General features: G+C 62.2%; 56 protein-coding genes and 3 tRNA genes (2 of these 59 only partly in view). 30 read left to right on the top strand and 29 right to left on the bottom strand.

The window, feature by feature from the left end; all coding sequences use genetic code 11:
- Nucleotides 1-1,081: the 5' portion of a dynamin family protein gene (locus tag ACP7AD_RS06825; RefSeq protein WP_426145778.1), read on the bottom strand. 908 nt of this gene lie to the left of the window's left edge; only the first 1,081 of its 1,989 coding nucleotides appear in the window; its start codon is at nt 1,079-1,081; the stop codon falls past the left edge of the window.
- Nucleotides 1,082-1,147: 66 nt separating this feature from the next.
- Nucleotides 1,148-1,963, bottom strand: a complete 816-nt coding sequence (gene mutM / locus ACP7AD_RS06820; protein ID WP_426145777.1) for a bifunctional DNA-formamidopyrimidine glycosylase/DNA-(apurinic or apyrimidinic site) lyase — start codon at nt 1,961-1,963, stop codon at nt 1,148-1,150.
- Between the two features lie 124 nt (nt 1,964-2,087).
- Here mutM and ACP7AD_RS06815 point away from each other — a divergent pair, with 124 nt between their 5' ends.
- The 7 genes from ACP7AD_RS06815 (at nt 2,088) to pth (ending at nt 8,273) form a co-directional block, all read left to right on the top strand.
- Nucleotides 2,088-3,884 carry a tetratricopeptide repeat protein gene (locus ACP7AD_RS06815; protein ID WP_426145775.1) on the top strand — a complete coding sequence of 599 codons (1,797 nt, stop codon included), beginning with the start codon at nt 2,088-2,090 and terminating at the stop codon, nt 3,882-3,884.
- Nucleotides 3,885-4,032: 148 nt separating this feature from the next.
- On the top strand, nt 4,033-4,410 hold the full coding sequence (locus ACP7AD_RS06810; protein WP_426145774.1) for a lipoprotein insertase outer membrane protein LolB: 378 nt from the start codon (nt 4,033-4,035) through the stop codon (nt 4,408-4,410).
- A 45-nt stretch (nt 4,411-4,455) separates the two neighbouring features.
- A complete protein-coding gene (gene ispE, locus ACP7AD_RS06805) occupies nt 4,456-5,349 on the top strand; it encodes a 4-(cytidine 5'-diphospho)-2-C-methyl-D-erythritol kinase (protein WP_426145772.1) in 894 nt (297 codons plus the stop codon).
- Between the two features lie 75 nt (nt 5,350-5,424).
- Nucleotides 5,425-5,501 (top strand) — tRNA-Gln (locus ACP7AD_RS06800).
- A gap of 211 nt (nt 5,502-5,712) precedes the next feature.
- Nucleotides 5,713-6,687, top strand: coding sequence for a ribose-phosphate pyrophosphokinase (locus tag ACP7AD_RS06795; protein WP_426145770.1), 975 nt, complete (start codon nt 5,713-5,715; stop codon nt 6,685-6,687).
- 109 nt (nt 6,688-6,796) lie between these two features.
- Nucleotides 6,797-7,471 (top strand): 50S ribosomal protein L25/general stress protein Ctc, encoded by a 675-nt coding sequence (locus ACP7AD_RS06790; protein WP_426145768.1) that lies wholly within the window; start codon nt 6,797-6,799, stop codon nt 7,469-7,471.
- A 145-nt stretch (nt 7,472-7,616) separates the two neighbouring features.
- Nucleotides 7,617-8,273: an aminoacyl-tRNA hydrolase gene (pth, locus tag ACP7AD_RS06785; protein ID WP_426145766.1), complete on the top strand. Its 657-nt coding sequence runs from the start codon at nt 7,617-7,619 to the stop codon at nt 8,271-8,273.
- An 85-nt stretch (nt 8,274-8,358) separates the two neighbouring features.
- Here pth and ACP7AD_RS06780 read toward each other — a convergent pair whose 3' ends face one another.
- From ACP7AD_RS06780 to ACP7AD_RS06760, 5 genes are all read right to left on the bottom strand, one after another.
- The gene (locus tag ACP7AD_RS06780) at nt 8,359-8,637 is read right to left on the bottom strand and encodes a YfhL family 4Fe-4S dicluster ferredoxin (protein ID WP_426145764.1); all 279 of its coding nucleotides are present in this window, start codon (nt 8,635-8,637) and stop codon (nt 8,359-8,361) included.
- A gap of 4 nt (nt 8,638-8,641) precedes the next feature.
- Nucleotides 8,642-9,139: a pantetheine-phosphate adenylyltransferase gene (coaD, locus tag ACP7AD_RS06775; RefSeq protein ID WP_426145762.1), complete on the bottom strand. Its 498-nt coding sequence runs from the start codon at nt 9,137-9,139 to the stop codon at nt 8,642-8,644.
- A 99-nt stretch (nt 9,140-9,238) separates the two neighbouring features.
- On the bottom strand, nt 9,239-9,913 hold the full coding sequence (gene rsmD, locus ACP7AD_RS06770) for a 16S rRNA (guanine(966)-N(2))-methyltransferase RsmD (RefSeq protein ID WP_426145760.1): 675 nt from the start codon (nt 9,911-9,913) through the stop codon (nt 9,239-9,241).
- Nucleotides 9,910-11,355, bottom strand: a complete 1,446-nt coding sequence (locus ACP7AD_RS06765) for a M16 family metallopeptidase (RefSeq protein WP_426145758.1) — start codon at nt 11,353-11,355, stop codon at nt 9,910-9,912. The genes rsmD and ACP7AD_RS06765 overlap by 4 nt, the downstream gene beginning before the upstream one ends.
- Before the next feature lie 32 nt (nt 11,356-11,387).
- Complete coding sequence (locus ACP7AD_RS06760; protein WP_426145756.1) at nt 11,388-12,887, bottom strand: M16 family metallopeptidase; 1,500 nt, start codon at nt 12,885-12,887, stop codon at nt 11,388-11,390.
- Nucleotides 12,888-12,915: 28 nt separating this feature from the next.
- Between ACP7AD_RS06760 and ftsY the strand changes: the two genes are divergently transcribed.
- The 3 genes from ftsY (at nt 12,916) to rpoH (ending at nt 15,785) form a co-directional block, all read left to right on the top strand.
- Nucleotides 12,916-14,100, top strand: a complete 1,185-nt coding sequence (ftsY, locus tag ACP7AD_RS06755) for a signal recognition particle-docking protein FtsY (RefSeq protein WP_426145754.1) — start codon at nt 12,916-12,918, stop codon at nt 14,098-14,100.
- An 82-nt stretch (nt 14,101-14,182) separates the two neighbouring features.
- Entirely contained in the window at nt 14,183-14,485 is a 303-nt protein-coding gene (locus tag ACP7AD_RS06750; protein ID WP_426145752.1) for a hypothetical protein, read from the top strand.
- A gap of 361 nt (nt 14,486-14,846) precedes the next feature.
- Nucleotides 14,847-15,785, top strand: a complete 939-nt coding sequence (rpoH, locus tag ACP7AD_RS06745) for an RNA polymerase sigma factor RpoH (protein ID WP_426145826.1) — start codon at nt 14,847-14,849, stop codon at nt 15,783-15,785.
- A 78-nt stretch (nt 15,786-15,863) separates the two neighbouring features.
- Here the strand turns inward: rpoH and ACP7AD_RS06740 are convergent, their stop codons facing one another.
- From ACP7AD_RS06740 to ACP7AD_RS06720, 5 genes are all read right to left on the bottom strand, one after another.
- Entirely contained in the window at nt 15,864-16,496 is a 633-nt protein-coding gene (locus ACP7AD_RS06740) for an SCO family protein (protein WP_426145750.1), read from the bottom strand.
- A complete protein-coding gene (cyoE, locus tag ACP7AD_RS06735) occupies nt 16,493-17,410 on the bottom strand; it encodes a heme o synthase (RefSeq protein ID WP_426145749.1) in 918 nt (305 codons plus the stop codon). Before cyoE ends, ACP7AD_RS06740 begins: the two co-directional genes overlap by 4 nt.
- Entirely contained in the window at nt 17,407-18,591 is a 1,185-nt protein-coding gene (locus tag ACP7AD_RS06730; RefSeq protein ID WP_426145747.1) for a COX15/CtaA family protein, read from the bottom strand. Before ACP7AD_RS06730 ends, cyoE begins: the two co-directional genes overlap by 4 nt.
- 184 nt (nt 18,592-18,775) lie before the next feature.
- Nucleotides 18,776-19,408 (bottom strand): hypothetical protein, encoded by a 633-nt coding sequence (locus tag ACP7AD_RS06725; RefSeq protein ID WP_426145824.1) that lies wholly within the window; start codon nt 19,406-19,408, stop codon nt 18,776-18,778.
- A gap of 99 nt (nt 19,409-19,507) precedes the next feature.
- Nucleotides 19,508-20,254, bottom strand: a complete 747-nt coding sequence (locus ACP7AD_RS06720) for an SURF1 family protein (RefSeq protein WP_426145745.1) — start codon at nt 20,252-20,254, stop codon at nt 19,508-19,510.
- Nucleotides 20,255-20,272: 18 nt separating this feature from the next.
- Here ACP7AD_RS06720 and ACP7AD_RS06715 point away from each other — a divergent pair, with 18 nt between their 5' ends.
- Nucleotides 20,273-20,494: a twin transmembrane helix small protein gene (locus tag ACP7AD_RS06715; RefSeq protein ID WP_426145743.1), complete on the top strand. Its 222-nt coding sequence runs from the start codon at nt 20,273-20,275 to the stop codon at nt 20,492-20,494.
- A 90-nt stretch (nt 20,495-20,584) separates the two neighbouring features.
- Here the strand turns inward: ACP7AD_RS06715 and ACP7AD_RS06710 are convergent, their stop codons facing one another.
- The 8 genes from ACP7AD_RS06710 to ACP7AD_RS06675 form a co-directional block, all read right to left on the bottom strand.
- Nucleotides 20,585-21,469, bottom strand: a complete 885-nt coding sequence (locus ACP7AD_RS06710; protein WP_426145741.1) for a cytochrome c oxidase subunit 3 — start codon at nt 21,467-21,469, stop codon at nt 20,585-20,587.
- 57 nt (nt 21,470-21,526) lie between these two features.
- The gene (locus ACP7AD_RS06705) at nt 21,527-21,733 is read right to left on the bottom strand and encodes a DUF2970 domain-containing protein (protein WP_426145739.1); all 207 of its coding nucleotides are present in this window, start codon (nt 21,731-21,733) and stop codon (nt 21,527-21,529) included.
- 2 nt (nt 21,734-21,735) lie between these two features.
- Nucleotides 21,736-22,314, bottom strand: coding sequence for a cytochrome c oxidase assembly protein (locus ACP7AD_RS06700; RefSeq protein WP_426145737.1), 579 nt, complete (start codon nt 22,312-22,314; stop codon nt 21,736-21,738).
- Nucleotides 22,315-22,346: 32 nt separating this feature from the next.
- Complete coding sequence (locus tag ACP7AD_RS06695) at nt 22,347-22,457, bottom strand: cytochrome oxidase small assembly protein (RefSeq protein WP_426145735.1); 111 nt, start codon at nt 22,455-22,457, stop codon at nt 22,347-22,349.
- A 17-nt stretch (nt 22,458-22,474) separates the two neighbouring features.
- The gene (gene ctaD, locus ACP7AD_RS06690; RefSeq protein WP_426145733.1) at nt 22,475-24,109 is read right to left on the bottom strand and encodes a cytochrome c oxidase subunit I; all 1,635 of its coding nucleotides are present in this window, start codon (nt 24,107-24,109) and stop codon (nt 22,475-22,477) included.
- Between the two features lie 98 nt (nt 24,110-24,207).
- Nucleotides 24,208-25,395 carry a cytochrome c oxidase subunit II gene (coxB, locus tag ACP7AD_RS06685; protein ID WP_426145731.1) on the bottom strand — a complete coding sequence of 396 codons (1,188 nt, stop codon included), beginning with the start codon at nt 25,393-25,395 and terminating at the stop codon, nt 24,208-24,210.
- 133 nt (nt 25,396-25,528) lie between these two features.
- The gene (locus ACP7AD_RS06680) at nt 25,529-26,023 is read right to left on the bottom strand and encodes a DUF2244 domain-containing protein (protein WP_426145729.1); all 495 of its coding nucleotides are present in this window, start codon (nt 26,021-26,023) and stop codon (nt 25,529-25,531) included.
- A 184-nt stretch (nt 26,024-26,207) separates the two neighbouring features.
- A complete protein-coding gene (locus tag ACP7AD_RS06675; RefSeq protein WP_426145727.1) occupies nt 26,208-27,110 on the bottom strand; it encodes a methyltransferase domain-containing protein in 903 nt (300 codons plus the stop codon).
- 75 nt (nt 27,111-27,185) lie between these two features.
- Here ACP7AD_RS06675 and ACP7AD_RS06670 point away from each other — a divergent pair, with 75 nt between their 5' ends.
- On the top strand, nt 27,186-27,917 hold the full coding sequence (locus tag ACP7AD_RS06670; RefSeq protein WP_426145726.1) for a ComF family protein: 732 nt from the start codon (nt 27,186-27,188) through the stop codon (nt 27,915-27,917).
- Between the two features lie 69 nt (nt 27,918-27,986).
- Complete coding sequence (locus tag ACP7AD_RS06665) at nt 27,987-28,466, top strand: tRNA (cytidine(34)-2'-O)-methyltransferase (RefSeq protein WP_426145724.1); 480 nt, start codon at nt 27,987-27,989, stop codon at nt 28,464-28,466.
- 15 nt (nt 28,467-28,481) lie between these two features.
- Here the strand turns inward: ACP7AD_RS06665 and ACP7AD_RS06660 are convergent, their stop codons facing one another.
- Complete coding sequence (locus tag ACP7AD_RS06660; protein WP_426145722.1) at nt 28,482-28,937, bottom strand: MaoC family dehydratase; 456 nt, start codon at nt 28,935-28,937, stop codon at nt 28,482-28,484.
- A 207-nt stretch (nt 28,938-29,144) separates the two neighbouring features.
- Here ACP7AD_RS06660 and kefC point away from each other — a divergent pair, with 207 nt between their 5' ends.
- Nucleotides 29,145-30,968, top strand: coding sequence for a glutathione-regulated potassium-efflux system protein KefC (gene kefC, locus ACP7AD_RS06655; RefSeq protein WP_426145721.1), 1,824 nt, complete (start codon nt 29,145-29,147; stop codon nt 30,966-30,968).
- Between the two features lie 66 nt (nt 30,969-31,034).
- On the opposite strand, the gene ACP7AD_RS06650 is transcribed toward kefC, so the two are convergent.
- Nucleotides 31,035-31,466, bottom strand: coding sequence for an XRE family transcriptional regulator (locus tag ACP7AD_RS06650; RefSeq protein WP_426145719.1), 432 nt, complete (start codon nt 31,464-31,466; stop codon nt 31,035-31,037).
- A gap of 92 nt (nt 31,467-31,558) precedes the next feature.
- Here ACP7AD_RS06650 and ACP7AD_RS06645 point away from each other — a divergent pair, with 92 nt between their 5' ends.
- The gene (locus tag ACP7AD_RS06645; RefSeq protein ID WP_426145717.1) at nt 31,559-33,760 is read left to right on the top strand and encodes a site-specific DNA-methyltransferase; all 2,202 of its coding nucleotides are present in this window, start codon (nt 31,559-31,561) and stop codon (nt 33,758-33,760) included.
- Between the two features lie 20 nt (nt 33,761-33,780).
- Here ACP7AD_RS06645 and ACP7AD_RS06640 read toward each other — a convergent pair whose 3' ends face one another.
- Nucleotides 33,781-34,089 (bottom strand): HigA family addiction module antitoxin, encoded by a 309-nt coding sequence (locus ACP7AD_RS06640; RefSeq protein WP_426145716.1) that lies wholly within the window; start codon nt 34,087-34,089, stop codon nt 33,781-33,783.
- Nucleotides 34,090-34,101: 12 nt separating this feature from the next.
- Nucleotides 34,102-34,383, bottom strand: coding sequence for a type II toxin-antitoxin system RelE/ParE family toxin (locus tag ACP7AD_RS06635; RefSeq protein ID WP_426145714.1), 282 nt, complete (start codon nt 34,381-34,383; stop codon nt 34,102-34,104).
- A gap of 50 nt (nt 34,384-34,433) precedes the next feature.
- Here ACP7AD_RS06635 and ACP7AD_RS06630 point away from each other — a divergent pair, with 50 nt between their 5' ends.
- Nucleotides 34,434-37,391, top strand: a complete 2,958-nt coding sequence (locus tag ACP7AD_RS06630; protein WP_426145713.1) for a DEAD/DEAH box helicase family protein — start codon at nt 34,434-34,436, stop codon at nt 37,389-37,391.
- 149 nt (nt 37,392-37,540) lie between these two features.
- Complete coding sequence (locus ACP7AD_RS06625) at nt 37,541-38,485, top strand: delta(1)-pyrroline-2-carboxylate reductase family protein (RefSeq protein ID WP_426145712.1); 945 nt, start codon at nt 37,541-37,543, stop codon at nt 38,483-38,485.
- Between the two features lie 128 nt (nt 38,486-38,613).
- Here ACP7AD_RS06625 and ACP7AD_RS06620 read toward each other — a convergent pair whose 3' ends face one another.
- Nucleotides 38,614-39,369, bottom strand: coding sequence for a sulfite exporter TauE/SafE family protein (locus ACP7AD_RS06620; protein WP_426145710.1), 756 nt, complete (start codon nt 39,367-39,369; stop codon nt 38,614-38,616).
- 124 nt (nt 39,370-39,493) lie between these two features.
- Here ACP7AD_RS06620 and ACP7AD_RS06615 point away from each other — a divergent pair, with 124 nt between their 5' ends.
- Nucleotides 39,494-40,135: a trimeric intracellular cation channel family protein gene (locus tag ACP7AD_RS06615; RefSeq protein WP_426145709.1), complete on the top strand. Its 642-nt coding sequence runs from the start codon at nt 39,494-39,496 to the stop codon at nt 40,133-40,135.
- A gap of 40 nt (nt 40,136-40,175) precedes the next feature.
- On the opposite strand, the gene ACP7AD_RS06610 is transcribed toward ACP7AD_RS06615, so the two are convergent.
- Complete coding sequence (locus ACP7AD_RS06610) at nt 40,176-40,397, bottom strand: hypothetical protein (RefSeq protein ID WP_036805970.1); 222 nt, start codon at nt 40,395-40,397, stop codon at nt 40,176-40,178.
- A 181-nt stretch (nt 40,398-40,578) separates the two neighbouring features.
- Between ACP7AD_RS06610 and ACP7AD_RS06605 the strand changes: the two genes are divergently transcribed.
- Nucleotides 40,579-41,013 (top strand): DUF1841 family protein, encoded by a 435-nt coding sequence (locus tag ACP7AD_RS06605; protein ID WP_426145707.1) that lies wholly within the window; start codon nt 40,579-40,581, stop codon nt 41,011-41,013.
- Between the two features lie 90 nt (nt 41,014-41,103).
- Here ACP7AD_RS06605 and ACP7AD_RS06600 read toward each other — a convergent pair whose 3' ends face one another.
- Nucleotides 41,104-41,781: a c-type cytochrome gene (locus ACP7AD_RS06600; RefSeq protein ID WP_426145705.1), complete on the bottom strand. Its 678-nt coding sequence runs from the start codon at nt 41,779-41,781 to the stop codon at nt 41,104-41,106.
- A gap of 132 nt (nt 41,782-41,913) precedes the next feature.
- On the opposite strand from ACP7AD_RS06600, the gene ACP7AD_RS06595 reads away from it, so the two are divergent.
- The 7 genes from ACP7AD_RS06595 (at nt 41,914) to ACP7AD_RS06565 (ending at nt 51,164) form a co-directional block, all read left to right on the top strand.
- Nucleotides 41,914-42,756, top strand: coding sequence for an AAA family ATPase (locus tag ACP7AD_RS06595; RefSeq protein WP_426145822.1), 843 nt, complete (start codon nt 41,914-41,916; stop codon nt 42,754-42,756).
- Nucleotides 42,757-42,772: 16 nt separating this feature from the next.
- Nucleotides 42,773-43,006 (top strand): hypothetical protein, encoded by a 234-nt coding sequence (locus tag ACP7AD_RS06590; RefSeq protein WP_426145703.1) that lies wholly within the window; start codon nt 42,773-42,775, stop codon nt 43,004-43,006.
- Between the two features lie 108 nt (nt 43,007-43,114).
- Entirely contained in the window at nt 43,115-43,714 is a 600-nt protein-coding gene (locus ACP7AD_RS06585; RefSeq protein ID WP_426145702.1) for a GNAT family N-acetyltransferase, read from the top strand.
- 14 nt (nt 43,715-43,728) lie between these two features.
- Nucleotides 43,729-44,952 carry a vWA domain-containing protein gene (locus tag ACP7AD_RS06580; RefSeq protein ID WP_426145700.1) on the top strand — a complete coding sequence of 408 codons (1,224 nt, stop codon included), beginning with the start codon at nt 43,729-43,731 and terminating at the stop codon, nt 44,950-44,952.
- A 177-nt stretch (nt 44,953-45,129) separates the two neighbouring features.
- Complete coding sequence (locus ACP7AD_RS06575; RefSeq protein ID WP_426145698.1) at nt 45,130-46,974, top strand: autotransporter assembly complex protein TamA; 1,845 nt, start codon at nt 45,130-45,132, stop codon at nt 46,972-46,974.
- Nucleotides 46,975-47,069: 95 nt separating this feature from the next.
- Entirely contained in the window at nt 47,070-51,014 is a 3,945-nt protein-coding gene (locus tag ACP7AD_RS06570; RefSeq protein WP_426145697.1) for a translocation/assembly module TamB domain-containing protein, read from the top strand.
- Between the two features lie 75 nt (nt 51,015-51,089).
- A tRNA-Arg gene (locus tag ACP7AD_RS06565) sits at nt 51,090-51,164 on the top strand.
- Between the two features lie 37 nt (nt 51,165-51,201).
- Here the strand turns inward: ACP7AD_RS06565 and ACP7AD_RS06560 are convergent.
- Together ACP7AD_RS06560 and ACP7AD_RS06555 are read right to left on the bottom strand one after the other, a co-directional pair.
- Nucleotides 51,202-51,278 (bottom strand) — tRNA-Pro (locus ACP7AD_RS06560).
- Between the two features lie 14 nt (nt 51,279-51,292).
- Complete coding sequence (locus ACP7AD_RS06555) at nt 51,293-52,276, bottom strand: polyprenyl synthetase family protein (RefSeq protein ID WP_426145696.1); 984 nt, start codon at nt 52,274-52,276, stop codon at nt 51,293-51,295.
- A 166-nt stretch (nt 52,277-52,442) separates the two neighbouring features.
- Between ACP7AD_RS06555 and rplU the strand changes: the two genes are divergently transcribed.
- The 4 genes from rplU to proB form a co-directional block, all read left to right on the top strand.
- On the top strand, nt 52,443-52,754 hold the full coding sequence (gene rplU / locus ACP7AD_RS06550) for a 50S ribosomal protein L21 (RefSeq protein WP_011800165.1): 312 nt from the start codon (nt 52,443-52,445) through the stop codon (nt 52,752-52,754).
- A 27-nt stretch (nt 52,755-52,781) separates the two neighbouring features.
- Nucleotides 52,782-53,039 carry a 50S ribosomal protein L27 gene (gene rpmA / locus ACP7AD_RS06545; protein ID WP_036805995.1) on the top strand — a complete coding sequence of 86 codons (258 nt, stop codon included), beginning with the start codon at nt 52,782-52,784 and terminating at the stop codon, nt 53,037-53,039.
- Between the two features lie 99 nt (nt 53,040-53,138).
- Nucleotides 53,139-54,233, top strand: a complete 1,095-nt coding sequence (cgtA, locus tag ACP7AD_RS06540; protein ID WP_426145694.1) for an Obg family GTPase CgtA — start codon at nt 53,139-53,141, stop codon at nt 54,231-54,233.
- A 100-nt stretch (nt 54,234-54,333) separates the two neighbouring features.
- Nucleotides 54,334-54,736 carry the 5' end (the start) of a glutamate 5-kinase gene (proB, locus tag ACP7AD_RS06535; RefSeq protein WP_426145693.1) on the top strand. The gene runs 734 nt beyond the window's last position, so the window shows 403 of its 1,137 coding nt (coding positions 1-403); the start codon lies at nt 54,334-54,336; the stop codon falls past the right edge of the window.

The following is a 54,736-nucleotide window of genomic DNA, read 5'->3' as shown; positions in this document are numbered from 1 at the left end:
GAATGCTGTCGGCGACGGCCGCGCGCAGGATGTTCTGCCGCTGGCCCATCAAGCTATTGGCCAGGGCCGCTTCAAGCGCCGGCAGCTGGCTGGCCTGCAACAGCGCGTCATCGTGCGTGACTTTGGCAACCAGTCCCTTTTGCGCCGACACGGCAAAGACCTGCGAGCTTTGCAAGCCCAGGATCTCGGCCGAGCTTGCCGTTTGCCGGTCGATTTGCGCCTGGACCTGTTCGGGCGTGCTCAGCGCGTCCCACAAGGTGTCAATCTTGTTGAGCACGACCAGCCGGTTGTCGCTGCCTTTTGCGCCGCTGGCCAGATGCTCCCGCCAGATGGACAGGTCGGACCGGGTCACGCCCGTGTCGGCCGCCAGGATGAAGACGACGGCATGCGCCTGCGGAATCAGGCTGACCGTCAGTTCGGGCTCCGCGCCGATGGCGTTGAGCCCCGGCGTGTCAAGAATCACCAGCCCCTGCCTGAGCAGCGGATGGGCAATATTGATCAGCGCATGGCGCCATTTCGGCACCTCGACCCGGCCATCGGCCGCCACCGGCGGATTGTCATCAAGACTGCTGTCATTCCAGAAGCCTAGGGCGCGGGCCTGCTCCAGTGACACATGCCGCACTTCGGCGACCTTCTGGAGCGCATCCGCCAGCTGGGCGGGGTTGTCCACCTCCAGATCGATCTGAAGCCATTTTTCAGGCACCAGGCGCCACTCGACCAGAGCCTGCGGCTGCAGCCGCGTCTCGATAGGCAACAGGCGCAGGCAAGGCACCATGTCGGGGTCATAGCCCAGTTCAGTCGGACACATGGTGGTCCGCCCGGCGCTTGCCGGCATGATGCGGCGGCCATAACCGGCAAAGAAAATGGCATTGACCAGCTCGGACTTTCCGCGCGAGAACTCCGCAACGAATGCCACCATGACCTTGTCGGAGCGCAACTGTGCCTGCAGCTTGCGCATCCGGTCTTCGACCGCCGCGTTGAGCAGGCCCTGCTCTTTCAACCACTGGGCCAGCAGTTTGAGGCGCAAGGCGAATTCACGCCGCCAGGCGCCATGCTGGTCAAACTGTTTGTTGAAAGACATGCGTTATGGTCATAAAAATGGTCAAGGCAATATAGCACCGGCCCCCGGCCGGCCGCGTTGAAACACTCAGGGTTTCTGGCAGGTGGCGCAATAGAAGGTGGACCGCTGGCCCTGCCGGATACTCTTGATCGGCGCGGCGCAGACCCGGCACGGCAAGCCGGCCCGGTCGTAGACCATGGCGTCCAGCTGAAAATGGCCCGCCTCGCCATCGGCATTGGAAAAATCCCTGAGCGTGCTGCCGCCCTTGGCCACCGCATTCGTCAGTACCGTCTGGATCGCGCGGTGCAGCCGGGCAGCGCGTGGCTTGCTGATCCGCGATGCCCGGGTGGTGGGGCGAATGCCCGCCAGAAACAAAGCCTCGGACGCATAGATGTTGCCGACGCCGACCACCGCCTGGCCCGCCAGCAGCAATGGCTTGATGGCGGTATTGCGAGCGTGGAGCCACTGGTAAAACACCAGCGCGTCAAACGCCTCGCTCAGCGGCTCGACACCCAGCCGGCCCAGCAGCTTTTGCGCCGCAGGATGCGCTTCACCCGGCGTATGAACCACGGCCCCGAAGCGCCGGGGGTCGTGCAAGCGCAAGGTGCCCAGGCTGGTCACCAGGTCAAAATGGTCATGCTTGCCTGCCAGCGGCAGGTTGGCGCTAAAACTGACACTGCCCGACATGCCCAGGTGCATCAGCAGCAGGCCTTCGCTCAGGTCGAGCAACAAATACTTGCCACGGCGGCGCACCGCCAGCACCTGCTGGCCGTGCAACTGCGTCGGCTCGCAGCCCAGCGGCCAGCGCAGGGGCTTGCCGACCACCACGTCTTCGATGCGGGCGCCCGCAATGCGGTCGGCAAAGCTCAGGCGGGTGACTTCAACTTCGGGCAGTTCAGGCATGTGTTTAAAACTCTTCAGGAAAACATGGGGGCTTGCAAAGCCTGGCACAAGAGGACGCAATTTCAGTCCCGGGGTGCATGACCAGCGCAAAGCACCGGCGGAAGCCTTCAATTATCATGGGCTGATGAAGAAAAAATCCGGCTTTGCCTTTGCCTGCCTGTGCCTTGCTGCTCCGCTGGTGTTGGCGCAAGCCACGATGCCCCAGACCCCCGCCCCGGCCAAGCCTGCCGCAGTCCCGGGCCTTTCCGAAGCCAGGGCGGCGCAAGCATCGGCGATCGTGTCTACGCTTGACAGCGAGCTGTTCTACCAATTACTGGTCGGCGAGCTCACGGCTCAAGAGGGTGAGCCTGCCGCTGGCTTTGCCCTGCTGCTGGACGCTGCCCGAAAAACCGGCGATGCCCAGCTTTACCAGCGGGCCACCGACATTGCCCTGCAGGCCCGCTCCGGCGATGCGGCATTGCAGGCCGCGCTGGCGTGGAAGCAGCAGCTGCCCGCGTCCCGCGAGGCCAACCGCTATGTCCTGCAGATCCTGATTGCGCTGAACCGTATTGCCGATACCGTCGAGCCCTTGAAAACCGAGCTCAAAATGGCGCCCGATGCCGAGCGCCTGGCCGTGCTGGCTGCCATGCCGCGCGCTTATGCCCGCGCCAGCGACCGCAAGCTGGCGGCCAGCGTGGTCGAAACCGCTCTGGCCGACTCCCTGGCCAATCCCGCCACGGCCAGCGCCGCCTGGACCACGGTCGGACGGATGCGGCTGGCTGCGGACGACAAGCCAGGCGCCTTCGAGGCGGCCCAGCGCGGCCAGGCAGCCGATCCGCGCGCCGAAGGCCCGGTGGTGGTGGCACTCGAACTGATCGATCCGAAGCAGCCCGAAGCCGAAAAGCTGGTCAAAAATTACCTGGCCGATGGCCAAAGCCCGTCCAAAGCGCTGCCTGAAATCCGCATGGTCTATGCCCGCGTGCTGCTCGACGCCCAGCGCTATGCCGAAGCCAGCGCGCAGCTGCAGATCGTGACGAGCGAGAAGCCCGACTACCCGGAAGGCTGGCTGGTGCTGGGTTCGCTGCAGGTGCAGGACAACCAGCTGGCTGCAGCCCAGGCTTCGCTGGAACGCTATGTGGCGCTGGCCGGACAGACGCCGCAGGCCGAACGCAACCCTGGTCTGGCGCAGGCTTATTTGTCGCTATCGCAGCTGGCCGAAAAGCGCAAGGACTATGCGGCGGCCGAAAGCTGGCTCGGCAAGATTGAAAACTCCGCCGATCTGACGCAGGCGCAAACCCGCCGCGCCTCAATTTTGGCCAGCCAGGGCAAGATCGAGGAAGGCCGCCGCCTGATCCGCGCGCTGCCCGAACGCACGCCCGAGGAAGCACGACTCAAACTCAACGCCGAAGTTGGCCTGCTGCGCGAATTCAAGCAATACCGCCAAGCCCATGAACTTCTGGCGCAGGCGCTGGCCAAGACACCCGAAGATACCGACCTGCTGTACGAGCAGTCGATGGTGGCTGAAAAGCTCGGTTTGCTTGACGAAATGGAGCGTCTGCTGCGCCAGGTGATCCAGCTCAAACCAGACTACCACCATGCTTACAACGCGCTGGGTTATTCACTGGCCGATCGCAATGTCCGTCTCACCGAAGCACGCGATCTGATCCGCAAGGCGATCGAGTTCGCACCAAGCGACCCCTTCATCAAAGACAGCCTGGGATGGGTCGAATTTCGCCTGGGCAACTCGCTTGAATCGGTGCAGATTTTCGAGGCCGCTTTCAAAGCCAGGCCCGACGCTGAAATTGCCGCGCACTTCGGCGAAGTGCTCTGGGGCCTGGGGCAGCGGGACCGCGCCCTGGCCATCTGGAAAGAAGGCCAGCTCATCAATGCTGACAATGAAACGCTGCTTGAGACGCTCAAACGCCTCAAGGTGACGCCATAAACCGGGAACCGCCTTGCACTTCACCAACCGGCTGCGCGCCCTGCTTCTTCACGGCTGCCTTTTTGCTACTATTTTTATAGCTGGTTGCGCCCGTCCTATAAGCGGAAATGGCATAAAAGTCTTAAAAAATGAGCTGTGGACAGGGCGCATGAGTTTGAATATCAAAAGCGAGCCCGAGCAGTCTTTCTCGGCCGGCTTTGAACTCAAGGGCCGGTCGGAGCGTGGCGAACTGACGCTGATCAGTCCGCTGGGCAATGTGCTCGGCGTGCTGCGCTGGGCGCCCGGCGAAGCAGAACTGGATTCGGGCAACCGCAACATCCAGCGCTTTAAATCCGTCGATGCCCTGATGGCGCAGGCCACGGGCGCTGCCGTTCCGCTGGGCGCGCTGTTCGCCTGGCTACAAGGCGACAACGCGACGGCCACTGGCTGGTCGGCCGATCTTTCAAGGCACGGCGAAGGCCGCATCGCCGCCACGCGGATGCAGCCCATGCCCCAGGCTGATCTTCGCGTCGTGCTCGACCAATAAAGCCCCTGCCCACCTGACGGGCTCACTGTTTTGAAGGTTTCCAGCGTGACACGCTTTCCTGCTTCCTCGCGGCCCCTCAAGGCGCTGTACGACGTGCCGGCTCCGGCCAAGCTCAACCTGTTCCTGCACATCACCGGCCGCCGGCCTGACGGCTACCATTTGCTGCAGTCGGTGTTCATGCTGATCGACTGGTGCGACACGCTGCATTTCGAACTGCGCACCGACGGGCAGATCAGCCGCACCGACCTGAAAAGCGCCAACGGCACCGCCTCCGAAGCGCTACCGGCCGAAGACCTGGCGGTGCGCGCCGCCCGCGCCTTGCAGGCCGCCTGCGGCACGCCGCTGGGCGTTCACATCGGCCTGGAAAAAAATATTCCGTCTCAGGCCGGCATGGGCGGCGGCTCCTCCGATGCGGCGAGTTGCCTGCTCGCGCTGCAGCGCCTGTGGGGGGTTCTCCTGCCGCAAAAAGACCTGAGTGCATTGGCGCTTTCACTGGGCGCGGACGTGCCTTTCTTCCTTTCGGGAGGCCACGCCTGGGTCGAGGGAATTGGCGAGGAAATCACGCCGATTGCTCTGCCATCGGCCCGGTTTTTGGTGGTCAAAACACCCGTCGGCGTGTCGACGCCAGAAATTTTCAATGCGCCAGACCTGAAACGTGACACCGGGACTGCTACAATGCTAGGCTTTGCTGCATATGCTGATGGACAGGTTTTTAACTTTGGCCATAACGACTTGCAGCCGGTAGCGCAAAAGCTTTGCCCACAGATTGACCAGTCACTTGAGTGGTTAAAATCGCAGCAGCTTTCAGGACGCATGACCGGCTCGGGAAGTGCTGTATTTGCACAGGTTCATGACAATGCCGATCTGGCAGACGCCCCTGGCGACTGGTTGACTCGCAAATGCAGGAACCTGGAAATGCATCCCCTGGCGGGTTGGTAAACTACCGGCTTCCTGGAATGCAATTCGCAAGCAACGGTTATAGGTCGGTTGTTGGCAACAACAACTGTCCTGTGTAGGGGTGTCGCCAAGTTGGTTAAGGCACCGGATTTTGATTCCGGCATTCGCAGGTTCGAATCCTTCCACCCCTGCCAAATTTCCAGACCGCCAGTCGCAGGTCTGAGTTGATCCAGGAGCCGCATGATGCGGCTCCTTCAGACCCGCAACTGGCGGGTCTGTGTGTTTTGAAAGATTGCAACGGAATTCACTGCCAAGTCCGCGTTGCGCTTTACTTTCAGTGCGTATTTTTTCGACAAATATTTCACTCCACTTTCAAGTCCGTCCGCAGCTGGGCTTCATACGCAAATGCACCACCCCGACTTCATGGTTTTCACCGGCAATGCCAATCCCGGCCTAGCCGAAGAAATTGCCCAGAACCTTGGCATCTCACTGGGTAGCGCCCAAGTGGGACGTTTTTCAGATGGTGAAGTCACCGTCGAAATCCAGCAGAACGTCCGCGCCCGCGACGTGTTCGTGGTGCAATCCACCTGCGCGCCGACCAACGACAACCTGATGGAACTGCTGATCATGGTCGACGCGCTCAAGCGCTCGTCGGCCGACCAGATCGCCGCCGTGATCCCCTATTTCGGCTATGCACGCCAGGACCGCCGCCCGCGTTCGGCTCGCGTTCCGATCACCGCCAAGGTGGTGGCCAACATGCTGCAGGCCGTCGGCGTGACCCGCGTCTTGACCATGGACCTGCATGCCGACCAGATCCAGGGTTTCTTCGACATTCCGGTGGACAACATTTATGCCTCGCCGGTGCTGCTGGGCGACCTGCGGCAGAAAAACTACACCGACCTGATGGTCGTGTCGCCCGATGTCGGCGGCGTGGTGCGCGCCCGTGCGCTGGCCAAGCAGCTGGGCTGCGACATGGCAATCATCGACAAGCGCCGCCCCAAGGCCAATGTGTCCGAAGTCATGCATGTGATCGGCGACATCGAAGGCCGCAACTGCGTGATCATGGACGACATGATCGACACCGCCGGCACGCTGGTCAAGGCGGCCGAAGTGCTGAAAGAGCGCGGCGCCAAGAAAGTTTATGCCTACTGCACCCACCCGATTTTCTCGGGGCCGGCCATCGAGCGCATCACGCAGGGCGACGCACTTGATGAAGTCGTTGTCACCAACACCATTCCGCTGAACGCCAACGCGCTGGCCTGCAAAAAAATTCGCCAGCTCTCCGTGGCTCCGCTGATCGCTGAAACCATGCAGCGCATCGCCAAGGGAGAGTCGGTCATGAGTTTGTTCTCGGATCAAGACCAGCCTGATCTGATCTGAAGCAAAAAAGCCGGCTGCGCAGCGACAGGACCTTGCAAGGTTCCAGCACTGGGCAGTCTTTTGAAGTCAGGGTGAGACTGGTCGCGGTCCGCCCATTTTGGAGAAGATTATGAAATTCGTCGCTTTTGAGCGCGCAAAGCAGGGCACGGGTGCGAGCCGCCGTCTCCGCATCACCGGCCGCACGCCCGGTATTGTTTACGGCGGTACCGCCGAGCCGATCCTGATCGAAATCGATCACAACGCCTTGTGGCACGCCATCAAGAAGGAAGCTTTCCACGGTTCCATCCTGGAGATGGAACTTAGCGGCAAGGAACACAAGGTTCTGCTGCGTGACCTGCAAATGCACCCGTACAAGCAGCAAGTCCAGCACATTGACTTCCAGCGCGTTGAAGCGCGCACCCGCATGACTGTGAAAGTGCCCGTGCACTACAGCGGCGAGGAAGAATCCCCAGCCGTCAAGACGGAAAACTGCCTGGTCACCCATGTGCTGACCGAGATGACGGTTGTCTGCTTCCCGGCCGACATTCCCGACTTCATCGCGGTCGACCTCGGCGGCCTGTCCAAGGGCAAGTCGCTGCATGTCAAGGACATCGTTCTGCCAAAGCGCGTCAAGGCAGCACTCAAGGGCCAGGTCAATCCGGTCATGGTGTCGGTCACGCCTATCGTTGAAGAAGTTGAAGCCGCTCCCGTGGTGGTCGATCCCAAGGCAGCCAAGGGCAAGCCCGGTGCCAAGCCTGCCGCCAAACCGGCAGCCGCTGCGGCCAAGCCTGCTGCCAAGAAGTAATTCCCGGCTTGCGGCAACAGCCTGAAAAGGTCTTGCCCAGGCAGTGGTCCAAAGCCCTTTTCCTCCCGCGAGGCAAAGGGCTTTTTTCATGCTGTGCGCTTCTGCTACGCTTTGCCGCCCTCCCCCTTTCTTTTTTGCACACCCCATGATCAAGCTGTTTGTCGGCCTGGGCAACCCAGGCCCTGAGTACGAAGCCACGCGCCACAATGCCGGCTTCTGGTGGATTGACGCGCTCTCGCAAGAGTTGAAGGCGCCGCTCAGCCTGGACAAGAATTACCACGGCCAGGTCGCCCGCACCACGGTCAACGGCCAGACAGTCTGGCTGCTCAAGCCGCTGACCTTCATGAACCTGTCGGGCAAGTCGGTGGCGGCGCTGGCGCGGTTCTTCAAGATTTCACCCGGCGAGGTGCTGGTCGCGCATGACGAACTCGACATCGTTCCCGGCCAGGTCAAGCTCAAGTTCGGCGGCAGCCATGCCGGCCACAACGGCCTGCGCGATATCCATGCGCAGCTCGGCTCGGCCGACTACTGGCGCCTGCGCATTGGCGTGGGCCACCCGGGCGTGAAGGCTGAAGTCATCAACTGGGTGCTGAAAAAGCCTTCGCAGGAACACCGCGTGGCCATCGAAGACTGCATAGCGCGCAGCCTGAAGGCGGTGCCCGAACTGCTCAAAGGCGAGATGGAAAAGGCCATGATGCTGATTCACACCAGCCAGCCGCCACGCCCGAAACCGCCCCGTCCTGCAGCCATGCCGGATGCTGCTGCTACCGACACGACCGCAAGCGTGCCTAAGCCCGTTTAGCAATCACTATTATTTTGATAGCTGCTTGCGCACGCTAGCCGTGCGTAAAGCGCCTATTTGATGCACAAATTGAGCGCCAGCGGCATCAGCGCACCAGAACGACCGGGATGACTGGGATGACGGCTTGCAGCCGGTGGTATTTCTCCCACAGCGTTTCCCTGGTTTCGCGGTGCTGCGGATCGACCGGGATGCAGGCCACCGGGCAGACCTGCACGCACTGCGGCTCGTCGAAATGGCCGACGCATTCGGTGCATTTGTTCGGGTCGATCTCGTAGATCTCGGCGCCCAGGAAAATCGCCTCGTTCGGGCATTCGGGCTCGCACACGTCGCAGTTGATGCATTCGTCGGTGATCAAGAGGGCCATGGAATCAATCTCCCTGTTTCGCGTGAACGAAGGCCAGCGCGGCCGCGATGGCCGGGCTCACCATCTGGCCCACATCGCCGCCCAGTTTGCTGATCTCGCGCACCAGCGTGCTGCTGATGCAGGCCAGCGACGCATCGGGCAGCAGGAACACGGTTTCGACCTGCGGCCGCAGCTTGCGGTTCATCGCGGCCATCTGGGCTTCGTAGTCGAAGTCGGTGAGGTTGCGAATGCCGCGCACCACGGCGCAGGCGTTTTGCGCGGCGCAAAAATCCATGATCAGGCCGTCAAACGGCAGCACCCGGATGCCCGCTATGCTTTCAGTAGCGTCTCGCACTTGCTGCACGCGCGCATCCAGTGAAAACAGTGTCTTTTTGTGATGGGCAACGGCCACCGCGATGACCAGCTGGTCAAACAGCCCGGCGGCGCGGCGCACCACGTCGCCATGACCAAGGGTGAACGGATCAAAAGTGCCGGAATAAACAGCAATGCGGGGGGTGGACATAGGCCGAATTATGCCCTTGCCCCCCGCCTGGGCCGCCCCGGCACCGGGTGCAACCCTGCAGGCCATGCGGACGCTTGAGGCGCTTGCACCCGACCCGGCTCAGGCCGGCAGGGGCTCTGCCGGCAGATCGCTTTTGGCCAGCAAATGAAAATGCACCGCGCCGGCCTTGGCGCTGCGGTGGACCTTGAGCCCCAGCGGCAGCAATTCGTCGTCCTGCCAGACGCGTGGCGCTTCCAGGTACACCAGGCCGCTCGGGCTGATCGCCTGGGCGGCGGCCTTGAGCGCCGGCTCGAACACGCTGGAGTCGAAAGGCGGATCGATCAGCACCAGCTGCATACTGCCGGCGTCCAGCCGCTTGAGCGCGCTCAGCCCGTCGCCGCGCTCGATGCGCACCATGCTGGCCTTGAGCCTGGCCTGCACCGCCTTGAGTTGCACGACCAGCCCGGGGTCCTGCTCGCACAGCAGCACATCGGCGGCGCCGCGCGAGGCGGCCTCGAAACCGAGCACGCCGGTGCCGGCAAACACGTCGGCGCAGCGCCAGCCGGTCAGGTCTTGGCCGAGCCAGTTGAACAGCGTTTCGCGCACCCGGTCGGGCGTGGGGCGCAGGCCGGGATGGTTCGGCACGGTCAGCTTGGTGCGCCGGTACTGTCCGCCGATGATGCGGATTTCGCCGGACGGCTTGAGGTGGGCGGTGCCCTTGGGCTTGACGGTGTTGGCCTTGGCCGAAGGCTTGGGCGCAGTCTCGGGGGCGATGGGTTTGGGTGTGTATTTCATTTTGCGGCTCCGAGAATAACAGTCACCATTTTCTCGGGCTGCAGCTTGCGCGCAAAAGCCGCCTTGATGTCGGCCACGGTGACTTTTTCGACCTGCCGCGTCCAGGTGTCGAGGTAATCAAGCGGCAAGTCATTCCAGGCGATGCCGGCCAGGTTGCCCAGCAGCTTGCGGTTGCTGTCGATGCGCAGCGCAAAGCCGCCGACCAGGTTGTCCTTGGCGGCTTTCAATTCCGCTTCGGTCGGGCCGCTGGCCACGAAGTCGCCCACCACCTGCCGGGCAATCTGCACCGACTGCGCCGCCTGGTCGGGGCGCGTCTGCAGGCCGACGGTGAAGCTGCCGGCATGCAGGCCCGGCGAGAACGAGCTGGATATGCCGTAGGTCAGTCCGCGCTTTTCGCGCACTTCATTCGTCAGGCGCGAGACGAAACCACCGCCGCCCAGAATGTAGTTGCCGACCGTCAGCGGGAAATAGTCGGGGTCGGCGCGCCTGAAGCCGGGCTGGCCGATCAGCAGATGCGCCTGCGCCGAATCAAAGGGAATGGCTTTTTCCTCCGCCTGCGCGAGCGGCGCCACATCGGGCACGGCCGGCAGCGGCGGCAGGCTGGCGCAGGGCACCGAAGGCAGGCGCGACAGCAGGCGCGCGGCCATCGCATCGGCCTGTACACGCGTGACGGCACCGACCATGCTGATGCGCGCGCGGCAGGCGACGACGCCGGCGGCATGCGCGGCCTGCAGGTCCGCGACGCTGATGGCCGCCAGCGTCGCTTCGGTCATTTCATAGCCATAAGGATGCTGGCCATAGACGGCCTTTGAATAGGCCCGGCCAATCACGCTGGCCGGGCGGGTGTAGGACTCCTTGAGCGCGGCCTGCAGGCGCTGGCGTTCGCGCTGCCAGACCGCATCGGGATAGGCCGGTTCGGCGATCTGGCGCGCCGCCAGCGCCACGGCCTGGTCGAGAAGCGCCGGGTCGGTCAGCGAGCGCAGCGAAAAGCTCATGCGGTCGGATGACGCGCTGGCGCCGAACTGGCCGCCCAGGTCGGCCCAGGCTTCGCCGAGCGCGTTTTCGTCCAAGGCTGGTGCCCCCACGCTTGTCGCTTCGCGTACTGCGCTGCCCTCCGAGGGGGCCGCTGCGCCTGCAGTCCGGCTGAGCCGGTCCTGCGGCCCCTGGTGGTGCATAGGGGAAGCCCGTACGCCTTTTTCGAGCATGTTCGCCGTCATGCTCGCCAGCCCGGCCTGTGCGGGCGGGTCGCGGCGGCTGCCGGCGTCGAAGTCAAGCTGCACATCGACCATGGCGATAGCCGGGCTTTCGACCAGATAGACCTGCGCGCCGCTGGCCTGCGTCCAGTGCTGGATGGGAATCACCGCCTGCGCCGAAATATGAACAAAAAGGCCTGTTGCGCATACTGCTATTGCGCGAGCAGCTATTTTTTGAGTAGCAATCATGATGAAAACATTCTTTCGGTTCAGGAAGCCGCTCAATGCAGGTCACCGCTGGCCGGTGCGCTGGCGGGGCGCGGCTTGCGGTTCGGGTCCAGGGGCTGCGGCAGCAGGGTGGACACGGTCATCTGGTCGTCGCCGAAGTATTTGCCGGCCACGGCCTGCACCTCTGGCGCCGTCACCGTGCGCAGCTGGGCAATCAGGCGCGTGCTGGCGTCGAGCGGCAGGCCCTGCACCCAGTTGGAGCCGAGTTCGCGCGCCTGGCTGAACACCGAGTCGAGCTTGTAGGTCTCGCTGGCCACCCACTGCGTCTTGACGCGCTGGAGTTCGGCTTCGCTGACGCCCTCACGCGCCACCACGGCGACCTGCTGGCGCAGGGCGTCGGCCACCTGCTGCGTGGTTTTGCCATCGGCGGGCACGCCGTCGAGCGTGAACAGCTGCGGCCCCCGGCCCATAAGCCCGCTGGAAGCCCCGGCGCTGTCGGCCACGCGTCCGCCCTTCTCGCCCTGCCCCTGCACCAGCGCGCGCTCCAGCCTTGCGCCGCTGTAGCCGTCGAGCACGGCCGACAGCACCGTCAGCGCGAGGGCCTCGCGGCTGGCGGCGGCGGTGGGCGACGCGGCGCCGGCCGCTGCCAAGTCGGCCGGCTGCACCTGCGGCACCTTGAACGACATGCTCACATAAGCCTGACTGGCGGGCGCCTTGAGGTCGATGCGGCGCAGGCCCGCCTGCTCGGGCTCGGTGCGCGGCTTGCGCTCGGGCACGGGACGCTTGGCAATGGCGCCATAGTATTTTTCGGCCAGCTTCCTGACCTGCGCCACGTTGACATCGCCGGCCACCACCAGGGCGGCGTTGGCCGGAACGTACCAGCGCTGGTAGAAGCTGCGCACGTCGCCCGGCGTCATGGCGTCCAGGTCGCTCATCCAGCCGACGATCGGGCGGCGGTAGGGCGAGGCCAGGAAGGTGATGGCGCTGGCCTGTTCGTGCAGCATCGCGCGGGGCGAGTCCTCGGTGCGCATCCGGCGCTCTTCCTTGACCACCTCGATCTCGCGCCTGAACTCATCATCTAGCCACTGGCTGCGGCCGAAACGGTCGGCCTCCAGCCGCATCACGTCTTCGAGCCTGGCGGCCGGAATCTGCTGGTAATAGCCGGTGCTGTCGCTGCTGGTGAAAGCATTTTCCTGGCCGCCCAGCGCCGCCACGCGCCTGGAGAACTCGCCAGCCTTGACGGTCGGCGTACCCTTGAACATCATGTGTTCAAGCACATGGGCGACGCCCGACGTGCCATCGACCTCGTCCATGGCGCCGACCCGCACCCAGAGCATGTGCGCCACCGTCGGCGCCCGGTGGTCGGGCTTGACGATGACCGTCAAGCCGTTGGCCAGCTGGAACTGCTCGACCGGCGCGGGCGCCTGGGCAAGGGCCGCCTGGCCCAAGCCGGCCGTCAATGCAGCCGAGAGCAACAGGCCTGAAAAACCGCCCGCCGGACGCCGGAAAAACAATAGTGGGGGCTTGACGCCCATCTGCTTGAGGTGTTTCATAGAATGGTGGACTCTACAAGATCAAGCAATGTTCAGTTTCTTCAAAAAAAAATTACGCCCAACTGCCCCGCCGCCCCCGCCTGCCGAGGTGTCCGCGCAGCCGGCGTTGCCCGAATCCGGTGACGCATCCGCCGCCCCAGCCACGCCCACTGCCCGCTCAGCACCGGCATCCGCGCCAGCCCAGGTGAAATGGCCTGCCGGCAACGGCGGCTCGATGATCGGCAGTGCGCTGGTCACGCCGATCGACATTCCAGAGGCGCTGGCGCTGGCCGTGGCGCCCGAACGCCAGCGCTGGTTCAGCAAGCTGCAGCAAGGACTGCGCAAGACCGGCTCCAGCATTTCGACCGTCTTCACCGGCAGCCAGATCGACGAGCAGCTCTACGAAGACCTGGAAACCGCGCTGCTGATGGCCGACACCGGCGTGAGCGCGACAGAGCACCTGCTGGCCGATGTCAGGCGCCGCGTCAAGGAGGGTGGCATGACGCATCCGGTGGCGGTCAGGAATGCGCTGATCGAATCCATCACCGTGCTGCTCAAGCCGCTGGAGCGGCCGCTGGTGATTGGCGAATTCATGCCCACCGTCATCATGGTGACCGGCGTCAACGGCGCCGGCAAGACCACCTCGATCGGCAAGCTCACGCGCCACCTGGCCAATGAAGGCGCGTCGGTGCTGCTGGCGGCGGCCGATACCTTCCGCGCCGCCGCGCGCGAGCAGCTCAGCGTCTGGGCCGACCGCAACACGGTCGAGATCGTGAGCCAGGAAAATGGCGACCCGGCAGCGGTCAGCTTCGACGCGGTCACGGCCGGCAAGGCGCGCGGCAAGGACGTGGTGCTGGTCGATACCGCCGGCCGGCTGCCGACGCAGCTGCACCTGATGGAAGAGTTGCGCAAGATCAAGCGCGTGGTGCAGAAAGCCGACGCCACGGCGCCGCATGAAGTGCTCTTGGTGATTGACGGCAACACCGGCCAGAATGCGCTGGCGCAGGTGAAGGCTTTCGACGACACGCTGCAGCTGACCGGCCTGGTCGTGACCAAGCTCGACGGCACGGCCAAGGGCGGCGTGCTGGCGGCCATTGCACTGTGGGCGCGGGAACGCGCCAAGGCGTCGCCCGGCTTGCGGCCGGTGGCGGTGTATTTCATTGGCGTGGGTGAAAAGCTCGAAGACCTGGAAACCTTCAACGCCCGCGAGTTTGCGCAGGCCCTGCTCGGCTGATCTGTTCGGGTCCTGCCGGTCACCGGTGGGCATTGAAAAACGAAAAATCGTCGCCACCTGCGGTTTTTAAAGGATTGCCCGCGTGAACAACCCTCTGAGTCAGATTTTTCGTTTTATTTTGAAACTGATTTTCGTCTTGTCCGCAGCCGTGCTGGCCATCGGACTGCTCTTGGTCGCGCTGACGGTGTTTGCCCTGAGCCTGCTCAAATCATTGATCACCGGCCGGAAATCCGCGCCGCTCATGGCCTTCGCCCGTTTCCAGAAATTTTCGCACTCAAGCATGTGGACAGGCGGCCCTTCCCGCCAGCCCTCGCCCAAGGCTGCATCAGGCCAGGTGATCGATGTCGAAGCGCGCGAACTCCGCGATGAGCGGCGCGAGTCCTGAAAGCCGGCCTTATTCGCTGCGCCCAGCCAATTTATCTGCTATGGTTTAAATAGCTACAAACATTTACGGTTATTGCGTAAAGTGCTTTTTTTATCATGATTTACTGAGAAAATCCAGAAATCTGGAGCCGGTCTCCTTTCATCAGGGCCATGGCAGCCCCTGCGGCTTTACAAGCCCGAAACCCAAGTCTGCTGAACCTATTGGTGCAGGCTTTGTCTTATGAACAGGGCTAACACTGATTAGCCTTTGGCTATTGATCCCATTGAACAGGTTGCCTGGCACTCTCTATAGTGGAGTGCTAATATTTAGCATTAGCGAAAAGGAGTTTGCAATGTCTTATGCCCTTTCCCCCAAGTCGATGATGTCTGCCGCTGTCGCGCCGGCCCAGTCGGCCAACGCCGTGGCCGCGCTGAATCCTTGGTCGATGGTGCCTCCGCTGGGCAATCTGGATGCCTATATCTCTGCGGTTAACCGCCTGCCCATGCTGACGCTGGAGCAGGAACAAGAGTTTTCGAGAAAACTTAAGGAAAACAACGACCTCGATTCAGCCGGCAAGATGGTGCTGTCGCACCTGCGGCTGGTGGTTTCGATTTCCCGCAAGTACCTGGGCTACGGCCTGCCCCACGGCGACCTGATCCAAGAGGGCAACATCGGCCTGATGAAGGCGGTCAAGCGCTTTGATCCGGACCAGAACGTGCGTCTGGTGAGCTATGCCATGCACTGGATCAAGGCCGAGATCCACGAGTACATCCTGAAGAACTGGCGCATGGTCAAGGTGGCCACCACCAAGGCCCAGCGCAAGCTGTTCTTCAACCTGCGCTCGATGAAGCAGGGCTTTAAGGACGACGCCGATGTCGCCACGCACCGCGACACGCTGACCGAAGGCCAGATCGATTCGATGGCGCAGACGCTCAACGTCAAGCGCGAGGAAGTCATCGAGATGGAGCAGCGCATGTCGGGCGGCGACGTCTTGCTGGACCCGAGCCCGAGCGACGATGGCGAAGATGCTTTCGGTCCCATCGCCTACCTGGCTGACAGCGCGCAGGAGCCTACGGCGCTGATCGAATCGCGCGAGCGTGATGAGCTGATGACCGGCGGCCTGAGCACCGCGCTGGAAGAACTTGACCCGCGCGCGCGCCGCATTGTCGAAGAGCGCTGGCTCAACGTGAACGACGACGGTTCGGGCGGCATGACGCTGCACGACCTGGCGGCCGAATACAAAGTCAGCGCCGAGCGGATTCGCCAGATCGAGGTGGCGGCGATGAAGAAAATGAAGAAGGTTCTGGCGACTTACGCCTGAGCACGCAGGCCGGCGGACTCCGGCCTTGCTGCGCTGACAAGAATTGAAAGCCTGCACTGAAAAGTGGCAGGCTTTTTTTCAGCTGGTCTTGATCAGCAGGCGAATATCGGAGGCAAGGACTTCAGCACCAGAGCCGTAGCGGTTGTACAGGCGGATGCGGCCTTGCGGATCATAGATATAGCTGCCGGCCGAATGGTCCATGGTGTAGCTGCCCGTGGTCTTTCCATCAACTTTCTTGTAATAAATCTTGAAATCCTTGGCGACCTGGGGAAGTTGCGCAGATGTTGGCCGAAGCGCCAGAAAGCCGGGATCAAAATTGCCCATGTAGGCCTGGAGCAGCTCTAACGTGTCGCGTTCCGGGTCCACCGTGATGAAAATCGCCTGGAGCTTGTCGCCGTCAAGCCCCAACAGCCGCTTGACCTCGACCAGTTCGGCCATCGAGGTCGGGCACACGTCGGGACACTGGGTAAACCCGAAAAACACCACTACCACCTTGCCGGCGAAATCCTTGATGCTGCGCAACTGGCCGTTGTGGTCCAGCAAGGAAAAACCCTGCGCATAGTCGGCGCCGGTCAGGTCGATGCTCTTGAACTGGGGCTTGTCGGGCGAGCAACCCGTCAGCCAGGCGGAAGTTAGCGAAAGCGCCGCAAGGCCTGCAAGGGTTTTCAGCGTCCGCCTTCTTTCAGGGAACATGGGCAAGGTGGTTTTCATAACAGGTAGTGGTCCAGCAGCAAGGCTGCAAACAGGGCGGACAGGTGGATCAGCGAAAAACGAAAAGTCTTGCGCGCCAGCGCATCCGAATAGTTGCGCCAGAGCATCCAGGCATAGCCGCTAAAGCCAATGCTCAGCACCACGGCGGCCACCAGGTAGAGCCAGCCGCTCATCTTGAAGATGAAAGGCATCAGGCAGGCGGCGAACAGCACCAGCGTGTAGAGAAAAATCTGCAGCCGGGTGAATTCGTTGCCATGCGTGACCGGCAGCATCGGCAGGCCGGCCTTTCGGTAGTCTTCGACGCGGTAAAGCGCCAGCGCCCAGAAATGCGGCGGCGTCCACAAAAAAATGATCAGGAACAGGATCAGCGCTTCAGGGCCGACCGAACCGGTCATGGCGGCCCAGCCCAGCACCGGCGGCATGGCGCCCGAGGCGCCGCCAATGACGATGTTTTGCGGCGTCAGCGGCTTGAGGATGACGGTGTACACCACGGCATAGCCAACAAAGGTCGCAAAGGTCAGCCACATGGTCAGCGGATTGACCCAGACATACAAAATCCACGACCCCAGCGCGCACAGGCCGGCGGAAAAAGCCAGCGTCAGCGGGTTGCTGAGCTGGCCCCGGGCGGTCGGGCGCCAGGCGGTACGCCGCATCTTGGCATCGATCTGCTGCTCGACCAGGCAGTTGAAGGCCGCCGCCGCGCCGGCCACCAGCCAGATGCCGGCGCAGGCAACCACCGCAAGCTGGACATCGGACCAGGTCGGAAGCCCTGGAACCGCCAGCACCATGCCGATCAGCGCGCAAAACACGATGAGCTGCACCACACGCGGCTTGGTCAGCACATAAAACTGGCTGAAGCGGGAAGGGGCACTGGCGACGGACGGCGTGACGGCGGACGGATGAGGGGAATTCATGCAGACATTCTCGAAGCATTCAAGGAAGGGGCACGCGCCGGCGCAGGCGATTTCTGGCTGGAAAAAACAATGCCGGTCATGACCACCACCAGCGCCGCAGCACCGCCGGTATGGCCGACGGCCGCCAGCAACGGCCAGCCCAGCACCACATTGCTCAATCCGGTGGCCACCTGCAACAGGCTCAAGCCGGCCAGCCAGCGCGCCTGAAGGCGAAACACCGGCAGCCTGTGCAGGCGCAGCGCCAGCAGCATCAGCACGGCAAACACCGCGTAGGCCGCCAGGCGATGGACATAGTGGATGGCCGTCAACGCCTGAAAGCTGATGTAGCCGCCCTCATGGCCTGCGCCCAGTTCACGCCACAGCGTGAACCCCTGACTGAAATCCATCGATGGCCAGAATGAACCCTGGCAAGCCGGAAAATCGGTGCAGGCCAGCACGGCGTAATTGGTGCTGACCCAGCCGCCCAGCGCAATCTGCAGCCACAGCAGGGCAAAGGCGGCCAGCACGAAGCGCCGGTTGGCGGGGGCCAGAAAGCCCGGCTTTTCTTGTTCATGCACCTGGGCATAACGCACCGACTGCGCGCGCAGCAAGGCCAGCAGCACCAGTCCGCCCAGCAGGTGCATCGTCACGATGGCCGGAAACAGCTTCATTGTCACCGTGAGCGCGCCAAAAGCGCCTTGCAGACAGACCCAGACCAGTGTGGCGGTGGGCCACCACGGTGAAAGGATAGAGGCCGGATTTGAAATTCCTGCGCTGCGCTGCTGCTCGCGGCGCGCCATCCAGGTGACCAGCGTCAGCGTCAGGATCAGCACGCCGACGCCGGTGGCCAGGTAGCGGTGGATCATTTCGATCCAGGCCTTGGAATGCGTGACCGGGCCGGTGGGCATCGCGCTCTGGGCGGCTTCAATATGCAGTTGCGCGCCAACCGGGCTGGCGCTGCCATAGCAGCCAGGCCAGTCCGGGCAGCCCAGGCCGGAATCGGTCAACCGGGTAAACGCGCCAAAGAGTACCAAGTCAAAGGTCAGGAACAGCGTGACCAGCGTCAGCACGCGCAGCCGCTGGGCCACCGGTGCATGCTTGTTGCGCGCCCAGACCCAGGCCAGCGGCCCCAGCGCCACCACCAGTCCCATGAGCATCAGCCGCAGGGTCGGGCTGAGGTTGTAAAGGTCTTGCGTGTCCATGTCTAAAAAGAGCCGGCCATTGCCGTGCGTGAAGGGTTTCTATGCCAGCAGCAGCCATGCACAGCCAAGCGCGATGACATTCCCCACCAGCAGGGGCCGCGGAACCGGCTTCGCCGGGCCGCAGGCGCAGCGGCCCCCTCGGGGGGCAGCGCAGTACGCGAAGCGACAAGCGTGGGGGCCATATTCACCGGCCTTCCTTGTCCCAACTGCTGGAAGCGCGCAACAAGCGGTCCAGGTCGCGCTTGGCCTTGGCAGCGGCCCTGGCATCCATGTCGGCGGGAAAACGCATCATCAGGTTGCCCAGCGGATCGACCAGGTAAAGATGGTCCTGCAGGCGTTTACCCGGCGCCTGCTCCAGCCACTGCGCCAGATCGCCTGGCTGCACGCGCAGCACGGTGGAAGCCGCCAGGGCAGGCAGCAGCGCTGGGCGTACCCGGATGTCGTCATCGACCAGCCAGACGCGGTCCAGCCGCTCCTTTTCCCGGCCCAGCGATTCGCGCAACTGGCGCTGGAAATACAGGTTCTGTTCGCAGCGCGTGTCGCAGGCGCCGCCGGCAACGCTCAGCAGCAGCCACTGGTTTTTCAGCGCCGTCAGCGTGCCGGCCTGGCCGTCCAGCGTCTGCGTGGCCAGGGCCGGCAAGGGGCGCTGCGGGTTGATCAACTCGCCAAAGTTGCGGCGCCCCTCGGGCCTGACCACGTAGTAGGTGAAATAGGAAGCGACGACCGGGCTGGCGCAAACCAGCAGGACGAGGATCATTTTCCAGCGGCCCGAGCGGGTATCGGCCGACCGCACACCGGCCGAGTTGATCGCGGGCATGGCGTGGACGGTCAGGCCCAGCGGCTGATCCTGGACGGCAGCAGCAGAATGAAGAGGGGAAGCGTCAGCGAAATCTTTTGTCACGGTTCTTGGGGCCAGTTAATCGCAGCGCCGGGCGCGCAGGGAAGCACGAAAAGGAAGAATGATCTGATACCAGACATACAAAATGACCACCAGCACGCACAAGCCAAACCATTGGAAGGCGTAGCCATGGTGCTTGTCGACCCCCAGATTGGGAGCCGCCCATTCACGCAGCAGCCCCTCGCTGGGCGCACCGGTCTGCCGCAGGGAAACCTGTTCGAGCAGCGGCAAACCGGTTTCAAGCCGGAAAGCGGCCAGGTCAAGATTTTGCCGTATCGACCCTGCATCAACGCCCTTGAATTCATAAAGCTTGGAGGGTGGTGGGGCAATCCGGCCCTGGACCGTGACCACGCCGGCCGGTGTAACCACGGGTGGCAGGCGGGAACGGTCGGCAAAATCCCGGGGAGCCCAGCCGCGCTGCACCAAAATCACCTGGCCGGTGCCTTGCAGCGTCAAGGGCGTCAATACCCAAAAGCCGCTGCGTCCGTTCATCGGGCGGTTGTCAAGGTACACCGTATGCGCCGCTTGCCAGACGCCCTGAAGCACAGCCTGCCGGTAAACTTCATCAGCTATGTTTTTAGTAGCTAACAACGCCCGCCCATCAAGCGCAGAAAGGCTATTTTTATCATCAATCGCGGCCTGGACGGCTTCCTTTTGGGCCGCACGGCGCAATTGCCACTGTCCCAGCGAAAAGGTGCCTCCCGCGACCAGCAGTGCCGCCAGCGTGAGAATCCAGAAATGGCGGGAACGCAGAACGGAGGTCATGGGCTGATAATCGGATTCATGAATTATCTCGTTGCACTGGCATTCATTGCCATCCTCGCCAGTCTGGGCGCGGCGCTTTTCTTCATGATGAAAGACGGGACTGATGGCAAACGCAAAACCAGCAACATGGCGCGTGCGCTGGCGTTTCGCGTCGGCTTTTCGGTAGTGCTGTTTGTCTGCATTTTGCTTTCATGGAAACTGGGTTATATCCAGCCGACGGGCATTCCGGCCGGAAAATAATAAGGCACGTCAATGAAAAAGGCCGCGTCGAGCGGCCTTTTTTGACGGGACTCAGGGCTGCATGGCGGCTGGTTCAAACCGCCCGGCAGGTCACATCCAGTACACCAGTATGTAAAGACCGAGCCACACCACGTCCACAAAGTGCCAGTACCAGGCGGCACCTTCAAAGCCAAAGTGTTTGTCGGCGGTGAAATGCCCCTTTTGCAAACGCAGCGTGATGAACAGCAGCATCAGCATGCCGATCAGCACATGAAAGCCGTGAAAGCCGGTCAGCATGTAAAAAGTCGAGCCATAGATGCCGGAGCTCAGTTTCAGGTTGAGTTCTGAATAGGCATGGAAGTATTCATAGCCCTGAACACACAAAAAGACGATACCCAGCAGCACCGTCAGCCACATGAAGGCAATCGTGCGGCCCCGGTGGTTTTCACGCAGCGCGTGGTGGGCAATCGTCAGGGTCACGCCGGAACTCAGCAGCAATGCGGTGTTGATCGTGGGCAACCAGAACGGCCCCACGGTGGAAAAGGGCTCCACGATGCCGGCGGGCGATGCCGTCGCGCCGACGGCAGCCAGGCTCGGCCAGACGGCCTTGAAGTCAGGCCAGAGCAAGGCGTTGTCCAGGCTTCCCAGCGCGGGCACTGAATGCGCGCGGGCCCACCAGAGCGCGGTGAAAAAAGCGCCAAAAAACATCACTTCGGAGAAAATGAACCAGCTCATGCTCCAGCGGTAGGACAAGTCGATCCTGTGGCCGTACAAACCGCCTTCACTTTCGGCAATCGAGTCACGAAACCACTGGAACAGCGTGCCGAGCCAGAACAACATGCCAAAAGCCAGGCACCATGCACCCCAGCCGGCGCCATTGATCCACTGGCTGGCGCCCAGGATCACAAAAAATAGGCCGATGGCGGACATGACCGGGTGCCGCGAAGGCCCGGGCACAAAATAATAAGGGGTTGCCCCATGGGTTGCTGCTGACATCGCTCGACTCCTGTTTTTCTCTCGAATTTTCACTGATCTTTTAATTAGCCTTGGTGACTAGCGTGCAACCGCCCAGTTCACCAGCAGCACCAACACCGCCACAAATACAAAAATACCGACCAGCCCGACAGCAATGATGTGAAGCGGGCTCAGGTTTTTGACATCTTCTTCATAATCGCCTCTGGCCCGCAAGCCAACGAACGACCAGGCAACGGCCTTGACGGTTCGCCAGAGCGAAGGCTTGCGCGGAGGCGTTTGTGCCATCTTCAGGCTCCAGCCGCTTTGGAGTCATCCGGAACGGCCGGTGTCTTGCCGCCTACCTCGAAAAAGGTGTAGGACAGCGTGATGGTTTTCACATCCCTGGAGAGTTTTGGGTCAATCACAAAAGCAACCGGCCACTGCTTTTTCTCGCCAGGCGCCAGGGTGTACTGGCTAAAACAGAAGCATTCCAGCTTGTTGAAGTGCGACCCCGCCTGCGCTGGCGCATAGCTGGGAATGGCCTGGGCCGACATGGTGCGGTTCTGCACATTCTGGAATTCATACATGACAGTCGTCAATTCACCGGGATGGACCTGCAACGAGCTTTGGGCTGGCTTGAAATGCCAGGGGCCGCGCGAGTTAGCATCGAACTCCACCGTGATGGTCCGGGTGCGGTCAACCTGCGTATTGGCCGGCAGCGTGGCCGTTGCACCGGGAATCTGCCGGTCGCCCAAGGCCAGCACGTTGATACCGGTCATCTCGCAAATGGCCTTATAAATCGGCACCAGCGCATAACCGAAGCAGAACATGCCCAGCACGATCACGCCCAGCTTGCCTAACATGTTGAAGTTTTCGCGCTTGAGCATCGGGGCGGGTCAGAACGGGAAACTTGTCCGGCTCAACGGCCCAGAAAAATCATCTTGGCCATGAAACCAAGGAAGAAAACGACAACGACCGATGCCAGGATCAGGGCAAGGCGAAGGTTGCTTTTTTTCTGGTCAGGCTTCATGGGATGGTTCATCGGATTCAGGCAATCACGCGCGTTGCCGTGGCATCGAGCTTGGGCGGTGTTTCAAAGGTATGAAAAGGCGCAGGCGACGGAACTTCCCATTCCAGGCCCTCGGCACCCTTGCCGCCTTCGTCCAGCCAGGGATTCTGCTTGGCTGGCGCGCCCTTGCCGCGCATGGCCGGCAGCACGACGAAAAAGAAGAAATACACCTGAGCAAAACCAAAGAAGAAGGCGCCGACGCTGGCAATCGCGTTGAAGTCGGCGAACTGCATCGGGTAGTCGGCATAGCGGCGCGGCATGCCAGCCAGGCCCAGGAAATGCATCGGGAAAAATGTGACGTTGAACGAGATCAGCGACCACCAGAAGTGGATCTGGCCACGGGTTTCGCTGTACATCACGCCGGTCCACTTCGGGCTCCAGTAGTAATAACCGGCAAACATGGCATACAGCGATCCGGCCACCAGCACATAGTGAAAGTGGGCTACGACGTAATAGGTATCCTGCAGCTGGGTGTCAATCGGCGCCACCGCCAAGATCACGCCGGTCAGGCCGCCGATGGTGAACACGAAGATGAAGCCGACCGCAAACAGCATCGGCGTCTCGAACGTCATCGAGCCCTTCCACATCGTGGCGATCCAGTTGAACACCTTCACGCCGGTGGGCACTGCGATCAGCATCGTCGAGTACATGAAGAACAGCTGGCCGGTCACCGGCATGCCGGTGGTGAACATGTGGTGCGCCCAGACGACGAAGCTCAGGATGGCGATCGAGCCGGTGGCATACACCATCGATGCATAGCCAAACAGCCGCTTGCGCGAGAACGCCGGAATGATCTGGCTGATGATGCCGAAGGCCGGCAAGATCATGATGTAGACCTCGGGGTGGCCGAAGAACCAGAAGATGTGCTGGAACATCACCGGGTCGCCGCCGCCGCCCGGGTTGAAGAAACTGGTGCCAAAGTGGCGGTCGGTCAGCGTCATGGTGATGGCGCCAGCCAGCACCGGCATCACGGCAATCAGCAGATAGGCCGTGATCAGCCAGGTCCAGCAGAACATCGGCATTTTCATCAGGGTCATGCCAGGCGCGCGCATGTTGAGAATGGTCACGATGATGTTGATCGAACCCATGATGGACGAAGCGCCCAGCAGGTGAATCGCAAAAATTCCGGCATCCATCGCCGGTCCCATCTGCAGCGACAGCGGGGCATACATCGTCCAGCCGCCGGCCATCGCGCCGCCCGGCAGGAGAAAGGACGTGCTGAGCATCAACGCCGCCGGAATCATCAGCCAGAAGCTGAAGTTGTTCATGCGCGCAAACGCCATGTCCGAGGCGCCAATCTGCAGCGGGATCATCCAGTTCGCAAAGCCGACGAACGCCGGCATGATGGCGCCAAACACCATGATCAGGCCGTGCATGGTCGTGAGCTGGTTGAACAGCTCCGGATTGACCAGTTGCAGACCCGGCTTGAACAGTTCGGCCCGGATCAGCAGCGCCAGAACGCCGCCGAACATCAGCATCGTGAAGCTGAACAGCAGGTAGAGCGTGCCAATGTCCTTGTGGTTGGTAGCGAACACCCAGCGACGCCAGCCCGTCGGGGCATGGTGATCGTGGGCATCATGCGCATGATCGGGATGGTCTAGAACTGCACTCATCTTGGCTTCCTTTGGTGGCGTGTGCCTGTAGCTTTGTCTTTTAAGGCCGGGAGCGAATCGCCCGGCTGCCCGTCATTCATCAGAATCGGATGATGGAGTTACTTGCGCGCAGCCAGCACCTCGGCGGGCTGGACGATCTGCCCGGTCTGGTTGGACCAGTTGTTCTTGGTGTAGCTTGCCACGGCAGCCAAGTCGGTATCGCTCAATGCTTTCCACGATGGCATGGCGCCGCCGACAGCACCGTTCAGAAGAATCGCGATCTGCTTGTTGTGGTCCGCATCCACCACGATGGCCGATCCGTCCAGCGGCTTGATGGGACCGGCGCCCTTGCCGTTGGCTTGATGGCATGCAGCGCAGTTGGCGGCGTAAACCTTTTCACCGCGGGCCTTGAGGTCCACCAGCGTCCAGACTTTCGATGGGTCATCGGCCAGGGCAGCAGCCTCTTTCGCCTTGTCGGCAACCCAGGCGGTGTAATCCTGGGCGGACACCACCTTGACATGGATGGGCATGTAGGCATGTTCCTTGCCGCAGAGTTCCTGGCATTGGCCGTAAAAGTCGCCAATCTTTTCGGCGCGGAACCAGGTGTCGCGCACAAAGCCGGGAATCGCATCTTGCTTGATGCCGAAGGCCGGCACGGCAAATGCATGAATCACGTCGTTGGCCGTGGTGATGATGCGGATTTTCTTGTTGACCGGAACGACCAGCGGCTTGTCCACCTTGAGCAGGTAGTTGTCAGGCGCTGTTTCACCGGCCTTCGGTCCGCCGTTGTTGGACATCTGGCGATGGGCGGTGTCCAGCGTCGAGACAAAGCCGATGCCTTCGCCTTCGCCCTTGAGGTAGTCGTAACCCCATTTCCACTGGATACCGGTCGCCTTGATGGTCAGGTCGGCGCTGGTGGTGTCTTTCTGGGCGACCAGCACCTTGGTGGCAGGCAGCGCCATGCCGATGACGATGACGAAAGGAACGATGGTCCAGGCAATCTCGACAGCGGTGGACTCATGAAAATTGGCCGCCTTGTGGCCGACCGATTTGCGGTGCTTCAAGATGGAATAGAACATCACCCCGAAAACTGCCACAAAGATCAGCACGCAGATGATCATCATGAACCAGTGCAGCCAGTGCTGCTCTGCAGCGATGCGGGTGGCCGCAGGATGGAGATTGAGCTGATTGACCGCAGGGCCGCCAGGCAGATCGCTGACGGCATGGGCAGCAGTGCTCAGCCAGGCTGCTGCAAAGATTCCTGCCGAGCCTGCATGCTCGAAGCCAAGCCGTGTCAATTTGCTCATGGTGTTGCTCAGGTTCATCGTGGTCACTTATTTTTCTTCTTCAATTACCGTTTGAATTGACCGGTCATTATAAAGTTTGCGATAGATCAAAACGCCAAAATCGAAAATGAGGCAAGAGCATCCTGGCCGTGGGTCAGCAGGTGCGCAAGGCAAAGCGTATTTCGCGGGCCAGCAGGGGCCGCAGCTCAGGCCGCACATGGCGGCCTACCCGCACCGACCGGCCCTGGCCCGACACTTCAATCAATGAACCGTCGTCATGCCTGGGCTCGATGCGAACCCACTCCCGATTGAACGCGGCCCGCTCGGTCCGGCCAGCGGTTTCAAGTTCGACCACCAGTTGCCCATCCTGCAAAACAATCTTTTCGGTGTCGCCCGCATGCCGCGAATAGACAACAAACGCTGTCCCAATGGCCAGCAAGGCAAACGTCATGACAACCGACGCATTCTGCGACGACAAAAAAGCCGCCACGCCAAGGCAGGCAAGGCAAAGCGACAGGTAGAACCATCCGAGTTGCGCCGGCGAGATCAGACTGTGCCGCTTGAGACGCCACAGAACGACCGAGCCATGGGAAGAAACATGGTTTGTCGACAGGGTGGCAAATTGAAAAGCCGGGGGTGATTGCAACATGTGACAACCCTCACGAAAACAGCGAGCAGCGTGGAAAAAATAGGGAAGCAAACAAACCTGAATATGGCAAAAGCAGTTTCAGCATGCCGCAATCCCATGGATTTAAACAGAAACCGGCTCAATCTTCATTAGGGAAAACCGCAAAGGCCATTAACATAATCGCCACGCTGCGGGGGCGGGCTGCTCAACCCGGCGCGCCCGAACCGCTCTGCAGCATCCTGCGCATGTCTTCGACCGACACGGCGCTGAGCGCGCTCACCTTGAATTTTGGCCTGGCTTTCAGCGCATGTCCATAAATGACCTCGAACGTCAGGGACAGCCGGCCGTCGCTGCCGGTCAGCTGCGCCACCAATTCGTGCGCCAATCTTGCCTTCCACGCCCTGCCCCGCAAGCCGGGAAAGCGGGCTGGATGGAAATTGCGGCCAAGCTCGCCAAGCTCCTGCAGCAATCGCTCGGGCGTTTCATAGGTCAGTGTGATGCGCTCCATGTCCATCACCGGCTCGGCAAAGCCGGTTTGCACCAGCATGTCGCCCCAGTCGTGCATGTCGGTCAGTTCATGGCCGGCCGGTGGCCAGCCCAGGCGGGCGTACAGCGAACGCAGTTCCCTGGCGGTATCGGGTCCGAGGCATGAAAACATCAGGAAGCCATCGACCTTCAAGGCGCGGTGCCACTGGGCGAGCAGCGCCTGCGGGTCGGCCGATTCGTGCAGCGCCATGTTGGCCCACAGCATGTCCACGCTGTCCGGCGGCGGCATCTCGAAATGCACCGGCGCGGCGCGCCACTGGCTCGGGCTCCACCAGGGCTTAACTATGTTTTTAATAGCTACTTGCGCCCTATTTTCTTGCGCTTCAGCAACAAAACATGCTGAATCCGGATAGATTTTCGCCAATTCGGCATGCGCCTGCAGTCCGCCGCGCAAGGCGCCCCAATGCGCCCAGGCCTGCGGCTTGAGCTTGATCCACTCCAGCCGGTCCTGCATGCGGCTGGCGACTTCCTCATGCAGCCAAGGTGAAGTCAAGGGAGCCGTTCGCTGCCAGCGGCTGACGGCGTTTGGATCGAGCGTGGGCGGGCGCGAGGTGGTGGTCATGGGGGGCAATGGTGGCACAAGGTCGGGCGAGTATATTGACACGTGTTTAAAAGCCTGCCTGCCCTTCGCCGATTCATGCCCAGCCTGCCCGGCTTGGCCAGCCAGTGCGCCGTTTGCCACAGCTGGCCGGCACAGCAGGTCTGCCAGCCCTGCCTGGCGCGTTTCATGACCGGCCAGCCCTGCTGCACGGCGTGCGCACTGCCCCTTCCCACACTCGTGCCGGTCGATCTGCCAGCGGCCCCGCGTCTTTGCGCCGGCTGCATGCGCCAGCGCCCACCCATGGACGCCACGCTGGCCGCCGTGCCTTATGCCTATCCCTGGTCCGCGCTGATTTCACGCTACAAGTTTGGCGAGCAGCCCGGCTGGGCCGGTTTTTTTGCCGGCCTGCTGCTGCAAACGCCAGGCGTGGCGCAGGCACTGAACGAACTGGACGCGCAGGACTGGCTCCTTGCGCTGCCGCTGTCGGCCGAGCGACTGCAAATGCGCGGCTTCAACCAGGCGTGGGAACTGGCCAGTGCCCTGGCCCGCCAGTCCAGCACCCGGGGCCGGGCCGATACGCGGCTGCTGCTGCGGCTCAAGCACACACGCCCGCAAAGCCAGCTCGGGCGGGAAGCCCGGCTGGCCAATGTCAGGGGCGCTTTCCAGGTCGATCCGCTGCGCGCCGGCGAACTGGCCGGCCGGCGCGTGGTGCTGGTCGATGACGTGATGACCAGCGGCGCATCGCTCTTTGCAGCGGCGCAGGCGCTGCGCGATGCCGGCGCGGCGCAGATCACCGCGCTGGTCCTGGCGCGCACGGCGCCCGCCTAGAATCGCCGCTTCATTCTTTGCTGCACGCTGACGAAATGCGGTGCGGCCTCTTTCCAATAGCAGCCAAACATGTTCAATATCGTCCTGGTCGAGCCCGAGATTCCGCCCAACACCGGCAATGTGATTCGCCTGGCGGCCAACACCGGCTGCCGGCTGCACCTGGTCGAGCCGCTGGGTTTTTCGATGGACGACAAGCACATGCGGCGCGCCGGGCTGGACTACCACGAGTACGCCCAGGTGCTGCGCCACGCCAGCTGGCCGGCTTTCCTGGCCAGCCAGCAGCCGCTACTTGAGCGGCTGTTCGCCCTGACCACGCAAGGCGCCGGAAATATGTACGACGCGCATTTTTTGCCGGGCGACTGGCTGGTCTTCGGCTCGGAGACCAAAGGGCTGGCGCCCGAAGTGCGCGCGTCGTTCGGCCTGGGCCAGCGCCTGAAGGTGCCGATGCTGCCCGGCCAGCGCAGCCTGAACCTGTCCAACAGCGTGGCCGTCACCGTGTTCGAGGCCTGGCGGCAAAACGGTTTTGCCGGCGCCGCCCTGCCCGGCTAAGTCAAGCCACGGGTTTCACGGATAGCGGCGCACCAGCGACTCGGCCACGCACACCGGCTTGGCCGCGCCTTCGCGCTCGACCGTCACGTCCCACGCCATCTGCAGGCCGTCCGCCTCGATGGGCTCGGCGCTCAGCAGCTTCATGCGGGCGCGCAAACGGCTGCCGACCGGCACGGGCGCCATGAAACGCACCTTGTTCAGGCCATAGTTCACGCCCATGCGCGACTCGATGATTTCCATCGACGATTCAAAAAAACGCGGCAGCAGCGACAGCGTCAGAAAGCCGTGCGCAATCGCCGCGCCAAACGGCCCGGCGGCGGCTTTTTCAGGATCGACATGAATCCACTGGTGGTCGCCTGTGGCCTCGGCAAACAGGTTGACCTGCGGCTGCGTGATCGTGATCCAGTCGCTGACAGCGACTTCCTGGCCCACGCAGGCCGCCAGGTCGGACAGGGTTTGAAAGGTTTTCATCCCGGAACTGTAGCGGGATGGCCGGCATGGGAAGCAGGCCGGGTGTCGGTTGGGCGACAGCCTTGGCGCGCCAACACGGCTGGCAAAAATCTCGCTCGACGCTAGCAGCGCCCGGCTTTTCCGCTATCGTTGCTGGATGCATGCGCCCCATGAAATTTCTTTCCAGCCCCGGCGGCTTGCCCGCACGGCCGCGTCCGCGAGTCCAGCATGAACCATGCACCCGACTGGCTGATCAACAGCTTCATCTACCTGGCCGCCGCCGTGGTCGTCGTGCCGCTGGCCAAAAAGCTTGGCCTGGGCTCCATCATCGGCTATCTGGCCGCCGGCATCGCCATCGGGCCGTGGGGGCTCGGTCTGGTCACCAATGTGCAGGACATCCTTCACTTTGCCGAATTCGGCGTGGTGCTGATGCTGTTCCTGATCGGTCTGGAGCTGGAGCCCCAGCGGCTGTGGAACCTGCGCCGGCCCATCTTTGGCTGGGGCAGCGCCCAATTGCTGAGCTGCGCCGCGCTGCTGACCGGCACCGCCATGGCGTTCGGCATCGGATGGCCGGTCGCGCTGGTGGCCGGCCTGGGGCTGGCGCTGTCCTCGACCGCGATTGCGCTGCAGTCGATCAACGAGCGCAACCTGATGCGCACCTCCAGCGGGCAGGCCGGCTTTTCGATCCTGTTGTTCCAGGACGTGGCCGCCATTCCGATCCTGGCGCTGATGCCGCTCCTGGGCACGCTTGGAGAAGGAAATGAAGCCATTACGCACACCAGCCGTGCATTTGAAGCTCTGAAAATCATAGCAAGCATCGGCGGCATCATTCTGGGTGGCCGGCTGCTGCTGCGCCCGGTGCTGCGCTGGATCGCCAACAGCGGCACGCCCGAGATCTTCACCGCCGCGTCGCTGCTGCTGGTGGTCGGCATTGCCGCCTTGATGCAACTGGTCGGCCTGTCGATGGCGCTGGGCGCCTTTCTGGCCGGCGTGCTGCTGGCCGAAAGCGAATACCGGCGCGAACTGGAAACCGACATCGAGCCGTTCAAGGCCTTGCTGCTCGGCCTGTTTTTCATCGCCGTGGGCATGAGCATCGACTTTGGCGTGCTGTGGAAATTCCCCGGCCAGATGCTCGCCATCCTGGCCGGCTTCCTGGGGCTGAAGCTGCTGGTCATCTACGGACTTGCTTATGCGATGAAACTGCCCTACCAGGAGCGGCCGGTGTTTGCGCTGCTGCTGGCGCAGGGCGGCGAATTTGCCTTTGTGGTGTTTCAGGCCGCTGCCGGCGCCCGGGTGTTTTCAGCCGAAACCGCCTCGCTGCTGATTGGCGCGGTGGCCTTGTCGATGCTCATCAGCCCGCTGCTGCTGGTGGCCATCGACAAGCTGCTGCTGCCGCGCTATGCCAACGGAAAAAAAATCACGCTGGAGGAAATCTCGGAGCCGCAGGAGGCGCCGGTCATCATTGCCGGCTTTGGCCGTTACGGCCAGATCGTCGGCCGCATGCTGCTGGCGCAGGGCATTTCGGCCACCGTGCTTGACCATGACGCCGACATGATCGAGACCATCCGCACCTTCGGCTACCGCGTGTTCTACGGCGATGCCACCCGGCTCGACCTGCTGCGCACGGCGGGCGCGGCCCACGCCAAAATCCTGGTGCTGTCGGTTGATGACGTGGAGCAGTCGCTGAAAATCGTCGATGTGGTCAAGGAGAACTTTCCGCAGCTGCAGATCGTTGCCCGTGCGCGGGATGTGCCGCACTGGAACGCGCTGCGCGACCGGGGCGTGATGCGCGTCGAGCGCGAGCTGTTCGACTCCAGCCTGCGCAGCGCCCGCACCGTGCTCGAACTGCTGGGCCAGCCGCAGGTGGCCGCGCAACAGGCCGCCGAACGGTTCCGCCAGCACAACCTGGCGCTGTTCGAGCAGATGTACCCGCACCGCAACAACCGCGAAAAATTCATTGCCGTTGCCAAACAGGGACGGATGCAGCTGGAAGCGCAGATGAAGCAGGAGCGCGAGTTGCTGGCGCAGCAGCGTCAGGATTCTGAGGGCTGAAATATGAATGAAATATGCCATTTGCGCACGCCTGTCTTGCGCAAGCAGCTATTTATTTTGTAGCACTTATCCGGCTCGACTCTGTGGCGTTTGCGGGGGCGCCTCGGCGTCGTTGTGGACCTTGGCGAAGGTCAGGATCACCTCGCGGATGATCTTGCGCTGCGGCGCGGGCAGCTTGAGGAAGGCGTCGAAGGTTTCGCGTTCCAGGTAGCCGACGCCTTCGTCCCAGCGCTCTTTGTGTTGCTGAATTGAATTGCGCACCGCTTCGCCAAAACGCAGCACTTGTGGCTCGACCTTGAGCCAGTCAGCCAATACCTGCAGTTTTTCCTGCGATGGAATTGCCTCGCCGCGCAGCCAGCGGCGCACCGCCTGCAAGGTGACTGAGCGCCCCCAGTAGCGCGTATTGAACTCCCGCTCCAGCACCACCGGGCGCAGCGCATAGCCCGCATGGACCATGGCGTCGCTCAGGCGTTTGGCAAATTCCTCTTTTTCATTCATGAACCAAAAGTTAAGTTTTCAGCCCTGCCGAATAAAACTTACTGTTTATTTCAAACTAAACTCTTTGTTCACTTTTCAATGAACAGGAAGTCATGGCCAAGTCCCTGCTGGAGCAGTTGCCCGAAATCGTGGCCAACGGCCGTAAAGAAGCCGAAAAAATCCTGGAAAGCCTTGAAAATCGCCACCGCGTGACGCTGCAGACCCGTGAGGTGGTGCTGCCCGCCAAGGACGCGTCGGCGCAGGACTGGATCACGGCGCAAAGCCGGGCGGCGCAGCGCGAAGTGTTTGCCCCCGGCCAGGCCAGCTTGCTGCCCAGCGCGCAGCCGCTGCTGACAGCCGACAGCCCGGGGCAAGCCGAGCCGTGGACCAACCGCCTGATCTACGGCGACAACCTGCTGGCCATGGCGGCGCTGCTGGCGGGCGACGAACACACGCCTTCGTTGCGCGGCAAAGTCGATCTGATCTATATCGACCCGCCGTTTGACAGCAAAGCCGACTACCGCACCAAGGTCACGCTACCCGGCGTGGAACTGGAGCAAAAGCCGACGGTGATCGAGCAGTTCGCCTATTCCGACACCTGGAGCGACGGCACGGCGTCGTACCTGGCGATGATCACGCCCCGACTGATTTTGATGCGCGAGTTGCTGGCCGATACCGGCTCGATTTACGTGCATCTGGACTGGCATGTGGGGCATTACGTGAAGCTGGTTCTGGATGAGCTTTATGGCAAAGACAATTTTCGAAACGAAATTATTTGGAAGCGTACTGCCAGCCATTCTGACTCGTGCCAAGGAGCTGAGCACTTGGGTCGTCAACACGATGTGATTTATTGGTATGCCAAAACAGAGCGGGCCTTGGTTAACCTGATCTACGAGCCATATTCACAGGAATACATTGACAGCGCCTATAAACATGTTGAAACCGGCACAGGACGTAGGTTTCAGCTCGATAACACCAGCGGCCCCGGCGGAGCACAAAAGGGCAACCCCTACTACGAGTTCAAAGGTGCCACAAAATATTGGCGCTATTCCAAGGAGCGGATTGAAAGACTTCATAGCGAAGGACGCTTGATTCAAAGCAAAACAGGCACCGACTGGAGATACAAGCGATATTTAGACGAAATGCCCGGTGTGCCATTGCAATCGCTCTGGCTCGATATTTCACCTTTACAGAGTCAAAGCGGAGAGCGAACCGACTACGCGACACAAAAGCCGGGACGGTTGCTCGAAAGAATCATCAAACTCTCGACCAACAAAAACAGCATCGTCGCCGACTTCAACGGCGGCTCCGGCACCACCGCCACCGTAGTCGAAAAACTCGGTCGCCGCTGGATCACCACCGACCTCGGCAAGCCCGCCTGCATGATCATGCGCAAGCGACTGATCGACCAGGACGCCAAGCCTTTTCTTTACCAGGCCATCGGCGACTACCAGGTCGAGGCGGCCAAGGCCATGCTGGGGCGCGACTTCCGCATCGGCGACCTGTCGCAGATCGTGCTGTCGCTGTATGGCGCGCTGCCGCTGCCGCCCGACGTGAACCCGCAGCGCAACCTCGGGCAGATCGCCGGCATGGCCTTTGGCGCCGGCAAGAGCAGCAGCAAGACGCTGGTGCTGGCCGACTCGCCCAACAAGCTCACCGGCATGGCGACGCTGAAAAAGGCGGTGGCGCAGCGCGACAACCTGATGGGCGGCTGGGACCGGGTGGTGGTGCTGGGCTGGAATTTTGAACCATCGATAGGCGAAACCATCACCGCGCTGAACGATTCGCGCCTCGAAGTCCTGGTGATTCCGCCCGACCTGATGGACCGGCTGAAGAAAAAAGGCGGGCTGGACAAGCTGCGCGGGCAGGTGCGGTTTTCGTCGCTGCAGTATTTGACGATTCATCCCATCGAACGCGCGCCAAGCCGGGGAACCCTCACCCCTGCCCTCTCCCAGGGGGAGAGGGAGCAAAACCAGGAAACGCTGACCGTTCGGCTGAAAAACTACGTGCTGCTGTCGCCCGAAGCCATCAACCTCGATGACGCCAACCGCGCCAAGCTGCAGGCCGTGATCAACAAAGAGCCGCTGGCGCTGATCGAATACTGGGCGGTGGACCCGGACTACGACGGCCGGGTGTTCCGCTCGGTCTGGCAGGACTACCGGGGCAACACGGCCAATGATGAAGATGCATTGCGCGTGGTGACGCAGGCGGTGGTGACGGCGCCGTTCAAGCCCGGCCCGCGCAAGGTGTGCGTGCGGGTGGTGGATGTGTTTGGCTTTGAGGCGGAAGTGGTCAGCATGGTAGGGGCGGCGTGAACCGCAGCGAGACAGCTGTTTCAGGCCACAGTCAGTTCCCGCACCGCCAGCAGGCTGTCTTTCATTTCAAGCTGCGCCACTTTCAGGTCGTAGGTGGTCTGCAGGTTCAGCCAGTACTGCGGCGTCTGCCCCAGCGCACGGCCCAAGCGCAACGCCAGTTCGGCCGTGACGGGACGATCGCCCCGAAGCAGGTGCGAAATGCGCATGGGCGAGACGCCAATGGCGTCGGCCAAAGCCACTTGGGTCAGCCCCATATCTTCAAGCGTTTCGCGCAGGAACTCACCGGGGTGAATAGCCGGAAGTCCGTTCACGGGTGTTTTAACTTTCATGGGGCTCGCTCCTTAGTGGTAGTCCACGATTTCAACGTCTTGCGCATTGCCGCGCTCGAACCGGAAGCACACGCGCCAACGGTCATTGATGCGGATGCTCCATTGGCCAGCCAGCTCACCCGACAAAGCCTCCAGCCGGTTGGATGGCGGCTGGCGCAAGTCCTCTACGACAGTCGCCGCATCCAGCTGGGTCAGCCGCATCACGGCACGCCGCAGGATGTCGGGCGGCAAACGACGCGACTTGCCCGTGGCAAACAGACGTTCAGTTTCGGCGCTGGCAAAGCTTTCAATCACGGCTCAAATTATAAACAATTTGTTTAGTCGACAAATCCCGAGACCATCACATGCCTGAAAAAGACAAGCAGCTCGCCCTTTCCGCAGGCCTCACCGCCAAAACGCAGCAACTCTGCCTGGGCCTTGAATCCGGCGCGGCCGACATTCTGGAACTCGTCACGCCCACCACCGCCGAACTGCTGAAATGGTGGTTTGGCGAAGACATGGTGCTGGCCCGAAGCGGGCTGAACTTTCATGCCGGGCAGAAACAGGCGATCCTGAACGCCATCGTGGCGCACGAGGTGCTGGGCAGGGACAGCGCGCACTGGACGCTGCTGGACCTGTACCGCGCCGCCGCGCCCGATTCGCTGCTCACTGGCACGCGGCTGAACGAGGTGGCGCAGGCCAAGCACGGCCACCCCAAGTATTGCTTCAAGATGGCGACCGGCACCGGCAAGACCTGGGTGATGCAGGCGCTGATGGTCTGGCAACTGCTCAACAAGACGGCGGCATTGGCTGAAGGGATTGACGACGCACGCTTCACCCGGCAGTTCATGGTGGTCGCGCCCGGCCTGATCGTCTATGAGCGGCTGCTCGACGCGTTTTGCGGCAAGCTGCTTGAAAACGGCAACGGTTCGCGCGACTTCGCCAGCTCGGACATCGCCCGGTTTGCCGACCTGTTCATTCCCGACGCCTGCCGCGACACCGTATTTGCCTTTGTGCGCGGCAATGTGTGCAGCAAGACCGAGATTGGCCTGAAAGCCACCGGCAATGGCATGATCGCCATCACCAACTGGCATTTGCTCAATGAAAGCGACGCCGCCGACGAGATCGAGGACGCCGAAGAAGTGCAAACCCTGGGCGCGCCGCTGGAGCCGCAGCAGGTCATCAATGCCGTATTGCCTCTGATGCCCGGTCGCGCCACCGGCAACAGCCTGGACGTGCTGGACCGGCGCTATGCGCGCGGCAATGTGCTGGAATTCCTGGCCGGGCTGCCCGAGCTGATGGTGTTCAACGACGAGGCGCACCACATTCACGAGTTCAAGCGCGAAGGCGAGACGACCGAGGTCGAATGGCAAAAAAGCCTGAGCCGCATCGCCGCCACCAAGGGCCGGCGTTTCGTGCAGGTGGACTTTTCGGCGACGCCGTACAACGACGTGGGCAGCGGCAAAAACAAGCGCAAGCTCTACTTTCCGCACATCGTCACCGACTTTGACCTGAAAGCCGCCATGCGCGCCGGGCTGGTGAAGTCGCTGGTGCTGGACCGGCGCAAGGAAATCGGCGCGTTGCCGCTGGAGTTCAAGGCCGAGCGCGACGCGGACGGCAAGCCTGTCCTGAGCGAAGGTCAGCGCGTGATGCTGCGCGCAGGGCTGCAAAAGCTGCGCAAGCTGGAAACCGACTTCGCCAAAATCGATCCGACGCGTTTCCCGAAGATGCTGGTGGTCTGCGAAGACACCACCGTGTCGCCGCTGGTCGCTCGATTTTTGCAGGATGAAGGCTTGGCGCAAGACGATGTGATGACGATTGACTCGGGCAAGAAAGCCGAGTTGGGTGAAAAAGACTGGCTGCCCGTGCGCCAGCGCCTGTTCAGCGTGGACAGTCACGCCAGCCCGAAGGTCATTGTCAGCGTGCTGATGCTGCGCGAAGGCTTTGACGTGAACAACATCTGCGTGATCGTGCCGCTGCGCTCGTCGCAGGCGCAAATTCTGCTGGAGCAGACGATTGGGCGCGGCCTGCGGCTGATGTGGCGCGACGACGAATACACCGACCTGAAGCGCGAAAACCGCGAGCGCATCAACGCCGGGCAGGAGCCGGGCAGTTTGCTCGATGTGCTGTCCATCGTCGAGCATCCAGCCTTCCAGTCGTTTTATGACGACCTGATTAAAGAAGGACTGGCGGGCGCGACGGGCGACATGAAGGACACCAGCGCCACCGGCGACGTGATCGCCGCCGAACTGCGCGAAGGTTTCGCGGCGTTTGACTTTGGCATTCCGTTCATCCTGCAGGAAGCCGACGAAGTGCGTGACCATCACGCGCCCGACCTGAGCGCCCTGCCCGCCTTCAGCGCCCTGACGGCAGCGCAACTCAGCGCGCTGCTGGGCAAGGGCGACACCTTTATCTCGCAGGACCTGCAAAGCGCCACGCTGTTCGGCGACTACCGGGTCGATGGCGCGGTGATGAACGTGGGCGGCTACAACGAGTATTTGGCGCGCCTGACGCGGCGCATCAGCCAAGCGCTGAGCGAGCCAGTGCCCAAGGGCAACAAGATTGCCACGCACCTGGCCAAGCCTTATTTGCAGGTCAATACAGCCGAGCTGGCGGGCTGGCTGGACGATTACATCTGGGCGCAGCTGTTCGACGCGGCCTTCAACCCCTTGGACAACGAAAACTGGCGTTTGCTGCTGCTCCAGCCTGTGGTGGACCACATCACCAAGGTGTTTGCGGTGGCGCTGCTGGAGTCGGAGCAAAAGCATGTGACCGGCCGGACCGAGGTGCTGCTGCGGCATTTGAGCGAAGTGCCGCGCCTGATGATGCGCGAAAGCCATTCGATGGAGGTGTCCAAGTGCATCTACACCCGGCTGGCCTGGCCGGCGCACAGCGGCGGGCTGGAGCGGGCGTTCATCCATTGGGCGCAGGCCGACACGCAGACGCTGGCGTTTTGCAAGATCAGCGAAAACCGCCACACCTTTGCCCGCCTGCGCTACGTGAAGGACGATGGCCTGCCGGCGTTTTACTCGCCCGACTTCATGGTGCGCACCGAAAGCGCCATTTATTTAGTCGAAACCAAGGCGCAGCAGCAGACCATCCACCCCAATGTGCAGCGCAAGCTCAGGGCCGCCATGGCCTGGTGCGAGCGCATCAATGGCTTGCCCGCTGACGCGCGCGGCGGCCTGCCGTGGCATTACGTGCTGCTGGCGGAAAACGTGCTGCTCGAATGGCAGGCCAAGGGCGCGCGGCTGGCCGAGTTGCTGGACTATGCGCGGCTGCGGCCGCTGGCGGATTCGTCTGCCCAGGGCAAGCTGCTTTGAAGGAAGCGTTCATTGACGGCCAGGGCTTGATTTATGATAAAAACAGGCTTTTCCGCAATACCAGCCTGCGCAAGCAGCTATTATTTATATAGCATATAGAAAATTCTGGCCAGCCGCTGCCGGCTCCGCAACACCTGAAGGATTCGCCGATGACGCACCCCGCCCCGACTGTCTTGAGCGCCGCCGACACGGCCCTGGCCTTGCCCTACCCGGCGTTGGCGCAGGAGATTGAAGCCTTGCTGCGCGACCCGGCGGTGGTCGTTCCGGCGCGCATCGTGCAGACGCTGCCGGGCGGCGGCAGCCTGTTTGTCATGCCGGCGGTCGATGGCCGCGTCGCCATCACCAAGCTCATCACCTTCACGCCGGAGAACGCCGGGCGCGGCCTGCCCAGCATCCAGGGCGACATCGTGGTGTTCGACGTGGCCTCCGGCCGCCGGGTGGCGATTCTGGACGGGCCGACGGTGACCGCGCGCCGCACGGCGGCCGTGTCGCTGCTCGCTGCGCAAAAGCTGGCCAGGCGTACCGACGGCCCCTTGCTGATCGTCGGCGCAGGCGTGCAGGGCCGCGCCCATCTGGAAGCCTTTCACGCCGGGCTGGGCCTGCGGGAAGTGTGGGTCGCTTCCCGCAACCCGGCCAGTGCCGATGCCTTGGTGCGGCATGCCCAGGCACTGGGCCTGCGCGCCCGCCGGGTCGATGACGCCGACGCCGCGCTGGCCGACTGTCCGCTGGTCGTCAGCACCACGCCGGCGCAGCAGGTAGCCTTGCGCGCCATGCCTGCGCTTGACGCGTTTGTCGCGGCCGTGGGCGCCTTCACGCCCGCCATGGTGGAGTGGGATGCCGCGATTTGCCGCCGGCTGGCGGCAGAAGGTACGCTGGTGGTCGATACCCGCGACGCCGACCATGAAGCCGGCGACCTGCTGCAAGCGGGCATCGACGTGGCGGCCCTGCCGACACTGGCCGATGTGGTTGGCGACACCGCTGCCTGGACCGGCCAGACCGCGCGCCATGCCGGCGGCCCGGTGTTTTTCAAAAGCTGCGGCTGGGGCGGCTGGGACCTGGCCGCTGCGCGATGCATGACCAACCGGGCCAAATGAATTGGGCAAGCCTTGATCCGGACGGTTTCATGCTGGACGCTGCGCCAGCTGCTTCGCACCAAAAATATGGATGAAAACACCATTTTGCGCAATAAGGGCGGGCGTTAGAAGCTATTTATTTTATAGCATCAGACCAAGCCATCCGAGAGCAGCTTGACGCCTGTCAGCAGCATGCCGCCGTACAAAATGCGGTAAAACCAGAGCGGGCTGATGGTCCGGGCCATGCGCACGCCCGCCCACACGCCGATGGGCGCCAGCGGCAGCAGCACCAGCGAGGTCGCCATGTTGCGCAGGTCGAGCAGGCCCAGCCAGGCGTAGGGAATCCATTTGGACAGGTTGATCACAAAGAAGAAAAACGCCATGGTGGCGGTGAACTTGAGCGGACTCAGGCGCAGCGGAATCACATAGGCGCTGATCGGCGGTCCGCCGGCGTGGGCCACGAAGCTGGTGAAGCCCGAGGTGATGGTCAGCAGCGCGCCCAGCCACTTGGGCGGCGGCGGGCTGTCGGGCCGGGGCGGGAACAGCAGGCGCTGCGCCAGAAACAGCAGCGTGAACCCGCCGACGATGGCCGCGACCGTGCGCGCATCCAGCACCCGGAACAGCAGCGCGCCCGCCACCGTTCCCAGCAGGCCGAAGGGCACGAGGAACTTCAGGAACTGAAAATCAAAATCCTTGCGAAAGGCCGCGATGCCGAGCAGGTCCATGAGCAGCAGCAGCGGCATCAGGATCGCCGCGGCTTCGGGCACCGTGACCGCCAGCGCCATCATCGGCACGGCCAGCGAGCCAAAGCCGGCGCCAAAGCCGCTCTTGCTGATGCCCAGCAGCAGCACGGCTGGAACGGCCACGACATAAAAATAGAGATCGGTGATCAGCGGGAAGTCCACGGCGGCAGGTCTTTCTGGCCCGCACCGTGCGGCAAGGCGGAAGTTGAAGCAAAAAAACTGCGCCATGTTACCCGCCGGGCAGGCTTGGGGCATCGGCGGCATTGGACACGGGGACAATAGCCGCATGCTTGTGGACATTCAAACCTGGGGAGAAACACTGCGCCTGTTGGTCGAACTGGCGGGTACCACCGCCTTTGCCGTGTCGGGCCTGCTGGAAGCGGCGCGCAAGCGGCTCGATGCGGTCGGGGTCTGCGTGGTCGCCTTTCTGACGGCGTTTGGCGGCGGTACGCTGCGCGACCTGCTGCTGGACCGGCGGCCGTTTTTCTGGGTCCAGCATGTGGAACTGCTTTGGGGCGTGATGGCGCTGTGCGTGCTGGCCATGCTGTTCTTGCGCCAGCACCATTTCGAGGTCACCGAAAAGGCCATCCAGTGGCCCGATGCGCTGGGGCTGGGGCTGTTCACGGCCACCGGCGTTCACTTGGCGCTGGTTGACGCCATGCCGCTGCTGGTGGCCGTGCTGCTGGGCGTGACCACCGGCGTGTTCGGCGGCGTGCTGCGCGACATGGTCTGCAATGAAGTGCCCACGGCCTTCCGTGACCATCGGCCCTATGCCGTCTGCGCCTTTGCCGGCGGCTGGGTTTACGCAGGGCTGTGGCTGCTGGACGCGCCGGACTGGATGGCGCTGGTGGCCTGCGTTGCCGTGACCGCCGGTCTGCGCTTGGTGGCACTGTGGCGCAACTGGGAACTGCCGGCCTGGCGGGTTTGACAGTATCCAAGCCCAGGCGATTAGCCCGGCGCCATCGGCTTCAGGATTTGCGCGATCCCATCACGAGCACGATGGCGCCCAGGGCGATGGCGCCCAGGCTCAGCCACTGGGGAATGTTCACCGCTTTCTTTTCAGTGACGGTCAGCTCCATGGGGCCGATTTTGGCGGCGGTCGTGTCCTGGGTGAAACTGAATCCGCCGGTGAAAAATCCAGCCAGGCCGGCCACGATCAAAATAATGCCTGCAATGCGCGCTGCGTTCATCGAAATTTCCTTGCCGGGTGGGTGGGTCGATGGGCGGCACTGACCGGAATTGCACCGCCCTGCGGGTAATGTACGGCTTTTACATTTTGTGTCCGTCGCCTGGGCAGGCAGGTTGCACGCGAAACCGCCGTCAAATCATCACAGTCGCAACGAAAACCGCCTGCGTGATAGGCTCTGGCCCATGTTCACGCCCTCCCAAGCCGACGTTCGCCGGTTTTTTTGCTCTGTTTATGCCAAGTCGCTCACCAGTCAACCGCTGGAAGCTATAGAAACCATAGCGAGCCAGTGGATCGACGAGCATCCCGAATACCAGGCCGACTTCATGAATACGGAAGCCGCGCTGGAAAAGGTTTATGGCGGGGAAAGCGGCCACACCAATCCTTTCCTGCACCTGTCGATGCACCTGTCCATCAGCGAGCAATGCTCGATCGATCAGCCGCGCGGCATTCGCCAGGCCGTTGAATTGCTGACCGCGCGGCGCCGTTCGTTGCACGATGCGCACCATGAAACGATGGAGTGCCTGGGCCGCATGGTCTGGGAAAGCCAGCGCTCAGGCCGCCCGCCCGATGGGGCGGCGTATATCGAATGCGTGCAGCGCCAAGCAACGCGAGACTGATATTGAGCGGGCATGCGGCCTGACAGTCACCCGCAAAAAAGCCGCTTGTCCAGCGGCTTTTTCCTGGCATTCGCGCCTGTTTTTTCCGGATCAGCGAAAGCGGCTTTCAGGAACCACCTTGAGTTCGCCCGGCACCGAGGCCAGGTAGTTGGCCATGGCTTTGAGTTCGGCATGGGTGTACTGCTTGGCCATGCCGCCCATGATCGGATGGGCGCGACCGACCTTGGCGCTGGCATTGCCGGCGTTGTCGGTCTTGTAGGCCTTCAGCGCCACGAACAGATAGTCGGCATGCTGGCCGGCAATCTTGGGATAGGAAGGATCGATGGGCTTGTTGTAATTGGCGCCGTGGCAGGATGCGCAGTTGGCCTTGTTCAGCAGGGCCTGGACTTCGGTGCTGGGCTCTTTGGCGGGCTTGTCAGGCAACTGGGCACTGGCTACCAGGCCATGCCCGCTGTAATAGGCCGACAGGTCGGCAATGTCCTGGTCCGTCAGGGTCGCGGCAATGCTGCGCATGGTCGGATGCTTGCGGTCGCCTTTCTTGTAGGCATGCAGCGAGGCGGCAATATAGTTCGCACTCTGGCCCGAGATCATGGGCACTTTGTAAACCTCGGGAAAAGAGGATTGGTAGCCCTTGATGCCGTGGCAGCCAATGCACATGGCATTCTTGGTCTGGCCGGCATTGGCATCGCCCTTGATGTCCTGGGCAAGACTTGCCGTCATCACGAAAGGAACAGCCAGGGCAAATATCGAGGTGAACAGCTTATTCATTTTGCGCGCACAATCCGGTGAAAATCATGGTTTAAACAACGCTGGATTGTATCTGTGCCCGCACAAATGCGGACCATTTTCAACAATCCGATCAACTACCCCATCCACGTCAATACGCCGACTTCAAAAATCATGAAATTCCACGGTTCCAAAAACTACGTTGCCACGCCGGACCTGATGCTGGCGGTGAATGCCGCATCGACCCTGACCCGCCCGCTGCTGGTCAAGGGCGAGCCGGGCACCGGCAAGACCATGCTGGCCGAGGAAGTGGCCCAGGCTTTGAGTCTTCCGCTGCTCCAATGGCATATCAAGTCCACCACCAAGGCACAGCAAGGGCTGTATGAATACGATGCCGTCTCGCGCCTGCGCGATTCGCAGCTCGGCGATGAAAAGGTCAAGGACATCCACAACTACATTGTCAAGGGCGTGCTGTGGCAGGCTTTCACGGCGGACGAGCCAGTGGCTCTGCTGATTGATGAAATCGACAAGGCCGACATCGAATTTCCGAACGACCTGCTGCGCGAAATCGACCGCATGGAGTTTTACGTTTATGAAACGCGCGAGCTGATCAAGGCAAAGCACCGGCCGCTGGTGTTCATCACCTCGAACAATGAAAAGGAATTGCCCGACGCCTTTTTGCGCCGCTGCTTTTTCCACTACATCAAGTTCCCTGATGCCGACACCATGAAAAGCATCGTGGATGTGCATTTCCCGACGCTCAAGAAAGAGCTGCTGGCCGCCGCGATGAAAACGTTTTACGACGTGCGCAACCTGCCCGGCCTGAAAAAGAAACCGTCCACCAGCGAACTGCTCGACTGGCTCAAGTTGCTGGTGGCCGAAGACATTCCGCTGGAAGCGCTGCAAAGCAGCGATCAGAAGGTGGCGGTGCCGCCGCTTGTCGGCGCACTGCTCAAGAACGAACAGGACGTGACACTGTTCGAAAAACTGGTTTTCATGCAGCGCAACAACCGTTAACCTTGAAAGCACCGGCATGAACCAGCGACCGTTGTGGATAGAAGGCGTGTCCGATGCCATCGGTTTTATGGGCGGCGCGCTGCTTGGTTTCTGGGGCGGGCTCCTGCTGGGCCTGGACATTTTTGCGCCGGGCTACGGCAACAGCACTATTGGCGCCATCATGCTGGTCGGATTGGGCGGCGGCCTGGGCCTTCAGCTGGCGCGGCGCTGGCGTTGCACGCTGGCGCAAAAGCGCAATGAAGGCCAATGAACTCGCTGGGCCTGGAATCCATGCCTTCTTCATGGCGAAGCAGCCTTGTTCAAGCATCGCGGGCAGTCGCCCAGCAAAACAATCGTCAAGCGAAAGGACGCGAACTGCATGCGATTTATTGAACCTGTCACCCTGACCGGTCGCCAGTGGGTGATCCTGGAGCCGCTGGAAAGCAGGCATGAGTCCGAACTGCTCGATGCGGCCAGAGACGGCGAACTCTGGAAGCTCTGGTACACCGCCATTGCCAGTCCGGACGCCGTGATCGCTTACATGAACGACGCCCTGAAAATGCGCGACGAGTCCGGCGCCATGCCTTTCATCGTACGCCGCAAATCGGACGGAAAAATTGTCGGCTCCACCCGTTTCTTCCACATCGATCCGAAGAACCGCCGGCTGGAAATTGGCCACACCTGGTATAGCAAGAGCGCGCAGCGAACCGGCCTCAACACCGAAGCCAAGCTGCTGCTGCTCAAGCACGCCTTTGAAAAGCTGAACTGCATTGCGGTGGAATTTCGCACCCACTGGTTCAATTTCGACAGCCGTGCGGCCATTGCCCGCCTGGGCGCAAAGCAGGACGGCGTGCTGCGCAACCACCAACTATCGCCCAACGGCACACTGCGCGACACCGTGGTGTTCAGCATCATTGCCAGCGAATGGCCCACCGTCAAGGCGCACCTGTTGCATCAACTTGGCAAACCACGCGACTGAATGTCAAATACATCATGCTGATCGATTTTTTCTACACCCTGCGCTCGGCCAGGCTTCCGGTTTCGGTCAAGGAATTCCTGATGCTGCTCGAAGCACTGCAGGCTGGCGTGGTTGGACCCAACAGCGGCAAGGAGCTTGGCCCCGATGGCGAAACCGGCGAAGGCGCCTACAAGATTGACGACTTTTATTACCTGAGCCGCACCGTGCTGGTGAAGGACGAGAAACACTACGACAAGTTCGACCGCGCCTTTGCCAGCTACTTCAAGGGCGTGGAGACGCTGGCCGACTTCACCCAGGACATTCCCCTTGAGTGGCTGCGCAAGAACCTGGAACTTGAACTGAGCCCTGAGGACAAGGCGAAGATCGAGAAAATGGGCTGGGACGAGCTGATGGAAACGCTCAAAAAACGTTTTGAAGAACAAAAAGAGCGCCACGAGGGCGGCAGCAAGTGGATTGGAACCGGCGGCACCTCGCCTTTCGGCGCCAACGGCTTCAATCCGCAGGGCATTCGCATCGGCCAGGAAAAAAGCCGCAACCGCAGCGCGGTGAAAGTCTGGGACCAGCGCGCCTACAAAGATTACGACGACACGCAGGAGCTCGGCACGCGCAACATCAAGGTCGCGCTGCGCCGCCTGCGCAAGTTCGCCCGCCAGGGCAACCAGGAAGAACTCGACCTGGACGACACCATCCGCTCGACCGCCGCCAATGCCGGCTGGTTGGACATCAAGATGGTGCCCGAGCGCCACAACAACGTCAAAGTGCTGCTGCTGATGGACGTCGGCGGCACCATGGACGACCACATCCACCGCGTCGAGGAAATGTTTTCCGCCGTCAAGGCCGAGTTCAAGCACCTGGAGTTCTATTACTTCCACAACTGCGTCTATGACTTCATGTGGAAGAACAACCGCCGCCGCTTTGCCGAGAAATTCCCCACCTGGGACATCATCCGCAAGTACAACAAGGACTACAAACTGATCTTTGTCGGCGACGCGACCATGAGCCCCTACGAAATCCTGCAGCCCGGCGGCAGCGTGGAATACAACAACGAGGAAGCCGGCGCCGAATGGCTGCAACGCCTGACCAGCGCGTTCCCGAAGTTTGCCTGGATCAACCCTGAGCCGCAGGGCGTCTGGCAATACCGCCAGAGCATCAGCGTGGTCCAGCAGCTGATGGGCCAGCGCATGTATCCGCTGACCCTCAAAGGGCTGGAGGAAGCCATCCGGCTGCTCTCGAAATAATGTCGAAGTAAACTCGCGCCCGTGATCCATTTCAGCACCCACTGCGCGCGTAAGGCCGCCGGGGCGATGCCAGGCGCCTCTCGTCTTGTCATTGTTTCGCTTGCCCTCGCGGCCCTGGTTTCAGGGCCTTCCGCACGGGCGCAGACCGCCGGGCCCGCAGGGCTTGGTGGCACGGCCATGTCTTCCGGCTCCACCCCGCCGTCGAACGTTCAGCAAACCGCTCCGCCCCCTGCGCCGCCTCCGGAAAATATCGCCCCTGTTGACACGCCGCAAGGCTCTGTCGGCCCGACCAGCGCCGAGCCCGAAGTCACGGCGTTTGACATCACGGTCCGGGCGCCGACGGCCGTGCGCGAGATACTGGAAAAGCACCTGGAACTGCAGCGCTACCGCGCCGTGACCGATCTGGACGAAGCCGAACTCGAACGCCTGATCGTGCTGGCCGAGCGCAATGTGCGCAACCTGGTCGGCACGCTCGGCTACTTCAGCCCCGACATCCGCATCACCCGCGAAGGCCGCGTCAACGAGCGGCCTGTCATCGTGGTCACGGTCGAGCCGGGGCAGGCCACGGTCATCGGCCCGGTGGCCCTGTCCTTTACTGGCGACATTGCCGACTCGCCCGACAGCGACGCCGTTGCACAGCGCAGGAACATCGAACGCGACTGGCGCCTTCCGACAGGACAGCCATTCACCCAGGATGGCTGGAACAGCGCCAAGACCCAGGCGCTGCGCCAGCTGGTGGCCAGGCGCTACCCGGCAGGCCGACTGGCCGGAAGCCTGGCCGATGTGGACGCACCCAACCACACCGCCAGTCTGCGGGCGGATCTCGATTCCGGTCCGCTGTACCGGCTCGGCCCGATGCAGGTCAGCGGCGTGGAGCGCTACGACCCGTTGCTGGTGCCGCGTCTGGCGCGGTTGAACCAGGGCGAGGTGTACGACCTGAACCGGCTGGTCGAGGCGCAGTTGCGGCTGGCGTCGAGCGGCTACTTTGATTCGGCCTATGTCTTCATCAACCCCGAGAACGACCCGCTGGCGGTTCCTGTGCAGGTGCAGGTGCGCGAAGCCAAGCTGCAAAAAATCATTCTGGGCGTCGGCGTGACCACTGACACCGGGCCGCGCGCATCGGTGGAGCACACGCATCTGCGGGTGCCCGGCATTGGCTGGCGCGCCACGACCAAGCTCCAGCTGGAAAAAAAATCGCCTTTCGCCCAGACCGAATGGACGTCCATCCCTGACGAAGCGAACTGGCGCTGGGGCGTGCTGGGCCGTGTCGAACGCATCAATGACGAAGAGCTGATCACGCAGGCGCAGCGACTGCGATTTGGCCGTTCGCAAATTGGCGACCGGATTGACCGCAACATCTATCTGCAATACGACCGGGCGAGCGTGAAGGGTGCAGGGCTTGCGGGCAATTCAGCGTCCGCTGCCGGCGATGGCTCGGCGCTGACGGCCAACTATGTCTGGACCGGCCGCTACTTTGACACCCTGCCTTTTCCCAGCCGGGGTTACGCGCTCGGCGTCGAACTGGGCGCCGGCACCACCCTGGGCCAGGACCGTCAGCCATTTACCCGCACGGTGGGCCGCTGGCTGGGAATCAAGCCCCTGGAAAGCGGCCGGATTGCGATGCGGGCGGAAGCCGGAGCGGTACTGGCCAAGGACACGGCGAATATTCCGGCCACCCAGCTATTTCGAACCGGCGGCGACAACACGGTGCGCGGCTACGGCTACCGCGACATCGGCATCGCGCTCGCTAATGGCGTGATTGGCCCGGGCCGGTACCTGGCCGTCGGCAGCGTCGAGTGGCAGCGGCCCATCACGCTCAGGGGCCGGTCCAGCGAGTTTGAGCACACAGTATTCATTGACGCCGGTGCGGTGGCTGACAAGCCGCAAGACCTTCGACCGTCCTTCGGTGTCGGAACCGGTGTTCGTTGGAAGAGCCCGATCGGCCCCCTGCAGATTGACCTGGCCTATGGCCTGAAGGTCAGGCAGGCGCGCCTGCACATCAGCGTGGGGTTCGTTTTCTGATGGATGCACCTGACACCCCCGAGAACCAGCCAGCCGTTGCAGCCAAGCCAGCGAGGCGATGGCTTAAAACGGCCGCATGGACAGCCGCAGGCCTTGTGGCATTGGCCGTTGGGACCACAGGCGCGCTGTGGTGGTGGGCGGGCACCGAAGGCTCGCTGGCCAAGGCGCTGCGCTGGGCCGGCCAGTCGCAGCCGCTCACCTTTGAACGCGCCACGGGCTCCTTGCGCTCTGGCGGGCATGTTGACCAATTGCACTGGCAGCAAGACGGCATCACCGTCGATGCCCGCGATGTCAGCCTGGCCTGGCAGGCCTGGTCCCTGCTGCAGGGAACGCTCAAACTCGACCGCATTGCCGCCGCCAGCGTTGAGATCACCGACGCGCGTCCCCCAACGCCCATGCCGACGGCTCCGCCCAACGCGCTGGGTCTTCCGTTGCGGGTTGCACTAGACGAATTCTCGGTGGGCCGGTTGCAGTTTTCAGGCAAGACCGCATTCACTGCTTCCGATATGGCGGGCAGTTATCTCTACACCGGTCTGCAGCATCAGCTAGAACTGAAGCGCGTGACCGTCGCCAAAGGTCGCTACAGCGGCCTCGCAGCGCTGACGGCCGCCGGCCCGCTGACGCTCGACGCCAGCCTGTCAGGCACGCTCGATGCGGCCATTCCCAACAGCGAAGCATGGGTGCCGCTGGCGGTGCAGGTGACCGCCAAGGGGCCCTTGAGCGAGCTGCTGGTCAAGGCCGAACTGCAAATGACGGCCGCGCCTGCTGCCGGTGCCACAAAACCAGCCCTGCAGCCCCAGGCGAGCGCGACCGCACGCGTCATGCCTTGGGCGGCGCAGCCCCTGCCGCAAGCCGATGCGACCTTCCGCGACTTGGACATCGCCGCGCTGTTGCCGGACATGCCGCAAACCCTGCTGACTGGCAGTGCCAGCGTCAGGCCGCTCGAAGCCAGCGCCCCTGTCGCGCCATCTGCCGCCACGCAGGCTTGGTCACTGCAGCTGAAACTCGCCAACGCGCTGCCCGGCCCCTGGGACCAGAAGCGCCTGCCGCTGGAACAACTGGACACCGAGAGCGAATGGCGAAATGGCGTGGCCATGGTGCGCAGCCTCAAGGCGCAACTGGCTGGCGGTGAACTGCTGGCCAGCGGCGAATGGACGCAGCTGCCAGCAGGCGAATCGACAGCGGCAGCATCGGCGCAGCCCTGGAAACTCGCGGCCACGCTCAGGCGCATCAACCCGGCCCAGTTGCTCACCCAGCTGGCCCCCCTGCCACTCGACGGTAAGGCCGAAGCCAGCGGACAGGGCGCCAATCTGCGGTTTGATGCCAGGGTTCAAGCCGTGCCCGGCGAGAACGCGCCCGCCAGCAGGCCAGCCCCCAGAACCCATTCCGGCCAGAACAATTTTTTGCAGCAGTTGCGCCTGCGTGAGGGTGCGGCCACCGGCACCTGGAACCCGCAACAAGCGGGCGGCACGCTGGCGCTGTCGGCGCTGCAGGTTCGCACCGACGATGCCGAATTGAAGGGCCAATTCGAAGTCCAGCCCGCCGAAAAAGGCGGTCAGGGCGCGCTGGACCTGACGGCGCCTGGCTTGAATGCCCGCTTCAAGGGCGCCTTGCGGCCCGCCAGCGGCGATGGCCAATTGCAACTGCAGGCTGGCGATGCTGCACAGGCCCTGCGCTGGCTGCAAAAACTGCCCGGCATGCCGGCTGCGGCATTGAACGCTTCGGCCAGCGGCAACGCCGGGCTTCAGGCCCGGTGGCAAGGCGGCTGGCAGAACCCGGCCGTGCAGGCGACGCTGGAAGTGCCGTCGCTGGACTGGATCGCGGCCCCACCCAAGGCGGTAAACGAAAAAAAAGTCACGCCAGCAATGCCTGCAGCGCCTGTTGCGGCCGCTGCAACCAGCGCAAACCTGCTGAAAATCCGTGAACTGCGGGCCACGCTGTCAGGCCGCTTGAGCCAGGCGCAACTGGAGGCCCAGGGGCGCGTTGAAATCGACCAGCGCCGCTACGCGCTGCAACTGACCGGCGATGGCGGACGCCTGCCGGCGGCGGGCAACGCCAGTGCTGCACTGAACGAGCTGCCCTGGCAAGCTGTGGTCAGGCAACTACGCCTGAGCGTCGAAGACCCGGCCCTGGGCGCCGGTGCCTGGCGGCTGGCAACGCGCGGTCCGCTGCCGCTCAGGTGGACGCCTACGCGCAATGGCGGCGCCTTTGAAAGCGGCGCTGGCGAAGCTGTGTTGACCGCGCCATCCACCAATGACTCAAGCGCTGCGCCATCCCAGGCCACGCTATCTTGGCAACCGGTGCGCTGGCGATCCGGCGAACTCGTGACCGCTGGAAAAATCACCGGCCTGCCGATCGCCTGGATTGAATTGCTCGCCGGTCCGCAGATGAAGGGCGCTGGCTTGGGCAGCAGCCTGGTGTTCGACGGCCAATGGGATGCCGTGCTCGGCAACACCGTGCAACTCAAGGCCAGCCTGGCGCGCAGCAGCGGCGACATCACCGTGCAGGCCGAAGGCGCGCAAGGCAATTCGGCGCGTGTCGCAGCCGGCATCAGGCAGGCCCGCATCTCGCTGGAGACCGCAGGCGACGCCCTGAGCCTTGCGCTGGTCTGGGACAGCGAACGCGCCGGCACGGCCAGCGGCCAACTCAGGACGCGGCTGGCACGCGCTGCCGACGGGCAAGGAATGGTCGGCGGATGGCTCTGGCCGGATGATGCGCCACTGAGTGGCCAGTTTAAGGCGCAACTTCCGCGTATCGGCGTCTGGTCACTGCTGGCACCGCCCGGATGGCGCTTGCGCGGCTCGCTTGGGGCCGATATAGCCATCAACGGAACGCGCGCAGCCCCCAGCCTGGCAGGCGAACTGCAGGCTAATGACCTGGCCTTGCGTTCGGTCGTCGATGGCATCGAATTCGGCAATGGCCGCTTGCGTGCCCGGCTTGACGGCACGCGGATGCGCATCGACGAATTCACCCTTCAGGGTGCAGGCGAAAAAGGCAGCGGCGGCAGCCTGACCGCCCAGGGGGAAGCAGGCTGGATCGGCGGTAAGCCGCAGGTTCAGCTTGACGCCAAGTTGCAGCGGCTGCGTGCCAGCATCCGCACCGACCGTCAACTGACAGTTTCGGGTGATGTTCGGGCCATTCTCAAGGGTGATCAGGCCGAACTTACGGGCAAGCTGCTCATCGACCAGGCACGCATCCTCCTGCCCGAAGAAGGCACGCCGCAACTGGGCGATGACGTGGTGGTGCGCACCGCCAGCGGCGCAGCGGCGGGCCAGAAGGCACCCGAGAAAACCAGTACGCAGGCAGCCGACAAGACGGCACGGCCAATCAAGCTAGCCGTGCAGATCGACTTGGGACGCGACTTCCAGATCCAGGGCAAAGGCATCGACACGCGTGTTCGGGGCACGCTCGCGCTCAGCGGCGACCCGCTGATCGGTCCGCGCCTGCTGGGCACCATCAGAACCGCTGGCGGGCAATACCGTGCTTATGGCCAACGGCTGGATGTCGAACAGGGCCTGATTCGCTTCACCGGGGCGATTGACAACCCGACGCTCGACATCCTGGCGGTCCGTCCCAACCTGACGCAGCGTGTTGGCGTGCAAATCACAGGAACTGCCCTGCTGCCCAGCGTTCGACTGTATGCGCAGCCAGAATTGCCAGACGCGGAAAAGTTGTCGTGGCTGGTCGTCGGCAGGGCCTCGGCCGCAGGCGGAGCCGAAGCGGCCTTGCTGCAGCAGGCTGCGCTGGCGCTGCTGGGCAGTAAAAGCGGAGGCATGTCTGGTGGCCTGGCCGCGTCCCTAGGTCTGGACGAGTTGTCGTTCAGGGGCGCGTCAAGCAATGCGGACGGCACGGCCTCTGGTGGCGCCATCACGCTGGGCAAGCGCTTTTCGCGTAATTTTTACGCAGCGTACGAACGCAGCATTTCTGGCGCACTCGGAACACTGTTTGTTTTTTACGATCTGTCGCAGCGCTTCACGATCCGCGCCCAGGCAGGCCAGCAAAGCGCGGTGGACCTGATTTTTACCATTCCCTACGACTGAATTCGTACGAGCTGATTTTTCATCATTGCCCGTTCAGCGAATACAATTCCGTCTCTTTGCAACTTGCCAAGACGTGTCGCCATAGTTCAACGGATAGAACGAGTGCCTCCTAAGCGCTAGATACAGGTTCGATTCCTGTTGGTGACACCATTGATCACATCAGACCGTTGATTTCATTGAAGAAATCTGGTCGGGGTGAAAGGATTCGAACCTCCGGTCTCTACGTCCCGAACGTAGCGCTTTACCAGACTAAGCTACACCCCGACGGGCCTTGATTCTCAGGAGCGCCGCACCAGCAGTTGCGAGGCAAGTTGCTCCAGAGCATGACTGTAAGTGTTTTGGGGCAGGGTCTGCAAGGCATTCAGCGCACGCAGCGCTTCTGCCGCGGCGGCATCCCGGGTAGCCTGCAAGGCGCCGGTCTGTTGAACAATGGCAATGATCTCCGTCATCTGCCCGGTGCCGCCGGTTTCAATCGCCTGCCGGATGGTCAAGCGCTCGGCTTCAGTGCCTCGCTGCATGGCGATGATCAGCGGCAGCGTGACTTTTCCTTCGCGCAAGTCATCACCCAGGTTCTTGCCCATTTCCAGCACGTCGCCGTCATAGTCGAGCACATCGTCGATTACCTGGAAAGCCGTACCCAGCGCCTGTCCGTACTCGGCGCAATGCTGCTCGACAACGGCTGAAGACCCGGCCAGCAAGGCCGCCAGCCGGGCGCTGGCTTCAAACAGCTTGGCAGTCTTGGAGCGGATGACGCGCAGATAACCTTCCTCGGTCAAGCTGGCGTCATGCATGTTCATGAGTTGCAGCACCTCGCCTTCGGCAATCACATTGGTGGCTTCTGCCAGCGTCTCCATGATGCGCATCTCGCCAACCTCCACCATCATCTGGAAGGCCCGCGAATACAGGAAATCGCCGACCAGCACGCTGGCTGGGTTGCCAAACACCTCGTTGGCGGTCGAGCGGCCCCGGCGCAGCGTGGATTCATCGACGACATCGTCATGCAGCAAGGTGGCGGTGTGAATGAATTCCACCACGGCGGCCAGGTTCAGGCGCTGGGGGCCGCAATAGCCCAGGGCGCCCGACATCAGCAGCACCAAGGCGGGCCGAAGGCGCTTGCCACCGGCAGCAATGATGTATTGCGAAACCTGGCTAACCAAGGGCACGTCGGATTCAAGGCGGCGGACAATGATGGCATCCATGGCCCGCATGTCGTCGGCGATCAAGGCAAGGGCAGCAGCGGTACTGGAAGAATTGGCAGACAAAGGGAAATCCCGACGTTGAGTTTGGGCAGATTATAGAAAGCCAAGCGTGCCTTATGAGGCGCCAAACCGAAGCAAAGCACGCGCGGCTGTACATTTTTTAAGCGCGATGCTAGAATCTTGGGCTCTGTGGAAATCCGTCCGCAGAACTCAATTTACGAGGGTTTACATGTACGCGGTCATAAAAACCGGTGGCAAACAATACAAAGTTGCTGCTGGAGAAAAAATTAAAGTAGAACAGATTGCTGCGGACGTAGGCCAAGAGATCGTTATTGACCAGGTATTGGCTGTCGGCGAAGGCAGTTCAATCAAGGTCGGTACGCCCTTGGTTTCCGGCGCAACTGTTACTGTTACGGTGCTGTCTCACGGCAGGCACGACAAGGTTCGCATTTTTAAAATGCGCCGTCGCAAGCACTATCAGAAACGCCAGGGTCACCGGCAGAACTTCACTGAACTGCAAATCGGCGCCATCGTCGGCTAATCAGTTCAGTACCAGGAGTAACGAAAAATGGCACAGAAAAAAGGCGGCGGCTCTACGCGAAACGGGCGTGATTCACAGCCCAAGATGCTCGGCGTCAAGAAATTTGGCGGCGAAGTGATCAACGCAGGCAGCATCATCGTGCGCCAGCGTGGCACGCAGTTCCACCCAGGCGTCAATGTCGGCATCGGCAAGGACCACACCCTGTATGCACTGGTGGACGGTCAAGTCTCCTTTTGCGTCAAGGGTTCGATGAACAAGCGCACCGTCAATGTGACCTCGGCGTAAGCCGATCACTTGGGTAGCATCGAAGCCCCGACCAGTCGGGGCTTTTTTGTTTGTCAACCGCCCTCATATCCCTCTTTCCTACCTGCACACGACTCCATCATGAAATTTGTTGACGAAGCTTATATTGACATTGCCGCCGGCGATGGCGGGAGTGGCTGCGTCTCGTTCAGCCACGAAAAATACAAAGAGTTCGGCGGTCCGAACGGGGGCGATGGCGGGCGTGGTGGCCATGTGTACGCGGTGGCGGACATCAACCTGAACACGCTGGTCGACTTCCGGTTTTCACGCCGGCATGAAGCGCGCAATGGCGGCCATGGCATGGGTTCGGACATGTTCGGCGCCAAGGGCGACGACATCATTTTGAAGATGCCGGTCGGCACCATCCTGACCGACGCCGAAACCGGCGAGGTTCTTTTCGAATTGCTGGTGCCCGGCGAACAGATCCTGATCGCCAAGGGCGGCGATGGCGGTTTTGGCAACCTACGCTTCAAAAGCTCGACGAATCGCGCGCCGCGCAGCAAGACGCCTGGCTGGCCCGGCGACCGCAAAAGCCTGAAGCTTGAACTCAAGGTGCTGGCCGACGTGGGCCTGCTGGGCATGCCCAATGCCGGAAAATCGACGTTCATCTCGGCGGTATCCAATGCACGGCCTCGCATTGCCGATTACCCGTTCACCACGCTGCACCCGAACCTGGGCGTGGTCCGGGTCGGACCTGAACAAAGCTTTGTCGTCGCTGACTTGCCGGGTCTGATTGAAGGCGCGTCGGAAGGTGCGGGCTTGGGACACCTGTTTTTGCGGCATTTGCAGCGCACCCGCCTGCTGCTGCACATTGTGGACATGGCACCCTTCGACGAAAACGTCGATCCGGTGGCCCAGGCCAAGGCCATTGTGGGCGAACTCAAGAAATACGATGAAGCGTTGTACAAAAAACCGCGCTGGCTGGTGCTCAACAAGCTCGACATGGTCGATGCGGACAAGCGTGAAGCCCTCGTCAAGGATTTCGTCAAGCGCTTCAAGTTCAAAGGCCCGGTGTTTGAAATCTCGGCGCTGACCCGCGAAGGCTGCGAGCAGCTCGTCAAGACGATTTACCAGCACGTCAAGAAAGTCCAGAAAAGCGAGCAGCCCGAGGAGGAAATCGATCCACGCTTCATCGAGTTGCCGCCCGAGCCGAAAAGCCCGGCGTCTTCCGACTGATTGCTGCCTGTTTTCCGGCAGTCAAAGCATTCTGGTTGCTCTATAAATAATAGCTAGCTGTGCCCGTCCACCTTGCGCCAGAGCCCTAAAACACTTAAAAATGTACGTTCTATCAGGCTCTCCAGTTCTGCGCAACGCCCGGCGCATTGTCGTCAAGGTCGGCTCCAGCCTGGTGACCAACGAAGGCCGGGGCCTGGACGCCGAGGCCATCGGCCAGTGGTCCGAGCAGCTGGCCGCCTTGGTCAAGGACGGCCGCGAAGTCATCATGGTCAGCAGCGGCGCGATTGCCGAGGGCATGAAGCGCTTGGGCTGGCGCACACGCCCCAAAGCCATCCACGAACTGCAGGCCGCCGCCGCCGTCGGCCAGATGGGCTTGGTGCAGATGTACGAAACCAAGCTGCGCGAAAACGGCATCGGCAGCGCGCAGGTGCTGCTGACCCATGCCGACCTGGCTGACCGCGAGCGCTACCTCAACGCGCGCTCCACCCTGCTGACCTTGCTGC

Origin of the sequence: Polaromonas sp. DSP2-3-2b2 (assembly GCF_049895905.1) — a bacterium.
GTDB lineage: Bacteria > Pseudomonadota > Gammaproteobacteria > Burkholderiales > Burkholderiaceae_C > Polaromonas.
This window is presented reverse-complemented; position numbering and strand designations above follow the sequence as displayed.

Excerpts from the sequence above, each read along its gene's own strand:
- mutM (WP_426145777.1), bottom strand. The coding sequence starts at position 1,963 with ATGCCTGAACTGCCCGAAGTTGAAGTCACCCGCCTGAGCTTTGCCGAC.
- ACP7AD_RS06815 (WP_426145775.1), top strand. The coding sequence starts at position 2,088 with ATGAAGAAAAAATCCGGCTTTGCCTTTGCCTGCCTGTGCCTTGCTGCT.
- ACP7AD_RS06810 (WP_426145774.1), top strand. The coding sequence starts at position 4,033 with ATGAGTTTGAATATCAAAAGCGAGCCCGAGCAGTCTTTCTCGGCCGGC.
- ACP7AD_RS06795 (WP_426145770.1), top strand. The coding sequence starts at position 5,713 with ATGCACCACCCCGACTTCATGGTTTTCACCGGCAATGCCAATCCCGGC.
- ACP7AD_RS06790 (WP_426145768.1), top strand. The coding sequence starts at position 6,797 with ATGAAATTCGTCGCTTTTGAGCGCGCAAAGCAGGGCACGGGTGCGAGC.
- pth (WP_426145766.1), top strand. The coding sequence starts at position 7,617 with ATGATCAAGCTGTTTGTCGGCCTGGGCAACCCAGGCCCTGAGTACGAA.
- ACP7AD_RS06780 (WP_426145764.1), bottom strand. The coding sequence starts at position 8,637 with ATGGCCCTCTTGATCACCGACGAATGCATCAACTGCGACGTGTGCGAG.
- coaD (WP_426145762.1), bottom strand. The coding sequence starts at position 9,139 with ATGTCCACCCCCCGCATTGCTGTTTATTCCGGCACTTTTGATCCGTTC.
- rsmD (WP_426145760.1), bottom strand. The coding sequence starts at position 9,913 with ATGAAATACACACCCAAACCCATCGCCCCCGAGACTGCGCCCAAGCCT.
- ACP7AD_RS06765 (WP_426145758.1), bottom strand. The coding sequence starts at position 11,355 with ATGATTGCTACTCAAAAAATAGCTGCTCGCGCAATAGCAGTATGCGCA.
- ACP7AD_RS06760 (WP_426145756.1), bottom strand. The coding sequence starts at position 12,887 with ATGAAACACCTCAAGCAGATGGGCGTCAAGCCCCCACTATTGTTTTTC.
- ftsY (WP_426145754.1), top strand. The coding sequence starts at position 12,916 with ATGTTCAGTTTCTTCAAAAAAAAATTACGCCCAACTGCCCCGCCGCCC.
- rpoH (WP_426145826.1), top strand. The coding sequence starts at position 14,847 with ATGTCTGCCGCTGTCGCGCCGGCCCAGTCGGCCAACGCCGTGGCCGCG.
- ACP7AD_RS06740 (WP_426145750.1), bottom strand. The coding sequence starts at position 16,496 with ATGAAAACCACCTTGCCCATGTTCCCTGAAAGAAGGCGGACGCTGAAA.
- cyoE (WP_426145749.1), bottom strand. The coding sequence starts at position 17,410 with ATGAATTCCCCTCATCCGTCCGCCGTCACGCCGTCCGTCGCCAGTGCC.
- ACP7AD_RS06730 (WP_426145747.1), bottom strand. The coding sequence starts at position 18,591 with ATGGACACGCAAGACCTTTACAACCTCAGCCCGACCCTGCGGCTGATG.
- ACP7AD_RS06725 (WP_426145824.1), bottom strand. The coding sequence starts at position 19,408 with ATGCCCGCGATCAACTCGGCCGGTGTGCGGTCGGCCGATACCCGCTCG.
- ACP7AD_RS06720 (WP_426145745.1), bottom strand. The coding sequence starts at position 20,254 with ATGACCTCCGTTCTGCGTTCCCGCCATTTCTGGATTCTCACGCTGGCG.
- ACP7AD_RS06715 (WP_426145743.1), top strand. The coding sequence starts at position 20,273 with ATGAATTATCTCGTTGCACTGGCATTCATTGCCATCCTCGCCAGTCTG.
- ACP7AD_RS06710 (WP_426145741.1), bottom strand. The coding sequence starts at position 21,469 with ATGTCAGCAGCAACCCATGGGGCAACCCCTTATTATTTTGTGCCCGGG.
- ACP7AD_RS06705 (WP_426145739.1), bottom strand. The coding sequence starts at position 21,733 with ATGGCACAAACGCCTCCGCGCAAGCCTTCGCTCTGGCGAACCGTCAAG.
- ACP7AD_RS06700 (WP_426145737.1), bottom strand. The coding sequence starts at position 22,314 with ATGCTCAAGCGCGAAAACTTCAACATGTTAGGCAAGCTGGGCGTGATC.
- ACP7AD_RS06695 (WP_426145735.1), bottom strand. The coding sequence starts at position 22,457 with ATGAAGCCTGACCAGAAAAAAAGCAACCTTCGCCTTGCCCTGATCCTG.
- ctaD (WP_426145733.1), bottom strand. The coding sequence starts at position 24,109 with ATGAGTGCAGTTCTAGACCATCCCGATCATGCGCATGATGCCCACGAT.
- coxB (WP_426145731.1), bottom strand. The coding sequence starts at position 25,395 with ATGAGCAAATTGACACGGCTTGGCTTCGAGCATGCAGGCTCGGCAGGA.
- ACP7AD_RS06680 (WP_426145729.1), bottom strand. The coding sequence starts at position 26,023 with ATGTTGCAATCACCCCCGGCTTTTCAATTTGCCACCCTGTCGACAAAC.
- ACP7AD_RS06675 (WP_426145727.1), bottom strand. The coding sequence starts at position 27,110 with ATGACCACCACCTCGCGCCCGCCCACGCTCGATCCAAACGCCGTCAGC.
- ACP7AD_RS06670 (WP_426145726.1), top strand. The coding sequence starts at position 27,186 with ATGCCCAGCCTGCCCGGCTTGGCCAGCCAGTGCGCCGTTTGCCACAGC.
- ACP7AD_RS06665 (WP_426145724.1), top strand. The coding sequence starts at position 27,987 with ATGTTCAATATCGTCCTGGTCGAGCCCGAGATTCCGCCCAACACCGGC.
- ACP7AD_RS06660 (WP_426145722.1), bottom strand. The coding sequence starts at position 28,937 with ATGAAAACCTTTCAAACCCTGTCCGACCTGGCGGCCTGCGTGGGCCAG.
- kefC (WP_426145721.1), top strand. The coding sequence starts at position 29,145 with ATGAACCATGCACCCGACTGGCTGATCAACAGCTTCATCTACCTGGCC.
- ACP7AD_RS06650 (WP_426145719.1), bottom strand. The coding sequence starts at position 31,466 with ATGAATGAAAAAGAGGAATTTGCCAAACGCCTGAGCGACGCCATGGTC.
- ACP7AD_RS06645 (WP_426145717.1), top strand. The coding sequence starts at position 31,559 with ATGGCCAAGTCCCTGCTGGAGCAGTTGCCCGAAATCGTGGCCAACGGC.
- ACP7AD_RS06640 (WP_426145716.1), bottom strand. The coding sequence starts at position 34,089 with ATGAAAGTTAAAACACCCGTGAACGGACTTCCGGCTATTCACCCCGGT.
- ACP7AD_RS06630 (WP_426145713.1), top strand. The coding sequence starts at position 34,434 with ATGCCTGAAAAAGACAAGCAGCTCGCCCTTTCCGCAGGCCTCACCGCC.
- ACP7AD_RS06625 (WP_426145712.1), top strand. The coding sequence starts at position 37,541 with ATGACGCACCCCGCCCCGACTGTCTTGAGCGCCGCCGACACGGCCCTG.
- ACP7AD_RS06615 (WP_426145709.1), top strand. The coding sequence starts at position 39,494 with ATGCTTGTGGACATTCAAACCTGGGGAGAAACACTGCGCCTGTTGGTC.
- ACP7AD_RS06610 (WP_036805970.1), bottom strand. The coding sequence starts at position 40,397 with ATGAACGCAGCGCGCATTGCAGGCATTATTTTGATCGTGGCCGGCCTG.
- ACP7AD_RS06605 (WP_426145707.1), top strand. The coding sequence starts at position 40,579 with ATGTTCACGCCCTCCCAAGCCGACGTTCGCCGGTTTTTTTGCTCTGTT.
- ACP7AD_RS06600 (WP_426145705.1), bottom strand. The coding sequence starts at position 41,781 with ATGAATAAGCTGTTCACCTCGATATTTGCCCTGGCTGTTCCTTTCGTG.
- ACP7AD_RS06595 (WP_426145822.1), top strand. The coding sequence starts at position 41,914 with ATGAAATTCCACGGTTCCAAAAACTACGTTGCCACGCCGGACCTGATG.
- ACP7AD_RS06590 (WP_426145703.1), top strand. The coding sequence starts at position 42,773 with ATGAACCAGCGACCGTTGTGGATAGAAGGCGTGTCCGATGCCATCGGT.
- ACP7AD_RS06585 (WP_426145702.1), top strand. The coding sequence starts at position 43,115 with ATGCGATTTATTGAACCTGTCACCCTGACCGGTCGCCAGTGGGTGATC.
- ACP7AD_RS06580 (WP_426145700.1), top strand. The coding sequence starts at position 43,729 with ATGCTGATCGATTTTTTCTACACCCTGCGCTCGGCCAGGCTTCCGGTT.
- ACP7AD_RS06575 (WP_426145698.1), top strand. The coding sequence starts at position 45,130 with ATGTCTTCCGGCTCCACCCCGCCGTCGAACGTTCAGCAAACCGCTCCG.
- rplU (WP_011800165.1), top strand. The coding sequence starts at position 52,443 with ATGTACGCGGTCATAAAAACCGGTGGCAAACAATACAAAGTTGCTGCT.
- rpmA (WP_036805995.1), top strand. The coding sequence starts at position 52,782 with ATGGCACAGAAAAAAGGCGGCGGCTCTACGCGAAACGGGCGTGATTCA.
- cgtA (WP_426145694.1), top strand. The coding sequence starts at position 53,139 with ATGAAATTTGTTGACGAAGCTTATATTGACATTGCCGCCGGCGATGGC.